Consider the following 57005-nt stretch of genomic DNA (forward strand, 5'->3'; position numbering starts at 1 on the left):
ATGTATGAAGAAATTTAATCTCAGGAAAGCCCTCCCGGTGGGGGCGGCAGCGGCCTTGTTGCTTAGCATCGGTGCGGCTCAGGCATCCGTGAATACCAGCAACGATGCGGCAATGATCCAGGGGAACACCTCCTCGGCCCCGGTTCCTATGGCGCCAACGGCGGTGAATCCCTTCGCTGCCGACACGCAAGCCCCAGGCACGGCAGCCAGCCGTTCCGTTCCGTCACTGGTCATTCATGAAAATGAACTACTCAGCCAGGGCATTAAAATGTGGGTGGCGGGCAACGGCTATAAGCTCTTCTGGAACAGTAAAAAAGATTACCTTATTTACAACACCATTACGCTTTCAGGGAAAACGGATGATGAGGTTTTGCAGTCATTAGGTGACCTCTTTTTCTCTGAGAATTATGGGTTAGTGGTTAAAAAATACGAAAAGAACCGTGTCATCGTAATTGATGAAATGTAATTGGATGAAATGAATGAAACTCAAGACAGGTATGTTATTGCTGGCGTTTTTAGTGCAGGGATGCGTGAGTAATTTCGAAAAGAAATATGATATTGATAAAGCGGTGCAGGCGCATACCAACGATGCCACCTCCGTGGATTCATCCAAAACACAACCCTATATAAAATATAACACCGCGTTCCTGGGCCAAAAGGTTCAGTACAGCGTTGAACAACAAATGCTGATGGGTAAGCGCGTTAAAATTTCGTCGTATGAGCCTGCGTCGCTCTCCACTATTCTGGATGCCGTCTCCACGCAAACGGGAATTAGCTTCCGTATCAATTCATCGGCTATGGGCGGTAAAGGCGGCAATACGGATGATGCATCCTGGGACACGCCGCGCTCCGTACAGTTTGATGGAACGTTCGAAGAGTTTATGAGCTATATCAACTCTCTGTATGATGTGAATACCAGCCTGGATGAACACAATATTCTCAAAGTGAACGTCTTTGAGACCTACGCGATCCGTCTGGATTTCTATGGTGAAAATAATACCACTGAAACCACGCTGGACCTGTCGGGTAACCAGGCAACCTCAAGCGGTGGCCTGAAAGGCAAATCAGAAACCAAATTCGAATCCTCCTTCTGGGATGACGTGGAGGACATGGCGAAAAACTATGTCGCCTCGGGTAACTATAATTTGTTTAAAGACTCGTCCATTTTGATGGTCAATTCACGCCCATCTGAATACGAAGCCCTAAGTAAAGCGCTGGACAAATATAAAGCAGATAACAGTCGTCAGTTTATTATTACCTACCGTATCTATATCGTTGATAAAGCGAAAGAGAAAAGTTTGGGCGGTGGTTTAGATTTCAAATATGGCGATGCGCATAACACTATTAACATTACTAGCAGCCTGTTCGACAATCTGGCGGGTGGCATCTCTGCGGGCTGGAAAAATAGCCACGTTGACATTAGCGCTGGTCTGGATGCGTTATACAAATTAACGGGCAGTGAATCGCTGCAAAGCGGATCCTTCATCACCCGCAACAATATGCCTGTGCCGGTGAACATGACCCAGTCACAGTACTATGTGTCCAGCAGAACACGCACCACGGATGATAATGGTGAGGTAAACGTAGACGTTGAAACATCGGAAATCGTCACCGGGACCAGTTTTATCATCACGCCTCGCGTGCTGTCCGATGGACGCATCGAAGTGGTCAGCGGCTTTACTAAGCGCTTCCTCAATTCGATCAACGAATACGATGATGTCCAGCTGCCAAACGTAAGCACCACCGAATCCTTTAACTCCTCCATTATCAAACCCGGGGATTTACTGGTCGTCGGTAAATATGAAGTTAAAAGTACCAAAGACGGTCTGCAGTATCAGGTCCTGGGCGCAGAGGATCAGAGCAACGATGGTGTTGCAACGGTGCTGATGGTGGTCGGGGTTGACTATTATCGTCAGCCCATCACCTCTCGTGATGACTGAGTGACTTCAAAATGAATAACATTCTTCTAAAGAATAATATTTTGACCGGGCTCTACTGGGAGCCCGCCAGCCTGGAAAATTTACAGCCCGCGGAGCAGGCGTCATTCAGAGGAATGATGAAAGCGTATCGACGGCTGATTTATAAAGATAGCGCTGGCGAGCTCGCGATAGGGTACAGCACGAAAGTGTCCACCCTCTATGAGCCCTTTGCCCTGTATGTGAAAGAACTTTACGGCGATGGGATCTATTTTTCGCATGAAAACGATGCGACAACCTATTTTCTGATCATCGATGAGGGTCGTATTGTCAGCGGCACCGACTGCTTTATCAGCAAAGAACTCTTTGATGAGTTAATGAAGCATCCGGACAGTTACAGCCATCTGGAAGTAACGCCACTGGAAGAGATCCAGATCAATGCCGTTGTGGAGCGATGCTGTGCCAGACAGGCGCGACTAAAGCGCCGGCGTCAAATCATTATCGGTTCTATTTTTACTGGCGGGCTAGCCCTGTTATTGGTTTTAGCATTGTCGCTTCATTTTTTTGTGACAGGATAACCCTATGCTTGAAGGAATGTATTTCTGGAAAGATAAGAACGGTGCGGTTTCAAAATTAAAACTGTTGCTGGTCCTTATTTTAACTTTAGTGCTCATCGGTGGAGGTGGTGCAGGCGGATGGTACTATTTCGTCACCTTGCCTGCCCAAAAAGCCCAGGAAGAAGCGATAGCCCGTCAACAGCAGGCTGCTAAAAAATTAAAAGACGATATTGACTCGGTGAATAAGTTTTATTCCAGTTCACTGGAAGGAGCGGATATTGACCAGGCAGTCATCGTGCTGAACGAACTCAAGAAAAGCGATGACCGTATTAGCATTGCGCCTCTGGACAGCAGAATGTTCAACTGCGATACAAAAAATTGTCGCTTTGAATACAAAATGTCACCGGGTGCGATCTGGGTATTACCTCATAAAGTTTTTTGGGGAAAAGACTATCAACCTACGATGCTGGTTAAAAAGAAAAAAGGTGGCGATAAGAAAAAAGGAGATTTTAGTTTCGATAAGATCGAGTCGAGGCTGAATAAAAACTCGCTTATCGAGGCCTATAAACATAAAAACCCGCTCCCGCTTTCCTCATGCAGCGACGTGGTGTCATATTTCGTCACGTATAACTCAATGGTGAAAGGGGTGGGTAAAGAAAGCAAAGCGAAAAAAGCCGGTGAGATTGTTATTAAAACAATGCCGAAAACGACGGTGGGTGAGCTTGAGTCACAGCTTTCAGGGAAAGTGAAGGCGTATGGCTTGATGGCCGGTAAGTGGGAGTTAGAACTTAAAAGTGATTCCTCCGCATTAGGCATAGACGATTTAACGAACCTACAGATCCTGCTTTATAAGCAGGCCTATCGTGATGCTTTCTTAGTGAAAAAAATTGAGTCGCAAGACAAGGGAATGAAAATTTCAGGAGATCTGGTATGCAAAAAAGGCTGAAATCAATCGTTGTGACAAGCGCATTGTCACTGGTGGTCAGTACCGCAACGGCAGCACCGACGACGGAATTGCCGCAAGCTCCGGAAAAGCGTGCGCAGTCAACAGCGAAAAGTCTCGTAAAGGCTAATAAAAAAGTCTCTGAAAAAGAGAACGTTGCTTCTGCTTCGGCAGAAACGGCTCCGCAAACACGTGCGGCTGCGCCGTCTGCCGCCAGCGAGCCCGCCCAAAACAGCGCGGAAATGAAGCCTAAGGCGGCAGTGGATGCTGCGGGCGAAACCGGCTCGCAAAACGTCGACGCAAAGCAGACCGCTGTCAGTAACACGGAACAGGTACAGAATCACCTCGCCCAAATGGCCGAAGATGATTTCGTCTACGAGCAGGAGCGCCGCAAACTCTCCCAGCAGGTTGAGCTTGAAAAACTGCAGAGCCAGATCCGCAAGCTGCGTGGCGAAGACAAAATGAAACCGGCACCGGTCGTATCCGCGCCGGTAGAAAAACCCGCAGACACCCCAAAAGACGCGCCACAAAGTGCGCCTCCGGTTGATATGCCACGCGTGGTGCTGGAAGCCAACATAGGCGGCGCGAACCGTGTCGCGGTCGCCAGCGGGGGGACATTACGCTATGTCCGTCCTGGTGAAACGTTCGCTATCGATGGCAACACCTATCAGCTTGCGAAGGATCGTAAGTCGGTAGTGATGTCTGAAGAAAAGGTACAGTAATGTTAGATTTTGTGCGAATTTCAGCCGACGACTTACTCGCTGGAAAATGGACTTACCTGGAATTCGACGGTATCGGCTTTACGGCAACCACCGAAGAGCGCGATTACCTGGTCGTGACATCGTTAAGCATCGACACTCTGTTTGAATTCCAGATTCAGGTGTCCAGACTGGTGTCTCAGCACAAGCGTCAGGTCGTTGGCCTGGCGCTTGTCGCCGAGGAGGATTACTACCGTATCGTTGAACATGTTTCACTGAAGCTTCTCAACGATGCCAATAAAAATATTGATATCACGGATACGCAGAAACGCCTGGCAGCCATCCTGCAGCGCGTGGTGAGTATGGGGGCCAGTGACTTACACATTACGCGTAATGACGTTTTAGCCCTGTTTGAGGCTCGTGTGAACGGCGTACTTATGCCGTTTATGCAGATCAAATCCCAGCAGTGCGACGAGCTGGTTTTCGTGCTCTATAACGTAGAGGCGACAACCCGTGATACCACCTGGAACCGTGCCATTCCGCAGAATGCGAACATCCTTTATAACCTGTCGGGCAAACCGTATCGCTTTCGCTATGCGCATTTCCCGATCTTTGGCGAAACGGCGGACTGCTACCATGCGGTGCTCCGTATCATTCCTTCAGGTCTGCAAAAGGGGAATATCGGTTCGCTGGAAAAAATAGGCGTATCACCAGAGGAAATTGTGGATCTGAAAAAAATCCTCAGTAATCCGTATGGCGCTTATGTGATCGCGGGAACCACAGGTTCGGGTAAATCCACCACGCTGAAAAACCTGATGGAATGGTTGCAAATCAACCGCTACGAGGATCGAGGCTGCTTCCTGACGGTTGAGGATCCTGTCGAATATCAAATCTATGGTGCCAAACAAAGTTCGGTAGTCGATGTTTCCGGCGGGGGATTCCACGCGGCGATCAAATCGGCTTTGCGACGCGACCCTGACGTCCTGATGGTGGGGGAGATACGAGACAATGTTTCCGCAAACGCGCTGGCGGGGGCGGTAGAGAGTGGTCACTACTGCTTTACCACGGTGCACGCAGGCAACATTGTGTCGCTCCTGCAACGTATGTCAGCCCTGGGTATCGGCAGTGATAAGCTCTCTACCCCTGGATTTGTGGCGGGTTTGCAGTGCCAAAAACTGGTCCCGGTACTGTGTGAAAACTGTAAAACCGAGATGGGTAAAAAGACCATTCTGGGCAAGGAGTTCACCCTTTATACGGCAGGTGAAGGTGGATGCGAGCAGTGTCGTCAAAGCGGTATCAAGGGACGTCAGCTGGCCATGGAGTATTTCCTGCCGACGTATGAAGAACTGGCGGCCATCTCACGTCAGGAGTGGCTCAACGTCTATACGTTGTGGCGTAAGAAACGTCATACCGCAAACGGATTGACCGAAGGTTTTGAAATTCGTGAAAAAGTGATGTCTCACGTGCTGAAAGGACGCATCGATGCTGCATGGTTCTCCATGGAATTTGGTGACATGGCTGAAGAAGATCTGGAGATGATCGTTGAAAAAATTCGGTAAAAAGCAGCGCCTGTATCTCTACCAGTTTTGTGCAGATATGATCGGCGCAGGGTTGCCGCTATTTGACTCCCTGCAAAAACTGCAGACGGAAGGGCGTGAGTTACTCGGCAGAGGCTTCAGTAACAAATTAGGCGAAGTGATCCTGCAGATGAAGCAGGAGGTATCGGTATCCGCCGTTTTCGCTGATGTGGTACCTAACTCCGAGCTGAGCGTGATAACCGCGGCGGAAAAAAGCGGTAGCCTGGCAGAAGGGTTTTTGACGCTGGTGGCGGTCATCAATTACAACGATGAGCTGCGCAAGAAAATCGTTGGTGCATTGGTTTTCCCGTTAATCATGATCACCCTGTCGCTGGTTGTGATTGCGGGTTATTCGCAAAAGGTGTTTCCGGCGTTTGCTTCCGTCGTGCCTGTCGAAAAGTGGCCCGGGGTAACGCAAAATCTTTATAACTTTGGGACCGCCCTCTACCAGGGGCTGTGGATAAAGATTCTGGTCGGTTTTGTGGCCTTTGTCTTTATTTCTAAATTTGCCATGGCCAACCTGAGCGGCAACTTGCGTGGTAAAGTTCTGGACAGAGTCCTGCCTTTCTCAACCTATAAGCAGCTGACCTCGTCGGTATTTCTGAATAACCTCGCCTTGATGCTGAGTAACGGAATACCCTTGACCGACTCCTTACACATTGTACGCCTGAATGCGAACCGCTGGCTCCGTTGGCATATTGATGTCATGAATGACAAAATGGCTCAGGGGATCCATTACAGTAAAGCATTATCAACAGGCTTACTTGGTAAAGAAGAACTACTGAATATTAGCTTGTATGCAGAATTACCTTCATTTAACGAGGTATTACGTTCGGTATCGGATCGTTCTCGGGACCATATTCAGGAATATATCAAGAAGCTGGCTGGATTATTAAAAAACCTGGCAACGGTTATCCTTGGGGGCTGCGTGGTGTGGGTCTTTATCGCGCTCTTTGCGTTGATGGATACATTATCCAAAACAGCGGGTGGCTAATATCACTCAAATGAATGTCAAGGAATTCTGCCGATAATATCATTGCGCAGAGATTATTGCTGCGCAGGGTAATAATCGGCAAAAATAGGCCATGTTCGGTACAACCCCGGTTATATCGATAAAGAGTCTTCTGATACTGTGCAAATTTATTTATAAGGAAATCAACAATGCGCCTGGAAGCGTTATTTGCGCCGTATTACCCGTGGCTGGCGTTAGGTTTGGGGCTTCTGATTGGTAGCTTCCTGAACGTCGTGATATATCGTTTACCCGTCATGCTGTTCCGCGAATCCGCGGATGACGAAACGTTAAAGACGTTGCCGGACGTCAATCTGTGGTGGCCGCCATCGCATTGCCCCATCTGCCAGACGAATATTAAGCCCTGGGACAACATCCCCGTGCTGAGCTGGCTTTTGCTGCGCGGGAAGTGCCGGTGCTGCAAATGCGCTATTCCCTTTCAATACCCCTTAAGCGAAGCGCTGATTGGGGTAGGGTATTTCCTGCTGGTTTTTTGCTATTACCCGCAATACAGCGTGCTGCAGATCGCTTTTTTCGCGCTCTTTTTTAGCGTGCTCTATACGCTGGCAATGATCGATTTAAAAACGTTTATTCTGCCGGATAGCCTGGTCTACCTGCTGCTGTGGGCGGGGTTGATTGCCTCGGTCAGAAACCTCATTCCGGTTTCACCCCGGGATTGTGTTATCGGAGCGGCGTTTATCTGGGCCTTTAGCTGGGTGATGGCAAGAGGATTTGCATGGATTACCCACAAGGAAGGTTTCGGCAACGGGGACGTCAAGCTCTTTGCAGCCTGTGCAGCCTGGGTGGGGAGTGAGAACATCGCCCACCTGATGCTGGGGTCTGCGGCGCTGGGGGCAGTGTTCTTTTTATTGCGCTGGCTGATGGCCCGACGCAGTAAAAGTCAGGAAACCGATGGCGGTTATATTCCCTTTGGCCCGGCCATCGCGATCGCTGCCGTCATTATTATGCACACGGAGGTGCTAAATTAATGTCTTTTTTGCTTTTGTCAGGCGTGCTGCTGACGCTGCATCCGACCTCGTCGGTGGGGGCAGAGTGCCTCTACCCCACGTTTCACCATTTTACTCAGGTGCTCCACGACCGGGAGACCTATCCTGATAATCTGGCGTTGCGCCCGTCCGCGAAAGCACAGTGCAGCGACGCGTTGCAGGGCATCGCGTATGCCGCCGCAAACGATTATGAGGCGTGGTTAGGACGCTACTTGCCGAAACCGTCTCATTTACGCCCTCTGGCGGTCTACATTCCGGGGCCGGACTACTGTTTTTCGCAGTATCTGATGCGTCGTATGTTGGCAAACTGGAATCATGCGACTGAACTGAACTATTCCGGTTCTATCTCCTGCGAGCATGCAATTACGGTGATCAGGCCACAAGCCGATCCGGTGACTGAAGAGGAAACAGAAGAGGTAGCATTCGATCCCGCACAGCTGAAGGTGGAAGCATCTTCTTTAAGTCATCCGGAAACGGACGACGCAACAACGGATACGGCAGCAGACGATGAAACCGTGCAAATGGACGGCGGGACGGCGGCGAGCAACGTCTTCTCGGTGATGAATGCCACTATCCCTACGAGTAGCGCACCGGCCCCTACCTGGAAACCGCTCTTAACGCAACAGGCGCAGGGACAGCATTTTATCTTCCCTCTGAAGGGCGAACCTTATGTGACATCGCCCTATGGCATGCGCTATCACCCCATCATTCACTCGTTTATGCGCCATGAAGGGGTTGATTTACGTGCCGCAACCAATAGCGACGTGTTGGCGATTGCGGATGGGATGGTGGTTGAGACAGGTTATGGCCCCGTGACCGGCATCTATATGACGCTGCGTCATGCGGATGGCTGGAGCAGCCGGTATCTCCATCTGAATAAAATGCTGTATGTAAAAAATCAGTTTGTGAAGAAGGGCGATATCATCGCGCTGTCCGGCAGTACGGGCCGTACCGATGGACCGCATCTCCATCTGGAAATCAGCCATGAACATCAGTTGCTGGACCCCATGACCTTACTTTTTGATCGTCTGGACCCTGAAGCGGGGCGGCGCGAGACCCACGCTGACAGCGTGGCGGCACCCGCTGTTGCACCTGAACCTGTTGATATGACCCCCACGATTGCGGTTGTCGCCGGTGAAGGGGAAACGCTGCAGTTTGGTGTTCGTATTGGGCGTAAAATGGCGATGTATTCGCCCCAGGAGATCGTTGAAACGGATGATGGCAACTGGCAGATCGTGAAAAAGTTCGGCAAATATAAACTTCAAAAAGTGCAAAGCAGTGATGTAAGCGCGAAAAAGTAACCATTATCGGCATCAGCGCATTGTTTTAAGGTGGGTTTTCATTTCATTTTGCTGATTTTTTCCGCAGTTGATACAATGCACTGAAAATGCCCTTGCGAAGGTGATTCGCTTTGGTTAGTATTCACACCCGCTTCAGTGGGAAACACAATTTCCTGCTAATTGGTCGAAGCATTGGTATGCGGCAAATCCGCAAGGAACAGGTTGATTATGTACGAAGCTCTTTTAGTTGTTTTCCTTATTGTAGCCATCGCTCTGGTAGCGCTGATCATGCTGCAGCAAGGTAAAGGCGCTGATATGGGAGCCTCCTTCGGAGCAGGCGCTTCCGGTACGCTGTTTGGTTCAAGTGGTTCTTCGAACTTCATGACCCGCTCAACGGCGATTCTGGCGACCTTGTTCTTCATCATCAGTCTGGCGCTGGGCAATATCAACAGCAACAAGACCAGCAAAGGAAGCGAGTGGGAAAATCTGAGTGCTCCGGCTAAAACTGAGCAGACTCAGCCAGCTGAACCGGCTAAGCCGACCAGCGATATCCCACACTAAGAGAAGTATCTGTACCGAGGTGGTGGAATTGGTAGACACGCTACCTTGAGGTGGTAGTGCCCTAACGGGCTTGTGGGTTCGAGTCCCATCCTCGGTACCAATATTCCAGAAAAAAGACGTCGCAAGACGTCTTTTTTTTCGTCTGTACTTTTTGTGATGTACAGGCCGGGAGGCACCGTGCTTTATGCCCGACAAAAGCGCATAAAAAAGGCGTCCATCGGACGCCTTATGCATTTCATCTCAGCGATTACTTCTTGTCGCTGTGCTCCAGGTTTTCAACCTGTGGCAGACCGTTACCGGTGCTTGCCGACAGTAAGCCATTCTCAACGTAGTTGAACAGCTTCTCGCGGGTATCGGTGATGTCCAGGTTACGCATGGTCAGCTGACCAATACGATCGTCCGGGGAGAACACCGACTCGCCTTTCTCCATGGTCAGACGCTCTGCTTTATAGGTCAGATTGTCAGACACGGTATTCAGAATGGAGTAGTCGTTACCACGACGCAGCTCCAGCGTCACTTCGCCGGTGATGGCGCTTGCCACCCAGCGCTGCAGCGCGTCACGCAGCATCAGTGCCTGCGGATCGAACCAGCGGCCCTGATACAGCAGTTTACCCAGCTGACGACCGTGAGAGTGATACTGCTCAATGGTGTCTTCATTATGAATACCGGTCAGCAGACGCTCGTAAGCGATATGCAGCAGCGCCATTCCCGGGGCTTCATAGATGCCACGGCTTTTCGCTTCGATGATACGGTTTTCAATCTGATCGCTCATTCCCAGGCCGTGACGTCCACCGATACGGTTTGCTTCCAGCATCAGTTCAACATCATCCGGGAAGGTTTGGCCGTTCAGCGCAACCGGGTGACCACGCTCGAAACGAACGGTGACTTCTTCTGCCGGAATGTTGACGCTTTCATCCCAGAACTTCACGCCCATGATTGGGTTAACGATCTTCACGCTGGAGTTCAGGAATTCCAGATCTTTTGCTTCGTGCGTCGCGCCCAGCATGTTGGAGTCGGTGGAGTACGCTTTTTCTACCGACATCTTGTAGTCAAAACCGCAGGCGATCATAAACTCGGACATTTCATGACGGCCGCCCAGCTCATCGATAAAATCGGTATCCAGCCACGGTTTGTAAATCTGCAATTCAGCATTGGTCAGCAGGCCATAACGATAGAAACGCTCGATATCGTTGCCTTTATAGGTGCTGCCGTCGCCCCAGATGTTCACGTTATCTTCTTTCATGGCGGCAACCAGCATGGTGCCGGTTACCGCACGGCCCAGCGGGGTCGTATTGAAATAGGTCAGGCCACCGGTCGTATTGTGGAAAGCGCCGCACTGAATGGCAGCGATGCCTTCAGCAACCAGCTGCTTACGGCAATCAATCAGACGTGCGTTCTCTGCACCATATTCCATGGCGCGACGAGGAATGGCATCGTAGTCTTCCTCATCTGGCTGACCGAGGTTCGCAGTATATGCATAAGGAACCGCTCCCTTTTGGCGCATCCACAGCAGTGCAGCGCTGGTATCGAGGCCGCCTGAAAAAGCGATGCCTATACGTTGTCCTACCGGAAGATGCTTGAGAATCGTCGTCATAAAATAAAACCCTGCTTGATGGACGGATGAGAGGCTGCTCTCGCTCTCTTTGCATGTTTATGCAAAATAAGTGAGTTTTCATTTAATCATCTTTTGTCGGTGACCGGAAGAGATTCGTGTCTTTTTTGTAAAAAATTCCTCTGGTTTGCCCTGGAGGATGCAGGGTTGACAGGCGGGGTTAACTATCAATATACTGAACGCCGATTTAACGTCCCGTCCTCGGTACCAAATCCCAGCATTATTTGCATTTTTTACCCAAAACGAGTAAAATTTGCCACGTTTCAGGCGCGGGGTGGAGCAGCCTGGTAGCTCGTCGGGCTCATAACCCGAAGGTCGTCGGTTCAAATCCGGCCCCCGCAACCACTTTCCCGTAAAGTTTTTTTTCAAATATACTGTGAAGACATAGAGGCTTCGTAGCTGGATTTGAAAAAATTCTTTCAGAAAGTGCTCCAGGCCGCAGTTGCGGCTATAGGGTTCAGTTATCTAAAGCCCCGATTTATCGGGGTTTTTTGTTATCTGACTACAGAATAACTGGGCTTTATGCCCTTTTTTTACGTCTTGGGGGTGGGCTTGTCCACATTAGACCAAAAATTAACAGAGATGATTAAAGCACCAGTCGAAGCACTGGGCTACGAACTGGTCGGCATCGAATTTATTCGCAGCCGCACATCCACGCTGCGCATCTACATTGATAGTGAAGATGGCATCAATGTTGATGATTGTGCTGATGTCAGCCACCAGGTAAGTGCGGTCCTTGATGTTGAAGACCCGATTACGGTTGCCTATAACCTGGAAGTTTCCTCGCCTGGTCTCGAACGACCTATGTTCACGGCAGAACACTACACGCGCTATACCGGTGAGGAAGTGGCTCTCGTTCTGCGCATGGCTGTGCAGAACCGCCGTAAATGGCAGGGTATTATCAAAGCCGTTGATGGTGAAATGATCACGGTGACAGTCGAAGGCAAAGATGAAGTGTTCGCGCTGAGTAATATCCAGAAGGCGAACCTGGTTCCCCACTTTTAACAGTCTGGATTGAGGTGAAAAGCCCGCGATGAACAAAGAAATTTTGGCTGTTGTTGAAGCCGTCTCCAATGAGAAATCACTGCCGCGCGAGAAGATTTTCGAAGCGCTGGAAAGTGCCCTGGCTACAGCAACCAAGAAAAAATACGAACAAGAAATTGACGTCCGCGTAGAAATCGATCGTAAGAGCGGTGATTTCGATACCTTCCGCCGTTGGGTCATCGTTGAAGAAGTGACTCAGCCAACGAAAGAGATCACTCTGGAAGCGGCGCGTTTCGAAGATGAAAGCTTTAATGTCGGCGAATACGTTGAAGACCAGATTGAATCTGTGACCTTCGACCGTATCACCACCCAAACGGCTAAGCAGGTTATCGTACAGAAAGTACGTGAAGCTGAGCGCGCTATGGTGGTTGATCAGTTCCGTTCGCACGAAGGTGAAATCATCACGGGTGTGGTGAAGAAAGTGAACCGCGACAACATTGCGCTTGATTTGGGTAACAATGCTGAAGCCGTTATCCTGCGCGAAGATATGTTGCCGCGTGAGAACTTCCGCCCGGGTGACCGTATCCGCGGTGTTCTCTACGCCGTGCGCCCAGAAGCGCGTGGTGCACAGCTGTTTGTGACCCGTTCTAAACCTGAAATGCTGATCGAACTGTTCCGCATTGAAGTGCCAGAAATTGGTGAAGAAGTTCTCGAGATTAAAGCTGCGGCCCGCGATCCGGGTTCTCGTGCGAAAATCGCGGTGAAAACCAATGACAAGCGTATCGATCCAGTAGGTGCTTGCGTCGGTATGCGCGGCGCGCGCGTTCAGGCGGTATCGACTGAACTCGGCGGCGAGCGTATTGATATCGTGCTTTGGGACGATAACCCAGCGCAGTTCGTGATCAATGCCATGGCGCCAGCGGATGTTGCGTCTATCGTTGTTGACGAAGACAAGCACACCATGGATATCGCCGTGGAAGCCGGTAACCTGGCGCAGGCGATTGGCCGTAACGGTCAGAACGTTCGCCTGGCCTCACAGCTGAGCGGCTGGGACCTCAACGTGATGACCGTTGACGACCTGCAGGCGAAGCACCAGGCTGAAGCCCATGCAGCGATCGATACCTTTACGAAATACCTGGATATTGACGAAGATTTCGCCACTGTTCTGGTAGAAGAAGGTTTCTCTACGCTGGAAGAACTGGCCTACGTGCCAATGAAAGAACTGCTGGAAATCGACGGCCTGGATGAAGCAACCGTTGAAGCCCTGCGTGAACGCGCTAAAAACGCACTGACCACCCTGGCACTGGCTCAGGAAGAAAGCCTTGGTGATAACAAGCCAGCTGACGACCTGCTAAATCTGGAAGGTCTTGATCGTGCGATTGCGTTCAAGCTGGCTGCCCGTGGTGTTTGTACGCTGGAAGATCTCGCTGAACAAGGCGTTGATGACCTGGCTGATATCGAAGGTTTAACCGACGAGAAAGCCGGCGAACTCATCATGGCCGCACGTAATATTTGCTGGTTCGGCGACGAAGCGTAATAAACTGTAGCAGGAAGGAACAGCATGACTGATGTAACTGTAAAATCACTGGCTGCTGAAATTCAGACCCCTGTGGACCGCCTGGTACAGCAATTTGCTGATGCAGGGATCCCGAAGTCTGCTGATGACTCAGTGACCGCGCAAGAAAAACAAACCTTGTTAGCGCACCTGAACCGTGAACACGGTTCTACGCCTGACAAGTTGACGCTGCAGCGCAAAACGCGTAGCACGTTAAACATTCCCGGTACCGGTGGAAAAAGTAAATCGGTACAAATCGAAGTCCGCAAGACACGCACCTTTGTAAAACGTGATCCGCAAGAGGCTGAACGCCTGGCCGCGGAAGAGCAGGCACAGCGTGAAGCGGAAGAACAAGCTCAGCGTGAGGCGGAAGCAACCGCTAAACGTGAGGCAGAATTAAAAGCTGAACGTGAGGCCGCAGAAAAAGCGAAACGCGACGCAAGTGAAAAAGCGAAGCGCGACGCCGCGGAAAAAGACAAAGTGAGCAATCAACAGACAGACGAAATGACCAAAACTGCCCAGACAGAAAAAGCCCGACGCGAAAATGAAGCTGCCGAGCTGAAGCGTAAAGCGGAAGAAGAAGCACGTCGTAAGCTTGAAGAAGATGCACGTCGTGTAGCGGAAGAAGCCCGTCGTATGGCTGAAGAAAATGCAGGCGTGTGGGCAGAACAAGAGAAAGCGAAGGGTGACGAAGATAAGAGCGATTATCACGTTACCACTTCTCAGCATGCTCGCCAGGCTGAAGACGAAAACGATCGCGAAGTAGAAGCGGGTCGTAGCCGTACGCGCACTGCAGCTAAAGCAGCGCGTCCTCAGAAGAAAGGCAACAAGCACGCTGAATCTAAAGCTGACCGTGAAGAAGCACGTGCAGCAGGTCGTGGTGGTAAAGGCGGCAAGCGTAAAGGTTCAACCCTGCAGCAGGGCTTCCAGAAGCCAGCGCAGGCCGTTAACCGTGACGTTGTGATCGGCGAAACCATCACCGTTGGCGAACTGGCTAACAAAATGGCTGTTAAAGGCTCTCAGGTCATCAAAGCGATGATGAAGCTGGGTGCGATGGCAACCATTAACCAGGTTATCGATCAGGAAACCGCGCAGCTGGTTGCTGAAGAGATGGGCCACAAAGTTATCCTGCGTCGTGAAAACGAGCTGGAAGAAGCGGTAATGAGCGACCGTGATACTGGCGCTGCGGCAGAAGCACGCGCACCGGTTGTGACCATCATGGGTCACGTTGACCACGGTAAAACCTCACTCCTCGACTACATTCGTTCTACGAAAGTGGCCTCCGGCGAAGCGGGTGGTATTACCCAGCATATCGGTGCTTACCACGTAGAAACCGAAAACGGCATGATCACCTTCCTGGATACCCCGGGCCACGCCGCGTTTACCTCTATGCGTGCTCGTGGTGCGCAGGCAACGGATATCGTTGTTCTGGTTGTCGCGGCGGACGATGGCGTGATGCCGCAGACGATTGAAGCAATCCAGCACGCGAAAGCGGCGCAGGTGCCAGTCGTTGTTGCGGTGAACAAAATCGATAAGCCTGAAGCGGACATGGATCGCGTTAAAAACGAACTGTCCCAGTACGGTGTGATGCCAGAAGAGTGGGGCGGTGAGTCTCAGTTCATCCCTGTGTCTGCGAAAGCGGGTACCGGTATTGATGACCTGCTGAACGCTATCCTGCTGCAGGCTGAAGTTCTGGAACTGAAAGCGGTTCGCAACGGTATGGCAAGCGGCGCAGTGATCGAATCCTTCCTGGATAAAGGTCGTGGCCCGGTTGCTACGGTGCTGGTCCGTGAAGGTACGCTGAACAAAGGCGACATCGTTCTGTGTGGCTTTGAATATGGCCGTGTTCGTGCGATGCGTAACGAACTGGGTCAGGAAGTTCTGGAAGCCGGTCCATCCATTCCAGTGGAAATCCTCGGTCTGTCAGGTGTGCCTGCTGCCGGTGATGAAGTGACCGTTGTGCGTGACGAGAAGAAAGCGCGTGAAGTTGCACTGTACCGTCAGGGCAAATTCCGTGAAGTTAAACTGGCTCGTCAGCAGAAATCCAAACTTGAAAACATGTTCGCGAACATGACCGACGGCGAAGTTCACGAAGTGAACGTCGTACTGAAAGCGGACGTTCAGGGTTCTGTTGAAGCGATTTCCGATTCCTTACTGAAACTGTCTACCGACGAAGTGAAAGTGAAGATCATCGGTTCTGGCGTAGGTGGTATCACCGAAACCGACGCAACCCTGGCTGCGGCTTCCAACGCCATTCTGGTTGGCTTTAACGTTCGTGCGGATGCCTCTGCACGTAAAGTTATTGATGCAGAAAGCCTGGATCTGCGTTACTACTCCGTCATCTACCATCTGATCGACGAAGTGAAAGCAGCGATGAGCGGCATGCTGTCTCCAGAACTGAAACAGCAGATCATTGGTCTGGCTGAAGTGCGTGACGTGTTCAAATCACCGAAATTCGGTGCGATCGCGGGCTGTATGGTCACTGAAGGCACGATTAAGCGTCATAACCCAATCCGCGTACTGCGTGACAACGTGGTTATCTATGAAGGCGAGCTGGAATCCCTGCGCCGCTTCAAAGATGACGTTAACGAAGTCCGTAACGGCATGGAATGTGGTATCGGTGTTAAGAACTACAACGACGTTCGCGTTGGCGATATGATCGAAGTATTCGAGATCATCGAAATCCAGCGTTCAATCGCTTAATCTTCGATGTAGGCCGGGTTAGCAAAGCGCCACCCGGCAATTATTCTTAAAGGGGCTTATTGCCCCTTTTTTGTCTGGAGAATTTATTATGGCGAAAGAATTTGGTCGCCCACAGCGCGTAGGGCAGGAGATGCAGAAAGAAATCGCTCTCATTCTGCAGCGCGAAATCAAAGACCCGCGTTTGGGTATGATGACGACCGTATCGGGCGTTGAAATGTCGCGTGACCTGGCGTATGCCAAAGTGTTCGTGACGTTCCTGAACGACCAGGACGAAGCGGCGGTTAAAAACGGTATCAAAGCGTTGCAGGAAGCGTCTGGTTTCATCCGCTCTCTGCTCGGTAAAGCGATGCGTCTGCGTATCGTGCCAGAGCTGACCTTCTTCTACGATAACTCGCTGGTTGAAGGGATGCGCATGTCCAATCTGGTGACCAGCGTGGTGAAACATGACGATGAACGTCGTGTGAACCCGGCGGATGACAGCAAGGAGGACTGATGAGTCGTCCTCGTCGTCGCGGTCGCGACGTGCACGGTGTGCTGTTGCTGGACAAACCTCAGGGGGCCTCCAGCAACGACGTGCTGCAAAAGGTAAAGCGTCTCTACAACGCTAACCGCGCCGGGCACACGGGCGCGCTGGATCCGCTGGCAACCGGCATGCTGCCTGTTTGCCTCGGTGAAGCCACCAAGTTTTCGCAGTACTTGCTCGACTCTGATAAACGCTATCGCGTGATCGCAAAACTGGGCCAACGCACGGACACCTCCGATGCGGATGGTCAGATTGTCGAAGAACGCCCGGTGAATTTCAGCAGCGAACAGCTGGATGCCGCCCTGGAAAGCTTCCGGGGCGATATCGAACAAATTCCTTCGATGTACTCCGCGCTGAAGTATCAGGGGAAAAAGCTTTACGAATATGCGCGCCAGGGCATTGACGTCCCGCGTGAAGCTCGCCCGATTACCGTGTATGAATTGCTGTTTATTCGTCACGAAGGGGATGAGCTTGAGCTGGAAGTGCACTGCTCGAAAGGCACCTATATTCGGACCATCATCGACGATCTGGGTGAAAAACTCGGCTGCGGTGCGCATGTGATTTACCTGCGTCGCCTGGCCGTGAGTAAGTATCCCGTTGAGCGTATGGTCACGCTTGACCATCTCCGTGGGCTGGTTGAGCAGGCAGAAGAGCAGGGCGTTGATCCGGCTGACCTGTTAGACCCGCTCCTGATGCCGATGGACAGCCCGGCCTCGGATTTCCCGGTGGTCAACTTACCGCTGACCTCCTCCGTTTACTTTAAAAACGGCAACCCCGTGCGCACGAATAATGCGCCGCATACGGGGCTGGTGCGCGTGACGGAAGGCGAAGAAAACAAATTCATCGGTATGGGTGAAATGGACGATGAAGGCCGCGTTGCCCCACGTCGTCTGGTGGTAGAATATCCGTTATAAGAATTTTACGTGCCTTGCGATAAGCAGGGGAGACGGGTAGAATATCGCCGCTTAACGCCAGGTAAATTGTTTAACAACTTGCCGGGCGTACACTGGGATTGCTGAATTAGAGATCGGCATCCTTACATTCTTTATTTTTTGGAGTTCATCATGTCTCTAAGCGTTGAAGCTAAAGCTAAAATCGTTTCCGAGTTCGGTCGTGGTACTAACGACAGCGGTTCTACCGAAGTTCAGGTTGCACTGCTGACTGCACAGATTAACCACCTGCAGGGTCACTTTGCAGAGCACAAAAAAGATCACCACAGCCGTCGTGGTCTGCTGCGTATGGTTTCTCAGCGTCGTAAACTGCTCGACTACCTGAAACGTAAAGATGTTGCACGCTACACCGCGCTGATCGAGCGTCTGGGTCTGCGTCGCTAAGTCTTGCGAGTTTCAGAAAAAGGGGCCTGATGGCCCCTTTTTTCAACCAGACGGCAGCAATTCACTGGAAACTATTGTATTGTTGCTATAAATGATCTTCATTGCAGAGGTTCGCGCGGCTAATGAGAGGCTTCACCCATGGGGGTGTCGGTTGTCATTAGTCGCGAGGATGCGAAGAAGGTCCGGTTAAATCGACAGCACACCGTGGGTGTGCTGTCATTCATTTAAGAAAGGACAGAATTTTGCTGAATCCGATCGTTCGTAAATTCCAGTATGGTCAGCATACCGTCACCCTGGAAACCGGCATGATGGCGCGTCAGGCGACCGCTGCCGTAATGGTAAGCATGGATGACACCGCCGTATTCGTGACCGTTGTTGGCCAGAAGAAAGCTAAACCAGGTCAGGACTTCTTCCCGCTGACCGTCAACTACCAGGAGCGTACTTACGCTGCCGGTAAAATCCCGGGTGGCTTCTTCCGTCGTGAAGGCCGTCCAAGCGAAGGCGAAACCCTGATTGCGCGTCTGATTGACCGCCCGGTTCGTCCGCTGTTCCCGGAAGGCTTCGTCAACGAAGTTCAGGTTATCGCGACCGTTGTTTCCGTTAACCCACAGGTTAACCCGGACATCGTGGCAATGATCGGCGCATCTGCTGCGCTGTCTCTGTCTGGTATTCCGTTCAACGGTCCTATCGGTTCTGCTCGTGTTGGCTACATTAACGACCAGTACGTTCTGAACCCAACGCAGGATGAGCTCAAAGAGAGCAAGCTGGACCTGGTTGTTGCCGGTACCGAAGCCGCCGTTCTGATGGTTGAATCCGAAGCAGAACTGCTGAGCGAAGACCAGATGCTGGGCGCTGTGGTCTTTGGCCATGAGCAGCAGCAGGTTGTTATCCAGAACATCAAAGATCTGGTTAACGAAGCGGGTAAACCACGCTGGGACTGGCAGCCTGAAGCCGTAAACGAAGCGCTGAACGCGCGCGTTGCTGCCCTGGCTGAAGCACGTCTGAGCGATGCTTACCGCATCACCGACAAGCAAGAACGTTACGCACAGATTGACGCAATCAAATCTGAAACCATCGCAACGCTGGTAGCAGAAGACGAGTCTCTGGACGCGAACGAACTGAGCGAAATCCTGCACGCTATCGAGAAAAATGCTGTTCGTAGCCGCGTTCTGGCAGGCGAGCCGCGTATCGATGGCCGTGAAAAAGACATGATCCGTGGTCTGGATGTGCGTACTGGCGTTCTGCCACGTACTCACGGCTCTGCACTGTTCACCCGTGGCGAAACGCAGGCGCTGGTTACCGCGACCCTGGGTACCGCACGTGATGCGCAGAACATTGACGAACTGATGGGCGATCGCACCGACAGCTTCCTGTTCCACTATAACTTCCCTCCGTACTCCGTAGGTGAAACCGGTATGGTTGGCTCGCCTAAGCGTCGTGAAATTGGTCACGGTCGTCTGGCGAAGCGTGGCGTACTGGCAGTGATGCCGGAAGCAGACAAATTCCCGTACACCGTTCGTGTGGTGTCTGAAATCACCGAATCCAACGGTTCTTCTTCAATGGCTTCCGTGTGTGGCGCATCTCTGGCGCTGATGGATGCAGGCGTGCCGATCAAAGCCGCCGTTGCGGGTATCGCAATGGGTCTGGTGAAAGAAGGCGACAACTATGTTGTACTGTCTGACATTCTGGGCGACGAAGATCACCTGGGCGATATGGACTTCAAAGTAGCGGGTTCCCGCGAAGGTATCTCTGCGCTGCAGATGGATATCAAAATTGAAGGTATCACCAAAGAGATCATGCAGGTTGCGCTGAACCAGGCTAAAGGTGCACGTCTGCACATCCTGGGCGTGATGGAACAGGCGATTAACGCGCCACGTGGCGACATTTCTCAGTTCGCTCCACGTATCCACACCATTAAGATCAGCCCGGACAAAATCAAAGACGTTATCGGTAAAGGCGGTTCTGTTATCCGTGCTCTGACCGAAGAAACCGGCACAACCATCGAAATCGAAGATGACGGTACTGTGAAGATCGCAGCGACCGACGGCGAAAAAGCGAAATTCGCGATTCGTCGTATCGAAGAGATCACCGCAGAAATCGAAGTAGGCCGTATCTACAGCGGTAAAGTGACCCGTATCGTTGACTTTGGCGCATTCGTTGCCATCGGTGGCGGTAAAGAAGGTCTGGTTCACATCTCTCAGATCGCTGACAAGCGCGTTGAGAAAGTGACCGATTACCTGCAGATGGGTCAGGAAGTTCCGGTTAAAGTTCTGGAAGTTGACCGCCAGGGCCGCATCCGTCTGAGCATTAAAGAAGCCACCGAGCAGTCTCCTGCCGCAGCGCCAGAAGCGCCAGCTGCAGAACAAGGCGAGTAAGGTAGCGATTTGCCCTCCGCGTTAGCGGGGGGCTTATTATCAGGCAGGACGCCTTGTTAAGCCGCCGGGGGACAGGACGTCATCCAACAGTTGTCTTCGGGAGTAGGAAATGAAGCCTTTTTTGCGCTGGTGTTTCGTTGCGACAGCTTTAACGCTGGCAGGATGCAGCAACTCTGCCTGGCGTAAGAGCGAAGTCCTCGCAGTGCCATTGCAACCGACTTTGCAACAGGAAGTGATCCTGGCACGCATGGAACAAATACTTGCCAGTCGGGCTTTAACCGATGATGAACGCGCACAGCTTTTATATGAGCGCGGAGTGTTGTATGATAGTCTCGGTCTGAGGGCATTAGCGCGAAATGATTTTTCACAAGCGCTGGCAATTCGACCTGATATGCCTGAAGTATTCAATTACTTAGGCATATACTTAACGCAGGCAGGCAATTTTGATGCTGCCTATGAAGCGTTTGATTCTGTACTTGAGCTTGATCCAACTTACAACTACGCGCACTTGAATCGCGGTATCGCATTGTATTACGGCGGTCGTGACAAGTTAGCGCAAGATGATCTGCTGGCGTTTTATCAAGACGATCCTAATGATCCTTTCCGTGTCCTGTGGCTTTACATCGTTGAGCAGAAGCTCAATGAGAAGCAGGCAAAAGAAGCGCTGAAGCAGCGTTTCGAAAAATCGGACAAGGAGCAGTGGGGATGGAACATTGTCGAGTTCTACCTGGGGAACATTAGCGAAGCTACGCTGATGGAACGCCTCAAGGCGAACGCAACGGATAACACCTCGCTCGCTGAGCATCTCAGTGAAACCAACTTCTATTTAGGTAAGTACTACCTAAGTCTGGGGGATATGGACAGCGCTACGGCACTGTTCAAATTAGCGGTTGCTAACAACGTACACAACTTCGTTGAGCACCGTTATGCATTGTTGGAATTATCGCTCTTGGGCCAGGAGCAAGATGACCTGGCAGAATCGGACCAGCAATAGCTGACGACATACACATCAGCCCGTAATCTTTTGATTGCCATCACCTTAACTGGTGAGGGCGTTGTTGTTCGTCAATACACCTACTTTGAGCCGGTTCACACTTTTCAATGAAAATTGCTAATTATTTTCACGACGAGTTATGTAGACTGGCCGCCATTAATATCGAGGCACTTGTACTACATGGCTGAATTCGAAACCACTTTTGCAGATCTGGGCCTGAAGGCTCCCATCCTTGAAGCCCTTACCGATCTGGGTTACGAAAAACCATCTCCGATCCAGGCAGAATGTATCCCACATCTGTTGTCTGGTCGTGACGTGCTGGGCATGGCCCAGACTGGTAGCGGCAAAACCGCAGCGTTCTCGCTGCCGCTGCTGCACAACATCGATCCGGAACTGCGTGCACCGCAGATCCTCGTATTGGCTCCGACCCGTGAACTCGCTGTTCAGGTGGCGGAAGCAATGACTGAATTCTCTAAACACATGCGCGGCGTGAACGTGGTAGCCCTTTACGGCGGCCAGCGTTATGACGTGCAGTTACGTGCCCTGCGTCAGGGTCCACAGATTGTTGTCGGTACGCCGGGCCGTCTGTTGGATCACCTGAAGCGCGGTACCCTGGACCTCTCTAAACTGAGCGGTCTGGTGCTGGATGAAGCTGACGAAATGCTCCGCATGGGCTTCATCGAAGACGTAGAAACAATTATGGCGCAGATCCCGGAAGGTCATCAGACCGCTCTGTTCTCTGCAACAATGCCAGAAGCGATCCGTCGTATTACCCGTCGTTTCATGAAGGATCCGCAGGAAGTGCGTATCCAGTCCAGCGTAACCACTCGCCCGGACATCAGCCAGAGCTACTGGTCTGTGTACGGTATGCGTAAAAACGAAGCGCTGGTTCGTTTCCTGGAATCAGAAGATTTTGATGCGGCGATTATCTTCGTTCGTACCAAAAACGCGACCCTGGAAGTGGCTGAAGCCCTGGAACGTAGCGGCTATAACAGTGCTGCGCTGAACGGTGACATGAACCAGTCCCTGCGTGAGCAGACTCTGGAGCGTCTGAAAGACGGTCGTCTGGATATCCTGATTGCAACAGACGTTGCGGCACGTGGTCTGGACGTTGAGCGTATTAGCCTGGTGGTTAACTACGACATCCCGATGGACTCTGAATCTTACGTTCACCGTATCGGCCGTACCGGTCGTGCAGGTCGTGCGGGCCGTGCGCTGCTGTTCGTTGAGAACCGCGAGCGTCGTCTGCTGCGTAACATTGAACGCACCATGAAGCTGACCATTCCAGAAGTAGAACTGCCTAACGCAGAACTGCTGGGCAAACGCCGCCTGGAGAAATTCGCCGCTAAAGTTCAGCAGCAGCTGGAAAGCAGCGATCTGGATCAGTACCGTGCGCTGCTGGCAAAAATTCAGCCATCTTCTGAAGATGAGCTGGATATCGAAACGCTGGCTGCGGCTCTGCTGAAGATGGCACAGGGCGAACGTGCTCTGATCGTGCCACCTGATGCACCGATGCGTCCTAAACGTGAATTCCGCGATCGTGACGATCGTGGTGACCGTCGCGGTGACCGTCCTGAGCGTGGCCCACGTGGCGACCGTCCAGAGCGCGGTGGTGAAGACCGTCCACGTCGTGAGCGTCGTGACGCAGGCGATATGGAACTGTACCGTATTGAAGTGGGCCGTGATGATGGCGTTGAAGTTCGTCATATCGTGGGTGCCATTGCGAACGAAGGTGATATCAGCAGCCGTTACATCGGTAACATCAAGCTGTTCGGTACTCACTCCACCATCGAATTGCCAAAAGGCATGCCGGGTGAAGTTCTGCAGCACTTTACGCGTACCCGCATCCTGAACAAGCCGATGAACATGCAGCTGATGGGTGATGCACAGCCACGTCCAGAACGTCGTGGTGGCGATCGTCCAGCGGGTGAGCGTCGTAGCTTCGGTGGCGGTGAACGTCGTGAAGGCGGTCGTGGTCCTCGTCGTGATGGCGCAGCGCCAGCAGGCGGTGCAGGTCGCTTCAGCGGTGAACGCCGTGAAAACCGCGGTCCACGTCGTGAAGAAGGTCCTGTTCGTCGTCGTGACGCATAAGCCTTACGCTAACGCCGTAAAGTAATAATTACAGCCCCGATATCACTATCGGGGCTTTTTTTATTCCCTTTGTACTCTTGTACTGGTACAGTGCGACAGCATAAAATCTGCTTGCACTATTATTCACTGGAGAAAAGGCTGTATGGCGACACTTACCACCACCCAAACATCACCCTCGCTGCTCGGCGGCGTGGTGATCATCGGCGGCACAATAATTGGCGCAGGCATGTTTTCGCTGCCCGTTGTGATGTCCGGTGCGTGGTTCTTCTGGTCGCTGGCGGCACTGGTGTTTACCTGGTTCTGTATGCTGCATTCGGGATTAATGATCCTGGAAGCTAACCTTAACTACCGCATCGGGTCGAGCTTCGACACCATCACTAAAGATTTGCTCGGCAAGGGCTGGAATCTGGTCAACGGACTCTCAATTGCCTTTGTGCTCTACATTCTCACCTACGCCTATATCTCTGCCAGCGGGTCGATTTTGCACCATACCTTTGCCGGGATGTCGCTAAACGTGCCGGCCCGTCTGGCTGGATTATGCTTTGCGCTGGGGGTGGCCTTCATCGTCTGGATGAGCACCAAAGCCGTCAGCCGGATGACTGCGATTGTACTGGGTGCAAAGGTCATCACCTTCTTCCTGACCTTTGGCAGCCTGCTGGGGCACGTAACGCCTGCCACCTTGTTTAACGTGGCCGAAAGCAACGCGTCCTATTCACCGTATCTGCTCATGACCCTGCCGTTCTGTCTGGCCTCGTTTGGCTATCACGGTAACGTGCCGAGCCTGATGAAGTATTACGGTAAGGACCCTCGCACCATTATCCGCTGCCTGGTATATGGCACGCTGCTGGCGCTGGCGCTGTATGTGATTTGGTTGCTGGGGACCATGGGTAACATTCCGCGTCCGGAATTTATAGGTATTGCCCAGAAGGGCGGCAACATTGACGTGCTGGTACAGACGCTTAGCGGCGTGCTGAACAGCCGCAGTCTGGATTTACTGCTGGTCGTCTTCTCTAACTTCGCGGTGGCCAGTTCATTCCTGGGCGTAACGCTGGGCCTGTTTGACTATCTGGCCGATCTGTTTGGGTTTGATGACTCAGCGATGGGGCGCTTCAAAACGGCGCTGCTGACCTTCCTGCCGCCGGTTATCGGTGGCCTGCTGTGGCCGAACGGTTTCCTCTACGCCATTGGCTATGCCGGGCTTGCCGCAACCATCTGGGCGGCGATTGTTCCGGCGCTGCTGGCACGCAAATCACGTAAACGCTTTGGTAGCCCGAAATTCCGCGTCTGGGGCGGTAAGCCGATGATTGCGCTGATTCTGGTGTTCGGTGTGGGTAACGCGCTGGTCCACGTCCTGTCGAGCTTTAATCTGTTACCTGTCTATCAGTAACCTGTCTCGACCCCCTCTCCCTGCGGGAGAGGGGGGACTTATCGCATTACCCTAACAGCTCTTCTTTCACCTGCATCGCCAAATCAAACGAATGCAAACGCGCCTGATGATCGAAAATCTGGCCGTTAACCATGATCTCATCGGCTTGCGTTTCGCGCAGAACCGCTTCCAGGCCGTGGCGCACCTTGGCTTTATCGCCCACCAGCGACATACGTAACGCCTGCTGGACGCCGTACTGCTCTGATGCAGACCATAGCTGATGCATATTCTCAACCGGCGGCGGTAACTGCCCGGTTTCACCCCGGCGCAGCTTCATAAAGGCCTGTTGCATGGAGGTGAATAAAAATTCTGCGTCGCGAACGCTGTCGGCGGCGACGATGTTGATACACACCATGGCATAAGGTTTTTCCAGGCGCTCGGAAGGCTGGAAGTGAGTGCGATACAGATGGAGCGCCTGATGCAACATGTCCGGCGCAAAGTGCGAAGCAAAGGCAAACGGCAACCCAAGCTGTGCCGCGAGTTGCGCGCCGTACAGGCTTGAACCCAGCAGCCAGACCGGGATTTTTTCGCCGTAGCCCGGCACCGGGCGCACCTGCGGATTCGGATCGCGCGCATCAAACCAGTCGACCAGCTCCGCCACATCGCGTGGGAAATTATCCACGTCACCGCTCATGTGGCGACGCAGCGCGCGCATGGTCGGTTGATCGCTTCCGGGGGCACGGCCAAGACCTAAATCAATGCGTCCCGGGTAGAGCGTATTCAGCGTGCCAAACTGCTCGGCAATCACCAGTGGGGAGTGGTTAGGCAGCATCACGCCGCCGGAGCCGAGGTGCAGCGTCGTGGTATTTGCCGCAAGGTAACCCAGCAGCACAGAGGTGGCTGCGCTGGCGATGCCGACCATGTTGTGGTGTTCAGCCAGCCAGTAGCGCTGATAGCCCCGTTTTTCAGCGAGGCGGGCGAGATCCAGAGAGTGCGAGAACGCTTCTCTGGCGGACGATCCTTCGGGGATCGGTGCCAGGTCCAGCACCGAAAACGGAATGGTTTTCTCAGTCATAACAGCTCACTTTGTCGACGGCTAATCATTTAATAGTGTATTAAAAATGAGTAACCGTTGTTAACAAAGTGAGCTTTATACTGCCCATCCTTCAGGCCGTCTCCTTAAAACCGCCTGAAAGCGTGAAAGGCAACTTACGCCTGCAACGTCAGACCCGCTACGCGTTTCCAGTAACCATTGCAGTCGCTGTGGGGCAATAGCGGTAAAGGGGCGTCTCCCTTTTCGTTGGCGCGGAAGGCGTCCAGCATGCCGAATACCCCGGTATCCAGCGGTGACAGGCGCACCATGTCCACCAGACCTTCCATTGAGGTTAACTCGTTGCCCAGGTTGTAGACATAGCCGCTCATGGTCTGAATGCCGTTCAGCACAAAGACTTGCTGATTTTCCTGTGACAGCATGTTGCGCCCATTGGGATACTTTATGCAGCACGTCTCACATTCGTCTTTCGGGCGATCTTCCGAACGTGCGGTAAAGCAGCGAGCGGAGTAGGCCAGCGGCAGGTGCCCATAGCTCAACACTTCCACCTCAAACCGATCGCGGATACCCAGTTCGTCACACTGGGTCAGCAGGTTCGCCAGCCAGTCACGTGAGAGCTCGACGGGCATACACCAGCGCGTCATTCCCTGTTTTAGCAGCAGGCGCAGCGTCACCGCGTTATAGCAGTTCAGCGCATGGCCCGCGACAAACGGCAGCTTGCGTTCGGCACACATGTTCACCACGCCCAGATCGCTGGCTTCGATAAGAAACTCGCCGTTCTCAACGTAACGCTTCAGTTCGCCCAGCTCAGAAGATGCCTGCACCAGCGCCAGCGTGGACAGGACCACCTGCTTCCCGCTGCCGGCCAGGCTTTTAGCCATCTCCAGCCAGTCGCCCACTTTCGTGGCGCGGCGTTTACTGCACACGGTTTCGCCAAGATAAATGACGTCGGCACTGCTCGTGGCAGCCTGCTGGTAAAAATCTTCCAGCGTCTCTTTTGGCCAATAGTAGAGCACTGGCCCTAAGGAATATTTCATCGATTTTCTCACTGCCATTTACGGTGGTAGGCGCCAAGCGTGGTTTGTGTCCCTTCGGACATCGCGCCCAAAGTCTCCATCCACGCTGCCTGAGGGGCGTAATGTTGTGGATCGGCCATACAGCGGTCGATGGCCTGACGCCAGACTTTTGCCACCTGACTGACGTAGGCCGGGCTACGCTGGCGTCCTTCGATTTTTACCGAAGCGATGTTGGCCGCCAGCAGTTCAGGCAGGAGCTCCAGCGTATTAAGGCTGGTGGGCTCCTCCAGCGCATGGTAACGCTCGCCGTCCACCAGATAACGCCCTTTGCACAGCGTCGGGTACCCGGCGTTTTCATTGTCCTGATAACGGTCGATCAGCACGTCGTTCAGGCGAGACTCCAGCCCCTGCGGGGTTTGTTGCCAGCGCACGAAACGGGCAGGGGAGCACGCCCCAACCGTATTAGGGGATTCACCGGTTAAATAGGAAGAGAGGTAGCACCGCCCTTCGGCCATGATGCACAAACTGCCAAAGGCAAACACTTCCAGAGGCACAGGCGAGACGCGTGCCAGTTGCTTCACCTGATGAATGGAGAGCACGCGGGGCAAAACTACGCGGGCCACGTCAAAATGCTGATGATAAAACCGTACGGCCTCCTCATTGGTCGCGGAAGCCTGAACAGAGACATGGCGCTCAATATGCGGATAACGTTCTGCGGCATACTCAAGCATCGCGAGGTCGGCAAGGATTAAGGCATCCGCGCCTAACTGAGCCGCCATATCCACGGCGCGTTGCCAGCGGGCATAGCCATCAGGATGTGCAAAGGTATTGATGGCAATATGCAGCTTGCGGCGGTGCTGGTGAACAAAATTGACGGCTTCCTGGAGTTTTTTCTCCGTGAAGTTAAGACCAGCAAAGTGGCGGGCATTCGTGTCATCTTTCAGTCCGATATAAACCGCATCGGCGCCGTTTTCGATGGCCGCCTTAAGTGCCGGAAGATTTCCGGCCGGGCAGAGCAGCTCCATAATTTATCCTGACGTTTGCCGCCCCTGAGGGCGCAAAATTGTTAACGAACGGGGATTTTAATTAACCTCCATGCGACAATTTTTGATTTAAGGCAGCTAATGGCGTATTGATGTCACCAATAATGGAATTAACGCGATGCCAGTTTGTTGATTTACGCCGCTATCGTGGCGGCTGGATGTGGCAAAATAACTGGACTATCGAAATCAGGGAGTAAGCTCGTGCTGGATAAACTGCGTTCACGTCTCGTACACTTTGGTCCGTCACTGCTGAGCGTGCCGGTAAAACTGGCGCCGTTCGCGCTTAAGCGCCAGGTGCTTGAGCAAATGCTAAGCTGGCAGTTTCGTCAGGCGCTTGAAGAGGGCGAACTGGCATTTCTGGAAGGGCGCTGGTTGAGCATTGAAGTACGCGACATCGGTTTGCGCTGGTTCACCTCCGTTGAAGACGGCCGTTTGATCGTCAGTCCTTGTGCGGACGCCGACGTGAGTTTTAGCGCGGATGCCAGCGATTTGCTGATGATTGCCGCCCGTAAACAGGATCCGGATACGCTCTTCTTCCAGCGTCGGCTGGTCATCGAAGGGGATACTGAACTGGGTCTGTACGTCAAAAATTTGATGGATGCCATTGAGCTGGATCAGATGCCAAAGCCGCTCAGGCTGGTGCTGATGCAGATGGCCGATTTTGTTGAGGCTGGGCTGAAAACCCCGCCAGAGAGTAAACACACTTCAGTAGGTGAGCCATGCTGATTCGAGTTGAAATTGGCATTGATGCCCCGGGCATTGATGCACTTTTACGCCGATCGTTTCCGGATGATAGCGAAGCGCGGCTGGTCCAGGATCTGCGTGAAGATGGACTGATCACGCTGGGCCTGGTGGCCACTGACGACGAAGGCCACGTGGTCGGCTATGTCGCTTTTAGCCCCGTTTCTGTCGAGGGTGAAGAGCTGCAATGGGTCGGTATGGCACCGCTGGCGGTCGATGAAAATTATCGCGGTCAGGGGCTGGCGCGTCAGCTGGTCTATGAAGGGCTGGATTCGCTGAACGAATTTGGCTATGCCGCCGTCGTCACGCTGGGCGATCCGGAATTTTACCGGCGTTTAGGCTTTAAGCAGGCCGCGCATCACGATCTGCGCTGTCGCTGGCCGGGCACCGAAGCGGCTTTCCAGCTTCATCCTCTGGCAGATGACGCGCTTAATGGCGTCAGCGGGCTGGTTGAGTATCACGATCACTTTAATCGGTTTTAAGCAGGCTTTCGCGTAGCGCCTCAAAAGAACCGTCTCCGGCGACGAGGCGCTCTTTCTGGCGCTTCGTGAGCTGCTTAATGCGATATTCCATTCGTAACGCCAGCGAGCGTTCCCCCACGGGCGCTGAAAACGCCAGCGTGAGTTCACCCTTGCCCCGCAACGCTTTAGCCCCTTTTCCACATTGATGCTCGAGGAAGCGGCGGCCAACATCGGTCGTTATGCCCGTGTAGAGCGCATTATTGGCCGTTCGGACAAGATAGAGAAACCAGCACACGATACAAAAATTCAGTATGTTAAGGTGAACGCACGATAGCATGGGAGAGAGCAAAAATGGAAACTCTGGCCACCATTAATCGCTGGCTGGCAAAGCAGCACGTTGTCACCTGGTGTGTGCAGGAGAAAGGGGAGATGTGGTGCGCTAATGCGTTCTATGTGTACGACCCTGAACGCGTCGCTTTTTATGTCCTGAGCGAGGATAAAACCCGCCACGCGCAGATGACCGGTCTGCAGACAAAAGTCGCCGGCACGGTTAACGGACAACCTAAAACGGTAGCGTTGATCCGCGGCGTGCAGTTTGCAGGGGAAATCCGTCGGCTGGACGGTGAAGAAAGCGACGCGCAGCGAAAACGCTACCTGCGCCGCTTTCCGGTGGCCCGCGCGATGTCAGCCCCGGTCTGGGAGATACGCCTTGATGAACTCAAGTTCACCGACAACACGCTGGGGTTTGGTAAAAAGTTTTACTGGTTACGCGCCGAGCAAGCGTAGCGCTTCACGGTTAAACGCAGGAAGATCGTCCGGCGTCCGGCTGGTGACCAGCTGATCGTTATCAACCACCACTTCCTGATCGTAGAAATCAGCACCGGCATTTTTCAGATCGATAACGATCGGTTTCACCGCGGTTAGCTTACGTCCACGTACCACTTCGGCACTGATCAGCAGCTGCGGCCCGTGACAAATGGCGAAGACGGGTTTGCCGCTGGCGACAAAATCACGGGTGAAGTTGACAAAGCGTTCGTCACCGCGCAGGGAGTCCGGTGAGTGACCGCCTGGCAGCAGCAGGGCGTCAAAGTCCGCCGGGCGCACGTCATCAATGGCTTTATCGATGGTCACGCTGGCTTCGCCTTTATGGCCCTTAACCGTTTTCCCGGCTTCTTTCTCAATGGTAATCACGTCATGTCCGGCCTTGCGGAACGCTTCCGCAGGCGACGTAAATTCTGAATCTTCAAACTCGTCGGTAATCAAGACCGCAATTTTCTTGCTCATGTTTCCTCCGTTGTTTTGGCTTCAGACAGATTTTTCTCCGTTTGTGGTAAATACTTACCAGGAGCAGACTGATAAGTGTGGTTCAGCCTGCTGAGATCGCCAACGGACAAATCTGGAAAGGGGAAGAAAATGAGTCAGGTATTGATTACGGGGGGAACGGGGCTGGTGGGCGATCATCTGTTGCGTATGCTGATTCAGGAAAAAAGGGTGAGTGGCATTGCCGCCCCAACGCGTCGGCCGCTGGCCGATATTCCGGACGTTTTCAATCCGCACGATCCCCAGCTCACCGATGCGCTGGCGCAGGTATCCACTCCAGTTGATATCGCCTTTTGCTGTCTGGGCACCACCCGCCGTGAAGCCGGCAGCAAAGAGGCCTTTGTGCATGCGGATTACACGCTGGTCATCGACACCGCATTAACCGCCAAAAAATTGGGTGCCAGCCATTTTCTGGTTGTCAGCGCCTTAGGGGCCAGTGCGCACTCGCCGTTTTTCTACAACAAAGTGAAAGGTGAAATGGAAGAGGCGCTTATCGCACAGCAGTGGCCACGGCTGACCATCGTGCGTCCTTCTATGCTTCTTGGCGATCGCCAGAAGCGCCGGTTCAATGAGTCGCTGATGGCTCCGTTGTTCCAGCTTTTACCGGGAAACTGGAAATCCATTGATGCCCGGGACGTGGCGCGCGCCATGCTCAAAGAGGCATTATCGCCCTCTCAGGAAGGGGTGAATATCATTCCCTCAGGAAAACTGCGTGAAATTGCACAAGGTGAGGCGTAATATCCCCCGGCTTAATTAATTATCCTTCCCGGGGAATGCTATGACTGGTCAGTCTTCATCTCAGGCGGCAACACCGTTTCAATGGTGGAAGCCCGCGCTTTTCTTTCTCGTTGTCATTATGGGTCTTTGGTATGTGAAGTGGCAGCCGTATTACGGTAAGGCCTTCACCGCGGCTGAAACCCATAGCATCGGCAAATCTATTCTTGCACAAGCGGATACCAGCCCGATAAAAGCGGCCTGGGATTATGCGCTGGTTTACTTTCTGGCGGTCTGGAAAGCGGCGGTCCTGGGGGTCCTTCTCGGTTCCCTGATTCAGGTCTTGATCCCTCGTCACTGGCTTCTGCGTACGTTAGGGCAACCCCGTTTTCAGGGAACGCTACTGGGCACGCTTTTTGCCCTGCCGGGAATGATGTGTACCTGTTGCGCCGCGCCGGTGGTGGCTGGGATGCGGCGTCAGCGTGTCTCGATGGGCGGGGCGCTGGCGTTCTGGATGGGCAACCCTTTGCTCAACCCGGCGACGCTAGTGTTCATGGGATTTGTTCTCGGCTGGTATTTTGCCTTTATTCGTCTGGTTGCCGGACTGATTACCGTGCTGGTGGTCGCGTCGCTGGTGCAAAAAATGGTGAAAGAGTCTGCGCAACCCGCAGCGCCGGTCGATATTGACATTCCTGAGCCGCAGGGCAGTTTCCTGACGCGCTGGGGAAAGGCGCTCTGGCAGCTTTTCTGGAGCACTATCCCGGTCTATATTCTGGCGGTGCTGATTCTGGGCGCGGCGCGGGTCTGGCTTTTCCCGCATGCTGATGGCGCCATTGATAATACGATCCTGTGGGTCATTGCCATGGCGGTCGTCGGGTGCCTGTTCGTGATTCCAACGGCGGCTGAAATTCCAATTGTGCAAACCCTGATGATGGCGGGGATGGGGATGGCGCCAGCGTTAGCGCTGTTAATTACGCTGCCTGCCGTGAGCCTGCCGTCGCTTGTCATGCTGCGTCAAACCTTCCCGGCAAAAGCCCTTTGGCTGACCGGTGCGCTGGTGGCGGTGAGTGGTATGATTACAGGCAGCCTTGCACTGCTCTAAGACCAAAAAAAAGCCCGGCAAACGCCGGGCTATTTTTTTATTTGATATAGGTAAAGGCGGTGGTGACGCGTTTTACCCCGCTGACGCGGCTGGCAATATCCGCGGCGGCTTTGCCTTCACGATCCGTGACCAGACCCAGCAGGAACACCTCGCCGTTTTCAGTGGTCACTTTCACATTAGACGATTTCACCTGATCGCTACCCAACAGCTGTGAACGCACTTTGGTGGTGATCCAGGTATCGGATGAGGCATCTCCCAGGCCGATAGGCTGGCCCTGACGCACTTCGTTATACACTTCGGTCGCGCCGTCTACACCCATTGCGATCTGTTTAGCGCGCGCCGCCAGGTCGGGGTTCGGTGCCTGACCCGCCAGCAACACTTTGCCCTGGTACGCGGTAACGTTAATGCGTGCTTCTTTCTTAATTTGTTCATCTTTAGAAAGGGCGCTATTCACGCGTAGCTCCAGCGTGCCGTCATCCACCTGTGTTCCCACGGAGCGCGGATCGGTCGCTGCTTTAGTGCCCACAGCCGCGGTACCGACAACGGCGGCGGCAATACATCCCTGAAGTAGCAGTGCAGAAACGAGGACTGCGAGGGTCGATAATGCCTTCATTATTACTCCTTAATCATCCTGGTGAGGGAAAAGCGTGTTATCGATCAGATCGCATAAACAGTTCACCGTCAGCATGTGCATCTCCTGAATACGTGCACTGCGATGGGACGGGATGCGAATTTCCACATCCTGCGGCCCTAACAGCCCGGCCAGTTCGCCGCCATCGTAGCCTGTCAACGCCACGATGGTCATATCGCGGGTGACGGCAGCTTCAACGGCTTTGACGATGTCGCGGCTATTCCCACGGGTAGAAATCGCTAATAAAACATCCCCCGCATGGCCCAGCGCACGCACCTGTTTTGCGTAAATTTCATCATGCAGACGATCGTTTGCAATCGCCGTTAAGACCACATTATCGGTATTAAGTGCAATGGCAGGTAAACTAGGACGCTCTGTTTCAAAACGATTAATCATGCTGGCAGCAAAATGCTGTGCGTTGGCGGCGGAGGTGCCGTTGCCACAACAGAGGATTTTGTTGCCATTAAGCAGGGATTGCACCAGCGTCATCGCTGCACGGGAAATAGCATCCGGAAGGGCTTCTGCCGCGGCAATCTGAGTCTGAATGCTTTCTGTGAAGCACACCTTAATTCTTTCGAGCACGTTATCCCTTTAAATTCTTAATTAGGCGTCTTCGCCAAACGCGTTTTTAAGCCATTCAATGTCGTTTCCGGTGAAGGCTACCACATCGAACCGGCAATCCACAGTATCAAAACTCCCATTATGGCGGGCAAGCCACAAGTGGGCAGTCTGTAATAATTTATGTTGTTTGGCGAGCGTCACGCTGGCAGCAGCGCCACCAAAGTGAGACGACTGTCGGAAACGCACTTCAACAAACACGATGATCTCATGCTCTTTCATGATGAGATCAATCTCGCCGCCACGACCGCGGACGTTGGCGGCGACAAAACGCAGTCCTTTGCCTTCAAGCCAGCGACGCGCTTTTAACTCCCACGCGTCGCCGGTCTGCTTGCGGCTTAACTGGCCGGGACGATTTGCCCCTGCTGGTATTTGAGCCATGATAACTTCCTGTTAATCACACAATCCTGATTCGCCGTCAGATCGCCGGTATTTCCGCTGATCTCATAGCCCGGTACCTGACGCATCTGGGTAAAGTTATTCGCCAGCGCCCAGGCATCGACGCCCATCGCATAGAGGCGCGCCAGAGAGTAGTCGTTACGTACGCTGCTCAGCGCCTGCTGCATCAGCGCCGGGTTGCTGCCTGCCAGCATCGGGATTTCGCTGTACTGCAAGCCATCCATCTCCAGACGGAAGTCCGGCCCGGCGGTGCCCTGCGCGCTGCGCGAACTGGCGTACAGGGTGACGCCGCTCTGGCTGCCGTTACGCATCGCAATCATCGGTTTGATAAAGGCGATCTCTTCCGGGGTGGCGACAATGTACGCTGCATCGACCTTCCCGCCGCCGCTAATCTGCGCATCCGTTGGCGGGGCTGGAATAGTCAGACCGCCGATCGTCACGCTTTGTTGCTGAGGCAGGCTGGCAGTGACCGGGCTACCGGTGAGCGCAATGCCCGCACCGCCGTTTACACCCGCACGTAGTTCCGCGCTGGAGCCGAATTTTTGTTGCAGAACCACACCGCCGCCCAGCTGTTGCCACTCCTGTGCAAACGCGTTCGCCACGCGATCGCCCAGCGTGCTACGCGGCGTAAGGAGTAATGGGGCCTGTTTACCCTGTTCATGAATATGACGCGCCGCATCGCGGGCTTCATCTTCAGGCGACAGAGCGAAGTAACAAATATTTGCGCGATTCTGCACCTGCTCTGGCTGATTCAGGGCCAGAACATTGAGCGTCGTGGTGCTTTTCATCAGCTCTTCGACATTGTTTTTCAGCAGCGGGCCAACCACGATGCTGGCGCCGTCCTGTTGAACCTGCGCCAGAACCTGGTCGAGCGGCTGAGAGCTGGTGTCGTAGATTTTCAGCTCAGCGCCCGGGTTTGCGCTGGTGGTGGCCATCATCGGCGGCTGCGCTGCGGGTTGCTGTTCAGGTGTCGTGCTTTGCGTCTGTTCAACGGGAGCGGCGTCCGTCGTCGGGGCTGCCTGGGTTTCAACAGGTGCCTGAGCAGCCTGTGCAGGTGCCGCGGCAGGAGGCGTCGTTGGTGCCGTCACCGGATTTTGCAGGGTGCCCTGGGCAGGCGTTTGCGCCGTGGTCAGATCGTTGGTCTCAGCGGCGGAAGGGCTCACAACGTCGTTCACGTTTGCAGCCTGCGCACCCTGAACCGGAACCGCGCTGCCCGACACCGCCGTGGTGCCGTTCTTCGCGGCTTCAAAGCCTTGCTGAATAGTGCGGCCAAACACCGCGGCCTGGCCATTCAACGGCAGCAGCAGCGCGATTTTGCTGGTGGAGGCAGGCTTAAAGTTCTGCACGTTCACCAGCTGCGTTGGCAGCATTTTAGCGCCAGGGTTCTGCGGATAGCGGGTCTGCCAGTCGGTAATACCGGCTTTCAGCATTTTTGGATCGCTGCGATTGTTAAACCACATCTGCTGTAAATCGAGCCAGCCCTGCAGCACATTCTCGTCGGCATTAATGACCAGGGTTTGCGCCTGTTCAGGCGTCATCGACGAGAGGGCCTGCCAGGTCGCGTCAATGTTTTTCTGCTTATCGGCTCCGCTTAACAGCGGCTCCTGGGCAATCAGGGCGCGTAACAGCGTCAGCGACGGACGACCCTGTTCAGCCGTAATCCCCGCCTGCCAGAAACGCGCCTGCTGGTTTTTATCCAGCGCGCTGATATCTATCCCGCCGAGGATCTTTTTCGCAGCCGGGAAATCTTTCGCGGCAACTTTCATCTCGGCAGACAGCAAGGTTTGCTCGCGGCGCTGCGTATCGTTCAGCTCCTGCGGCAGTTGATTATACAAATCGAGGGCTTGCTGCGTTTTGCCTTCGTTCAGGAGTGCACGAATGGCAAGTAATTGCCAGTTGGTCTTGGTATCATTTGAACTCTGCGACATTTGTTGCAGGTAAAAGCCGGAATCAGCTTGTGCCGAGCCTTGCATATGGGCTTGACTCTGATCGGGTGCCTGGGTGCCACAGCCTGCAAAGAGCAGGGCTGCCAGCACAACAGGAAGGCTGCGCGAAGCTTTTGTTCGAAGAAACGTTAACGGTACCATACTGTATCCAGTGATATTTTTTTAGGCAATGCTCAATATTAAATCGGCAATACGGACTAAACAATGAAACAACACGAAACGGCAGATAATTCTCAAGGCCAGCTTTATATTGTACCTACTCCTATCGGGAATTTGTCTGATATTACCCAACGTGCGCTTACCGTCTTGCAAGCTGTTGATTTAATTGCCGCTGAAGATACCCGTCATACCGGTTTATTGCTCCAGCACTTCGCCATTAGCGCCCGTTTGTTCGCCTTACACGATCATAATGAGCAACAAAAAGCTGAAACGCTGGTCGCCAAACTGAAAGAAGGGCAGAACATCGCATTGGTTTCCGATGCGGGTACCCCGTTGATTAACGATCCTGGCTATCACCTGGTGCGCACCTGTCGTGAAGCCGGCATCAGAGTCGTGCCGTTGCCTGGTCCTTGTGCCGCCATTGCCGCACTCAGCGCGGCGGGCCTGCCGTCCGATCGCTTCTGCTACGAAGGTTTCCTGCCCGCCAAATCCAAAGGCCGTCGCGACACGCTAAAAGAACTGGAAGCAGAGCCGCGCACCCTGATTTTCTATGAATCGACTCACCGTCTTCTGGAAAGCTTAGAAGATATGGTGACCGTCTGGGGCGAATCCCGCTATGTGGTTCTGGCACGCGAGCTGACCAAAACCTGGGAAACCATCCACGGCGCCCCGGTGGGCGAGCTGCTCGCCTGGGTTAAAGAGGATGAAAATCGTCGTAAAGGCGAAATGGTGTTGATCGTTGAAGGTCATAAAGCCCAGGAGGACGCACTGCCTGCCGACGCATTGCGTACCCTTGCGCTGCTGCAAGCCGAGCTGCCGCTGAAAAAAGCCGCCGCGCTGGCCGCAGAGATTCACGGCGTGAAGAAGAACGCGCTCTATAAGTATGCGCTTGAGCAGCAGGGAGAGTAACAGGAGATAGCTTGTTCTGGCCGGGTGGCGCGACGCTTGCCCGGCTCAGATTTTCAAAATGTCGGAAGAAATGTCGGAAGAAATGTCGGAAGAAATGTCGGAAGAAATGTCGGAAGAAACGCTGCCTTCACCAACAGCTACACCGTAATGATCTCCGTTCCTGTTTTGAGCAGAAGATCTCTTTCATGTTTGCTGATTCCATCATCCGTAATCACACAGTCAATTTGCGCCATAGGAAGCACCTGGTTAAACCCCCGACGGTTGAACTTACTGGCATCCAGAACCGCAATGACTTTATGCGCAGCGGCTGCCATGACGCTACTTATTGAGTAACCCTCATTGAATGTCGTTATACCATTGGTAGCATCGATACCATCAGCACCAACAAACATCAGGTCCGCGCTAATTCCGGCAAGAGAACGTTCGGCAATAGTACCGTGCATTGAATGGGTTTTATGACGTACCGTACCGCCGCAAACAACCAGTGTAATATCTTTATTTTCGGAAAGAGCAAACGCGGCGGGAAGACTGTTCGTAATAACCGTAATGTTACCTTTTTTAGTCAGCGCTTCTGCGATCAACATGGTCGTACTTCCGCTATCCAGAATAACGGTCATCCCTTCCTGTATCATCGCCGTTGCGGCCTGTGCGATACGCTTTTTAGGATCGCTTGCAAGCTGGTATCGCTCTTCGAGCACCACTTCCTGGTTATCATTTTCCGCAAGATTACTTCCGGGTCTGGCGGCGCCGCCGTGAAAACGTGTCACTAACCCTTTCTCTTCCAGAAGTCGCAGGTCTGTACGTATGGTGACTTCCGAGATACCGAACATATTCGAAAGGTCGAGCACCATTACGCTGCCCTGAGCGTTGACGAGGTCAACTATTTTGTTCCTTCGTTCAAATGAGTTCATATTGAAGTGCCTGATAATTAACTCTCCCTATTCTAATCGAAGGTATGCGAAAGGTGTACGGTAATATTACGAAAGTAAATGTGAGCCAGCTCTGGTTGCTGGCTCGAGAGATTATGCGAAGCGCAACATAATTTTGCCTTGCATCGGAGCACCATTCAGCGCCTGCACGGCTTGAGCAAAACTCTCGCTATCTCCACTATGTGCAATCAGGGGCGCAAGCTGTAGTTTTTTCGCCGAAAGCAGACGGGTAGCTGTTTCCCACTCTTCTCCTGGCCACGGGGCTGAATAGTTCATCCAGCTTCCCAAAAGCTTTAGCTCCTTACGCAGAATTTTGCCAAATGTTGCGGCGGGTAAGTTCAGGTCATTGTGCAGCGTTCCTACCAGGGCAACCTGCGCGCGTGGACCGGCAATATCAATGGCAAGTGAAACGGTTTGTGGCGTTCCAGCTGTCTCCAGCACCAACTGATCAAATCTGCGGTCAGTCATCGCGGTAAGGATCTCGTCAGCGCTTTGATAGAGACTGTTAAATACCTCAGTAGCCCCCAGTCGTTTCGCCAGAGCGAGCTTATCGTCATTGATATCAATGGCGCTCACGCTATTTGCGCCAAGCGCCAGTGCACACTGCATTGCCAGAAGACCGATAGTACCCGCCCCAACGATAATGACATTTTTTCCTTCGCAGCCCGCGGCAAGATGAAACGCGTGCAGCCCTACGGTAATTGGCTCAATAAAGGCGCCATCTTCAATCGCCATCGCTTCAGGAAGGCGGAATACATTCGCGCGTTTCACGACGATATACTCCGCGTTGCCGCCTTCACTACGCGAGCCGACGAACTGATAATTTTTACATAACGAGTAATAACCCTTCTCACATTCCGGACAGGAAAAACAGGGCAGTAATGGGACGCAGGCCACCGCATCGCCTGGTTTAAGATCCTTTACGGAATCGCCGCAAGCCGCGACATATCCGCTAAATTCATGGCCCAGTGTTATGGGGTAGTAATGTGCCCCTTTGGCGAAAATACGCGGGATGTCCGAGCCACATAAACCTGAGCACACAATGCGTACCAATACATCATCTGTGCCCTGTATTTGAGGTAGGGGGCGTTCTTCAACGCGCACGCTGCCCTCAGCGTGAATAACCACTGATTTCATGATCTACTCCAGAAAAAGAAGGGGAGCGCCGCCCCCCGAATATTAAGATGCCGTCTGGTCTTCCAGGCTGGCAGCACTCTTCTCGGCTGTTGTAAACGCGCGGGCGCGACGCCAGGTGAGTAGTACACCTGTGAAGTAAAGTGCGCCAATAACGATGAAACCAACGACGTTTTGCCAGGTAAAGAGTTGGATTAACAACCAGGTGACAGGGGAACCCCCCTGGTCCATTGAGGCCACCATGCCGCCCGTTTTCAGGGCACCAGCATTCTGTGCAAGTTGCGTATGCAGGCCAATTGTCTGCGTCGCAATCCACAGCGTAATAGCCATAATAAGGGTCCCGGAGATTAACGTGCGGAACAAGTTACCCTGATGAACCGCCACGGCCATAGCAACAAAGAAGCCGATAGTCGCCAGATCACCGAACGGCAGCACCTGGTTGCCGGGTACCAGTACCGCAATAAGAATGGTTAATGGAATAAAAATCAGACTGGCAGAAACCACGGACGTGTGGCCGAGCAGCAGCGCCGGATCGAGACCAATCAGAAACTCTTGCCCGCCAAATTTTGCCTGCAGGCGTTTACGTGCATGCTTAGCAATTGGCGTTAAACCATCCATGATAGGCTTGATAACGCGGGGCATCAGGAGCATGACGGCGGCTGTTTTCACGGCGAGTTGCAATACCGATTTTGCGTCATAACCAGCCAGGAGTCCGATTACCAGCCCCATGACGAAACCGACCGTCACCGGTTCACCAAAAGGTCCAAACCGTCTTTGCACGTCATCCGCGCTAAAATGAATGCGTTTCAGACCGGGAACTTTATCGATGAGCGTATCGACCAGTACCGCGATTGGGCCAAGATACGCTGAAGAGCCGTGAGGAATAGCGATGCCTTCCAGGCCGAAGAATTCCTTCGTATCTCTGGCAAACCAGTCACCTAGTTTGTAGACAAACGCCGCGTGAACAACAACACCCAGGATCCCCAGCCAGTACGAGCCGGTTGCCAGATGCAGCATTGCGCCGGTAAACGTCATATGCCAGATATTCCAGATATCCACATTAACCACGCGCGTCATGCGCGTCACTAACATCAACACGTTCACACCGATTGCCACGGGGATCGCAACCAGTGCGATTTGCGAGGCCCAGGTCATGGGGGATGAACCCGGCCAGCCGACGTCAACAACGTGCAGGTTGATCTGGAAATGCTCTGCCATCGCTTTCGCGGCCGGGCCAATCGAATCAAGCATCAAGCCGATAACCAGTCCAATCCCGACAAAGCCAATGCCAATATGAAGACCTGATTTAAAACAATCACCCAGCTTCATTCCCAGCATCTTTGAGAAGATGATAATCACAATGGGCAACATTACGGTTGGACCCAGATCGAGGATATACCGCATGATTTCGGTAAACATGATCTCACCCCTTGAGGATTGTCAGAATTTTTTGCTGCAATGGTTCGATGCCAACACCTGAGATAAACGGCATACCATGTACGACAGGGATATCACCAAAGGTTCTGTCGACTTTCGCCGTAGTACAGATCAGGTTTGCGCCATCCATATAGGTTTCGATTTTGGTGACACGGCATTGAACAAGGTCCAGTTCAATATGGTGGGCCTCACACAGCTCTTTAATTTCTTCTGCTGCCATGGTTGAAGTGGCGACAGCTCCGCCACAGGCAACGATAACTTTACGTTTCATAGGGCATTCCTTTTATTATCAGTGTGTTATGAAGCCTGCATACAAGAGGTAGGCTCAAGGATCGTCTCCCGAAAACGTTGGGCGAGAAGCTCTGCTGGTACGCTCAACAGCATGTCCAACGTCTCTGGGTTTTGCAGCTCACTAAACAGACGACGCAACAATTTCATTTGCGCCGCAGGATTCTCAACAATCAGTGCAATAATGAGTGAAACCGCCACCCTTTCATCATCATCGGCCTGCTGAAAATTCACAGGCTTGTCCGGACGAATGAGGTAAATGGCTGGTTTTTTCGCATGTATTGCTTCGCAATGGGGGATGGCGACAGCATGACGTTCAAGCGCAATGCCGGTTGGATAGCTCATCTCTCTTTCAAGAAGAGCGGCAGGATAGGTCATGTGCACGACGTCTTTTGCCAGCATCTCTTCACCAATATGGGCCAGCGCCATTTGGCAGTTTTCAAACTCTATTCCGGTACGGACATAAACGTGACTCATAGCTTCTCCTGGCATTAGACGTGTTCGGGGTTACAGCCAAATCGGTAGGCTCTTAATACGTCCTGTATTTTGTCTATGACGAGATTTTGTGGTGTTGCCGCGATCTCATTCATCGACAAACGTTCAAACTGGACAGGCATAAACTGGCTAATAAGCCCCAGTGGCAGAGATGTGGCGCTCAGATTTGCGAGTAATTTTTCCACGCTTGTACGAATTCGTGGGTGCGGCCAGTAGTAACGAATTCTGTCAGACAAACTGAAATGAATATCCACCATCGCCTGGCTCCAGACTGGACGGTAATATCTTTTCCAGTAATCAGGCTCGTTCAGCATGACTTCGTCGATCACCTCCAGTACCTGACTGCGTTGCTCTGGGGCAATAAGCGCTTTTTCCATTTGAGCGAGGGCAAATATTGCCTCGCGCAGCGCGAAGGTGAGGGCTGGACCGACTTTGAGAATAGCGAAGTGGTCGCGAACAAGTCCGCGGTAAGCCTCGCGCGTTTGATAATCGGTCGAATGCGCCTCGTAAACCATTGGCGTCTGGCGAATCCAGCCAGAAAGCGCCTCTGCGGCATGCGGCTGATAATGGATAATTTGCGTATGGTCGAACTCTACGCCGGGCTGCACGACAATTGCAATGACGCGCTTCATTGCCTCGTCCAGACCCAGTGCGCCGAACGCTTTTCGATGAGTTTCTAGCGTCTGCGAAGCATCTTCCACACGGGTCACATGGACGCTATTAATACTGCTGGCTTCACCGCCTGGAACAGGGACTTCCGTTCCAATGACGTAGGTTAGTGTGGCTTTCTGCGCTTCAGTAGCCGTTATTTCTGCCGCCTGACAGAGCCTTGCTGCGCGCTGGGCCACCACCATTGGATCAAGTGGAACAGGATCGTCGGCGCAGGACATCGAGGCATCAAGGTGAATTTTGGTAAAACCTGCGGCGACGTAGGCTTTAATCAATTCGACGGATTTATCCATTGCGGCTTCTGCCGGTTCGTTCTGCCAGCAATTAGGCCCAAGATGGTCGCCTCCCAGTATCAAACGTTCTGCCGGGAATCCGAGATCTTTCGCGATAGTTAAAACAAAGTTTTTGAAGTCAGCGGGTTTCATACCGGTATAACCACCAAACTGATTAACCTGATTGGATGTGGCTTCAATAAGTACTTTGTTATCTGAATTGAGATCGAACCTAAGTGCGGCTTCGATCACCAGGGGGTGTGCTGAACAAACTGAACAAATACCAATATGTTCCCCCACTTTGTGTCGGGCAATAATATCTTTCACGTTTCCTCCGGGTCAGGTCTAAAGGCATTGAGATCTAAAGCTTTCCTTCACAACCGCAATCGTTAATGACCTTACGCACCACCTCTTTCATGGCTGTTTTCGCAGGCACCATGTAGTGCCGCGGGTCGCTGGTTTCCGGATGTGAGATAAAGTAGGTTTTCAGAGCGTTTGAGAAGGCAATTTTGAGCTCGGTAGCGACGTTAACTTTGCAAATACCGAGACGTATAGCGTTGCGAATATCCGCCGTAGACAGCCCGGATGCGCCGTGCAGAACCAGCGGGATATCTACCTGATGGCGGATTTCAGCCAGTCGATCAAAATCGAGTTTTGGCGTGGCGGTATACAGGCCATGAGCGGTGCCTATGGCAACGGCCAGAGAGTCGATGCCCGTCAGTGCGACAAATTCACGAGCCTGCTGCGGGTTGGTATAAAGGGCGTCTTTACTGTTGACGATCAAATCATCTTCCTGGCCTCCTAGCCGTCCCAACTCGGCCTCCACGCTGACATCATATCGGTGGCAATAATCAGACATCTTCTTGACCAGGGAGACATTTTCAGCGAACGACAAATGCGAACCGTCAATCATCGCAGAACGGATGCCTGCCTGTACTTTCTGCGCAATATCATCAAACACTTCATGATGATCGAGATGGATCGCCAGCGGATGGTTGTAACTTTTTGCCAGATCGCTGGCAATGGCCACAACGTTCCCCGTCCCGGCATAACTAAATGTACCTGGCGTGCCTGCAACAATAAGGGGGGAACGCATTTCTGAGGCGGTTTCAACAACCACTTGCAGCGTTTCGAGGTTATGAATATTGAACGCAGGCACCGCATAACCTTCACGTTGCGCTTTCAATAACATCGCTTTCGTTGAGATGATGAACATTCTTCCTCCGAATTCTTTCGTTTTGTCTATGCGAAAGAAGATATAGGGTTTCGGAATGTTTTTTTGTGATTTGCATCGTAAAAACGAAAGATTCGAAAGTTAGGGAAATAAACCGAAAGTAGAAGGGCAAAAAAAAGCATGGCCTGAGCCATGCTTCGCGAGAATTATGATGAAATCACGTCACCGGTGCCGGGTTAAACACCGCCAGCTGATTATGCAGCCCCCATTGGTCGGAGAACGTCTTCTTACGACCGCTCGCCACATCCAGAATGAAGTGGAATAACTTCCAGCCAACGTCCTCGATGCTCTCTTCGCCTGTCGCAATGGTCCCTGCGTTGATGTCCATTAAGTCATACCAGCGGTTTGCCAGCTCGGTACGGGTCGCCATTTTGATAACAGGAACCGCCATCAGGCCGTACGGCGTACCCCTGCCGGTGGTGAACACCTGAACGGTAATCCCGGATGCGACCTGTTGCGTGCCGCAGACAAAATCACTGGCCGGGGTAGCGGCGTAGATAAGGCCACGTTTGGTCGGGCGCTGACCGGGAGAGAGCACCTCAACAATCGCGCTCTGTCCGGACTTCGCAATGGAGCCCAGCGCTTTTTCAACCACGTTTGCCAGCCCGCCTTTTTTATTACCCGGAGAAGGGTTCGCGCTGCGGTCAGTCTGCCCCAGATCGAGATAATTATCGTACCAGGCCATCTCTTCCAGCAGGCGCTTGCCTACCTCTTCGTTAATTGCGCGCGGGGTGAGAAGGTGGATCGCATCGCGCACTTCGGTCACTTCCGAGAACATGACGGTGGCACCGCAGCGCACAAAAAGATCCGAAGCATATCCCACCGCCGGGTTAGCGGTGACGCCAGAAAACGCATCGCTCCCGCCACACTGCGTTCCGACGACTAACTCAGAGGCCGGGCAGGTTTCGCGTCTGCGCTGGTTAAGTTTCTCAAGATGACGCGTCGCCACCTGCAAAATGTCGTCAACCATCGATCTAAACCCGACGTGATGCTCGTCCTGCAAACGTACAATGCTGGCGTCATCAACGTTGATAGCCTGCACATCCTCCGTGCCCTGCAACAGACGCTCGGGCTGGAGTTTTTCACAGCCCAGCCCGATGACCATCACTTCACCGCCGAAATTCGGGTTCAACGCGATATTATGAATAGTACGGATTGGCACGACGGCCGCCGGCGCATTGATCGCCACGCCGCAGCCATAGAGATGGTTCAGGCCGACCACGCCATCCACGTTAGGGTAGCGTGGTAACAGATCGCGTTCGATTATCTTCACGACATAATCCACCACGCCCGCCACGCAGTGCACGCTGGTGGTAATGCCCAGCAGGTTTTTGGTTCCCACGCTGCCATCTGCATTGCGATAGCCTTCGAAGGTATAGCCTTCAAGCGCGGGAAGCGGTTCTGGCACCCGTGTAGCCAGGGGCAACGTATTTAACGGCGGGGCTTCAGGCAGTTCCACCAGCGACTCTTCAATCCAGCTTCCCTGAGGAATAGCCCGGACGGCATAGCCGATGATTTCGCCATAACGGACAATCTCGCCGTGCGCGGGAATATCCACCAGCGCAACTTTATGTCCCTGCGGGATATGTTCGATAAGCGTCAAGCCATCCGGGAAACGTGTTCCTGCTTTCAGACCATTGTCATTGACAATGATCGCCACGTTATCGGTCTCATGCACTTTTATATAGAACGCCGTCGGGGGGGCTTGTCGAATTTCGATGTCGGCCATTGCTCAGTATTCTCCAGCGAATTGGTAGATATTCAATACAGTTGAGAGTGTGCTTATTTTCTTATTATCAGAAATAAAGACGCTGCCTTGTTTAATAAAGAATGTCAGGAGTCCGGAGATAAAGATGTGATCCGGATCACTCCTCAATGCTTGAGCGCGCGCGCGGCGGGACGGAATGCCTAAATCTGTGCATTAGCGCCCAGGGGCTTGTGCATATGCTCAACAGAGCGTTTATATTTGCGCTGATAATTGAGCAATATGACAATGTGCAGCCAGAGGTTGGTGTTTATACTTAATCCCGATTTGATTGCATCTGGTTAATTAACCGATATTGCCTGCTATCTAAAATAATCAGTTAAAAATTCTCAAAAATAATAAAAATACCTGGACCGATGTACCTGAGGAAATAAACATGTCACTGGAAACCGCTGTACAAACGAAAAAGAGTATTCATACCCGACATTTAATATTGCTGATTATTTTCATTGTTACCGCGGTTAACTATGCTGACCGTGCGACGCTCTCTATTGCCGGGACAGAAGTGGCGAAAGAGCTGCAATTAAGTGCGGTCTCGATGGGTTACATCTTCTCTGCTTTTGGCTGGGCCTATCTGCTGATGCAGATCCCCGGCGGCTGGCTGCTGGACAAATTTGGCTCGAAGAAAGTGTATACCTATAGCCTGTTCTTCTGGTCGCTGTTTACCTTTATGCAAGGGTTTGTCGATATCTTCCCACTGGCATGGGCGGGTATCTCAATGTTTATTATGCGCTTTATGCTGGGTTTTTCCGAAGCGCCTTCCTTCCCGGCGAATGCCCGTATTGTGGCGGCCTGGTTCCCGACCAAAGAGCGTGGTACCGCCTCGGCGATTTTTAACTCCGCGCAATATTTCTCTCTGGCGCTGTTCTCGCCGCTGCTGGGCTGGTTAACCTTTGCGTGGGGCTGGGAGCACGTCTTTACCGTGATGGGTGTGATCGGTTTTGTGCTGACCGGTATGTGGGTCAAGTTTATCCATAACCCGACCGATCATCCCCGGATGTCTGCCGAAGAGCTGAAGTTTATTTCGGAGGGCGGCGCGGTGGTCGACATGGATCACAAGAAGCCGGGCGATAAAGCGGCAAGCGGCCCTAAGCTTCACTATATCAAACAGTTATTGACCAATCGCATGATGCTGGGCGTCTTTTTTGGACAATACTTTATCAACACCATTACCTGGTTCTTTCTCACCTGGTTCCCGATTTATCTGGTGCAGGAGAAGGGCATGTCCATTCTGAAAGTCGGTCTGGTGGCCTCTATCCCGGCGCTCTGCGGCTTTGCCGGCGGCGTACTGGGCGGCGTATTCTCTGACCATCTGATCAAGAGCGGTAAGTCGCTGACCCTGGCACGTAAATTACCGATTGTGCTCGGCATGTTACTGGCGTCCACCATCATCCTGTGTAATTACACCGATAACACGACCCTGGTGGTAATGCTCATGGCGCTGGCGTTCTTCGGTAAAGGTTTTGGCGCGCTGGGCTGGCCGGTGATTTCCGATACGGCTCCGAAAGAGATTGTCGGCCTGTGCGGTGGCGTATTTAACGTCTTTGGCAACGTGGCGTCGATTGTTACCCCACTGGTCATTGGTTACCTGGTCAGCGAGCTGCATTCATTTAACGCCGCGCTGGTCTTCGTTGGCTGTTCCGCGTTGGGAGCGATGTTCTGCTACCTGTTCGTCGTAGGCGACATCAAACGCATGGAATTGCAGAAATAAGCAAAGGTAAAAACGATGAGTAACGATATTTTCCCGAACAAGTTTAAAGCTGCCCTGGCGGCGAAAGAGATTCAGATTGGCTGCTGGTCTGCGCTTGCCAGCCCCATCAGTACCGAAGTGCTCGGTCTGGCCGGGTTCGACTGGCTGGTCCTGGATGGCGAACATGCGCCGAATGATATCACGACCTTTATACCGCAGCTGATGGCGCTGAAGGGCAGCCAAAGTGCGCCAGTGGTGCGTGTGCCAACGAACGAGCCGGTCATTATCAAACGCCTGCTGGATATTGGCTTTTACAACTTCCTCATTCCGTTTGTGGAAAATGAAGAAGAGGCCGTGCTGGCCGTGGCCTCAACCCGGTATCCGCCTGAAGGCATTCGCGGCGTTTCGGTGTCCCATCGCGCCAACATGTTTGGCACCGTGCCGGACTACTTTGCGCAGTCGAACAAGAACATCACCATCCTGGTGCAAATCGAAAGCCAGCAGGGTGTGGACAATGTAGATGCCATTGCCGCTACCGAGGGCGTAGACGGTATTTTCGTGGGGCCAAGCGATTTAGCTGCGGCCTTCGGCCATCTTGGCAACGCGAACCATCCCGACGTGCAGCGCGCCATCCAGCATATTTTTGCCCGTGCCAACGCGCACGGAAAACCGTGCGGCATTCTGGCGCCGGTAGAAGCCGATGCCCGCCGTTACCTGGAGTGGGGGGCCACCTTTGTTGCCGTAGGCAGCGACCTCGGTGTTTTCCGCTCTGCCACGCAGAAGTTAGCCGATTCCTTTAAGAAATAATCACGACTGGACGAGAGAGACATTATGACAATGAAAGTGGGTTTTATCGGCCTGGGTATCATGGGTAAACCAATGAGCAAAAACCTGATTAAAGCAGGTTACTCGCTGGTGGTGTCTGACCGTAATCCAGACGTGATTGCAGAACTGCTTGCCGCAGGAGCTGAAACGGCCACGACGGCCAAAGCGATTGCTGAGCAGTGTGACGTGATCATCACCATGCTGCCGAACTCGCCGCACGTCAAAGAGGTGGCGCTGGGCGAAAATGGCATTATCGAAGGCGCGAAACCGGGTCTGGTGGTGATTGATATGAGTTCAATCGCGCCACTGGCAAGCCGCGAAATCAGCGAAGCACTGAAAGTGAAAGGCGTTGAGATGCTGGATGCGCCGGTCAGTGGCGGGGAGCCGAAAGCAATCGACGGTACGCTGTCGGTCATGGTTGGGGGCGATAAAGCCACGTTCGATCGCTATTACGATCTGATGAAAGCGATGGCCGGTTCCGTGGTCCATACCGGAGAGATTGGCGCAGGCAACGTGACCAAGCTGGCCAACCAGGTGATCGTGGCCCTGAATATTGCGGCGATGTCAGAGGCGCTCACGTTAGCCACCAAAGCGGGGGTGAATCCGGACCTGGTGTATCAGGCCATTCGCGGCGGTCTGGCGGGCAGCACCGTGCTGGATGCCAAAGCGCCTATGGTGATGGATCGCAACTTTAAGCCCGGTTTCCGAATCGACCTGCATATCAAAGACCTGGCCAATGCGCTGGACACGTCGCACGGCGTGGGTGCGCAGCTGCCCTTAACGGCAGCGGTGATGGAGATGATGCAGGCGCTGCGTGCTGACGGGATGGGCACGGCCGATCACAGTGCGATTGCATGCTATTACGAAAAACTGGCGAAAGTGGAAATCACACGCTGATGACGTCCTGCCCGGTGGCGCTGCGCTGGCCGGGCTGACAGTAAAGGCCGGATCGGTGAAATGCCTCCGGCGTTGTGCAGTAACAGGCTATAACTATGAAAATCGTAATCGCCCCTGACTCTTATAAAGAAAGCCTTTCTGCCTCTGAGGTGGCTCAGGCGATAGAAAGAGGTTTTCGGGAAGTTTTCCCCGATGCCGAGTATGTATCAGTGCCGGTTGCCGACGGCGGGGAAGGTACTGTCGAAGCGATGATCGCCGCCACGCAGGGGACGGAGCAGCATGTGGAAGTGACCGGGCCGCTGGGCGAAAAGGTCAACGCATGCTGGGGGATTTCCGGGGATGGAACCACCGCGATTATTGAAATGGCGGCGGCAAGCGGCCTGGCGCTGGTGCCGCCGGCAAAGCGTAACCCGCTGGTCACTACCTCACGCGGAACGGGGGAGTTGATTCTCGACGCCCTGGACAAAGGGGCTCGCCATATTATTATTGGCATCGGCGGCAGCGCGACGAACGACGGTGGCGCGGGCATGATTCAGGCGCTGGGTGCCAGGCTGTGCGATGCCAACGGTAAGGAGATCGGCAACGGCGGCGGCGGCCTGATGGCGCTCAACGCGATCGATATTTCCGGCTTAGACCCGCGACTCAAAGCGTGCACCATCCGCGTGGCCTGTGATGTAACCAATCCGCTGGTAGGGGAAAGCGGCGCCTCGCGCGTCTTTGGCCCTCAAAAAGGGGCCGATGAAGCGACCATTGTGGAGCTTGATAAAAACCTCAGCCACTTCGCGGATATCATCAAAAAATCACTCCATATCGACGTGAAAAATGTGCCGGGCGCGGGTGCCGCGGGCGGCATGGGCGCGGCGCTGATGGCCTTTCTGGGCGCAGAGTTGCGCAGTGGCATTGAAATTGTCACCCAGGCATTGCAGCTTGAAGAACATATTCATGATTGCACCTGGGTATTGACCGGCGAAGGACGTATCGACAGTCAAAGCATCCACGGCAAGGTCCCGGTTGGCGTGGCAAGCGTCGCCAAAAAATATCACAAGCCGGTGATTGGCATTGCAGGCTGCCTGACGCGAGATGTGGGCGTGGTGCATCAATACGGCATCGATGCGGTATTCAGCGTGCTGAATAGCGTCTGCTCGCTGGAAGAGGCATTTTGTGGCGCATCAGAGAACATTTATCACGCGTCGCGCAATATCGCCGCCACTTTGCAGGTGGGGATGCGCACCCAAGGGTGACAGCGGCCGTTAAACCCTCTATACTGCGCGCCGAAGCTGACCAGACAGTCGCCGCTTCGTCGTCGTCCCCTTTCGGGGGGAGACGGGCGGAGGGGAGGAAAGTCCGGGCTCCATAGGGCAGGGTGCCAGGTAACGCCTGGGGGGGAAACCCACGACCAGTGCAACAGAGAGCAAACCGCCGATGGCCTGCGCAAGCAGGATCAGGTAAGGGTGAAAGGGTGCGGTAAGAGCGCACCGCGCGGCTGGTAACAGTCCGTGGCACGGTAAACTCCACCCGGAGCAAGGCCAAATAGGGGTTCACAAGGTACGGCCCGTACTGAACCCGGGTAGGCTGCTTGAGCCAGTGAGCGATTGCTGGCCTAGATGAATGACTGTCCACGACAGAACCCGGCTTATCGGTCAGCTTCACCATCTTACAAAACCCCGCTTCGGCGGGGTTTTTGCTGTCTGCGCTAAATAAGATGAATGACTGTCCACTCCGCTTTCTATGAAAGAACGCGGCTTATCGGTCAGCTTCACCTTCTTACAAAACCCCGCTTCGGCGGGGTTTTTACTTTTCAGAACTAAACGCGCATGCAGGTCGATCAGAATATGACCGAAACCCCTTGCTGCGTGAGCGCTTCCTGCAGGCGGGTATCCAGTTCACGGTCGACGATTAACGTGCTGGCGAGGCTTAAATCACCAATCGCAAACGCGGAGGCGGCATTCAGTTTTTCCTCTGACGCCATTACGATGGTCTCTGACGCTCGTTGCGACAGCAACCTTTTCACACCCGCTTCCTCAAAATTACCTGTCGTAAACCCCGCCGCGGGATGCACACCGGTGACCCCCATGAAAAAAAGGTCTGCATTGATTTTGCTGGCGGCGTCGGTCATGGCGGAACCGGTGGTAACAACAGAGTGCTTGTACAGCACGCCCCCCAGCAAAATCACCTCTACCTGCGGATAATCAATCAGCCCGACGGCAATACCCGGACTGTGGGTAACCAGCGTGAACGGCAGATCCCGGGGCAGTTGCGCGATCATCCCTGTGGTGGTCGTGCTGCCGTCAACGATCACCACCTGACCTGGCTGAATGAGTTTAATCGCTTTTTGCGCGATCGATTTTTTTGCCTGCGATTGCACGTTTTTGCGTGTTTCATACGGGGCGATCGCAGCAGAAACAGGCAGTGCGCCACCGTGCACACGCTGCAGAAGTCCGGCGGCGGCAAGTTCGCGGAGATCCCGGCGGATAGAGTCCTCCGACACGTTGAACTGGGCGCTTAACGCAGCGGAGTGGACCATTTTATCCTGCGCCAGTTGCGCCAGGATCTGCTGTTTACGTTGGCTTGCTAACATACTTTATGCATTCCTGAATTTTCTTGATATTGCACGATTTTGCATGATATTTTGCTGGCTGTCATCTGCAGGAGTAAAAAACATGCACAACTTAGTCTCCCCCGTGAGAAATCTACAACAACAGCTGCTCTCCGACGACTGGTATACCCTCAACAAATATACCTTTGAACTGCGCCGCAGAGACGGCAGCTGGCAGCAGCAAAGCCGCGAAGCCTATGATCGAGGAAACGGAGCCGTGGTGTTGCTCTTCAACCGTGAGAAGAAAACCGTGGTATTGACCCGGCAGTTCCGCTTGCCGGCTTATATCAGCGGTCACGACGGCTTCTTGATAGAAGCGGCAGCGGGATTACTCGATAACACCTCACCCGAGAAGCGTATTATCGCAGAAGCGGAAGAAGAGACCGGGTTTCGCATTTCACAGATTGAAAAAGTCTTTACCGCTTTTATGAGCCCAGGCTCCGTAACGGAAAAGCTGTGGTTTTTCATTGCGGAATATACCGAGGCGGACCGCCTGAGTGACGGCGGCGGCCTGGAAGAAGAGGGCGAAGACATTGAGGTGCTGGAGTGGCCGCTGAACCGGGCACTGGAGGCCATCTCGACGGGTGAAATCATGGATGCGAAAACCATTATGCTTCTGCAACATGTTGCGCTCACCCGGATGGTGCGTTAACTCATTGCTAATGTCTTGCACGTCACCCCGCCAGGAAGGTGGGGTGAGTAATTTGTCTGTTTGCGACATAAAGCACATTTCACTCTTTTTTGACGTCAATGCCGATAATGCGCGCATTGACGATCTTAATCACAAAATTACGCACTGAGAAATGCCATTTTTACAGTGTTTGTTTTTTGTTAAAAATGTTTCTTCGGTGTATTTTATTTCTAATTATTCATTAACTAAATTTTGATATTGAATGTATTTGCAGTGTGAATATGTGATGACCGCAACGCTTTTTCAGGAAGAAATAAATAGGTTATTGGCATATTTGATAAATTACAAAAATGTTTAAAGGAAATATTGCTTATTTAAGCAGCGCTAATTGGCTGAATTATCGTCGTTATTACTCTTCGCAGGGAATGATAAATACACAGCGGTTATCGCCATAAAATATTTTCATCCCGCTATTATTTATTGATCGATATCAGTGAATGAGCGAGTTATTTTTATATAACTAAATGATTTTATTGAGTTATTTTGCTGTAATTTTAAAGCGTAAGCATGAGTAAAAGTAATTTGTGAGTAACAGCACATACCCCCATTGGACATAATGGTTAGAATTCTGCATCGGGATAAGGAAATAAGCGCAGAATAAAATGAACACAATTATTCTACCGAAAACACAACACCTCGTTGTATTTCAGGAAGTCATAAAAAGTGGCTCCATTGGCGCTGCTGCCAGGCAACTGGGTCTGACACAACCGGCCGTTAGCAAAATCATCAACGACATCGAATCCTATTTTGGCGTAGAGCTGATTGTGCGTAAAAACACCGGGGTGAAGCTGACCAGTGCAGGGCAAACGTTGCTCGCGTACTCCGAATCCATCACCCGCGAAATGAAAAACATGGTGAGCGAGATGAGTACGCTGAGCTTCAGCACCGTTATCGATGTGTCGTTTGGTTATCCATCGCTGATTGGTTTCACGTTTCTCTCCAGTATGATCAAAAAGTTCAAGGAAGTGTTTCCTAAGGCCCGCGTCTCGATGTTCGAAGCGCAGCTCTCCTCGTTCCTGCCCGCCATCCGCGATGGGCGTCTGGATTTCGCCATCGGAACATTGAGTGATGAAATGCTGTTGCAGGATCTGCACGTTGAGCCGCTGTTTGAGTCCGAGTTTGTGCTCGTCGCCAGCAAATCACGAACGTGCATCGGTTCGACAACCCTGGCATCGCTCACGCATGAACAGTGGGTGATGCCGCAAACCGATATGGGCTACTACAAAGAACTCTTAACCACCCTTCAGAATAACCACATCAGCATTGAAAACATTGTCCAGACCGATTCCGTCGTCACTATCTATAACCTGGTGTTAAACGCCGATTACCTCACGGTCATTCCGCGTGACATGGTGACGCCCTTCGGTTCCGATCAATTTGTGGTTTTACCGGTGGAAGATGAATTACCCGTTGCACGCTATGCGGCGGTGTGGTCGAAAAATTATCGTATTAAAAAATCCGCTTCGGTATTAGTGGAGTTAGCGAAGCAATATTCCGCACAAAATAGTGAAAGGCGAAAACAACTGTCCAGAGCTGAATAATATACCGAACGCATCAGTTTTAAGACACCCGGCGAAAACGAGTATTTCGTCGATACCCAGACTTTGCTTAAAGAAATTAATTATTATAAAGAGGATTCTATGCACATTACTTACGATCTTCCGGTTACGATTCAAGAAATACAGGCTGCCCGCAAACGGCTCGAAGGAAAGATTTATAAAACAGGCATGCCCCGGTCGAATTATTTAAGCGAGCGTTGCAAAGGCGAGATATACCTCAAGTTTGAAAATATGCAGCGTACGGGGTCGTTTAAAATTCGCGGTGCGTTCAATAAATTAAGTTCATTAACGGAAGCGGAAAGACGCAAAGGCGTGGTCGCCTGTTCAGCCGGTAACCACGCGCAGGGCGTTTCACTCTCCTGTGCCATGCTGGGCATCGACGGCAAGGTGGTCATGCCGCTGGGGGCGCCGAAATCCAAAGTCGCCGCAACGCGAGATTATTCCGCAGAAGTGTTCCTTCACGGGGAAAATTTTAACGATACCATCGCCAAAGTCAGTGAAATTGTGGAGATGGAAGGCCGTATCTTCATCCCGCCCTACGATGATGCATTAGTCATCGCCGGGCAGGGGACGATTGGCCTCGAAATTCTTGAAGATCTGTATGACGTCGACAACGTCATCGTCCCTATTGGCGGCGGTGGCCTGATTGCCGGTATCGCGACGGCCATTAAATCCGTCAATCCTACAATTAATATTATCGGCGTGCAGGCTGAAAACGTGCACGGCATGGCCGCATCCTATTATGCCGGTGAAATAATGAATCATCGTACCACCAGTACGTTAGCGGATGGTTGCGATGTTTCCCGCCCGGGGAAATTAACCTTCGAAATTGTTCGTGAATTAGTCGATGACATTGTGCTGGTCAGTGAAGACGATATTCGTAACAGCATGATTGCGCTAATTCAGCGAAATAAAGTGGTTACCGAAGGCGCAGGCGCGCTGGCAACCGCTGCCCTGTTAAGTGGAAAACTGGATCACTATATTCAGGGCCGGAAAACCGTGAGCATTATTTCCGGCGGCAATATTGATCTCTCTCGCGTATCACAAATTACCGGCTTCGCTGACGCCTGAAAGGATAATTTATGAGCAACACTGAAAGCATTATTGTCGGTCAGTCAAAAACGACATCCTGGCGAAAATCTGACACCACCTGGACGCTTGGGCTGTTTGGTACGGCCATCGGCGCAGGGGTGTTATTCTTCCCTATTCGCGCGGGTTTTGGCGGCCTGATTCCCATTTTATTGATGCTGGTTCTGGCCTTCCCGATCGCCTTTTACTGCCACCGCGCGTTGGCGCGCCTGTGTCTGTCGGGCAGTAATCCTTCGGGCAATATCACCGAAACGGTGGAAGAGCATTTTGGCAAAACGGGTGGGGTCGTCATTACCTTCCTCTACTTTTTTGCTATCTGTCCGCTGCTGTGGATTTACGGGGTGACGATTACAAACACCTTTATGACCTTCTGGGAAAACCAGCTGCAGCTGCCTGCATTAAACCGGGGGTTTGTCGCCCTGTTCCTGCTGCTGCTGATGGCCTTTGTCATCTGGTTCGGTAAAGACCTGATGGTGAAGGTCATGAGCTTCCTGGTGTTTCCGTTTATCGCCAGTCTGGTGCTGATTTCACTCTCCCTGATCCCTTACTGGAACTCGGCGGTTATCGATCAGGTTAACCTGAGCGACATCGCCTTTACCGGGCATGACGGCATACTGGTGACCGTCTGGCTGGGTATCTCTATCATGGTCTTCTCGTTCAACTTCTCACCTATTGTCTCCTCGTTTGTGGTATCGAAACGCGAAGAGTACGAAGGCGAGTTTGGCAAAGAGTACACCGAGCAGAAATGTTCCAAAATTATTGGTCGCGCCAGCCTGCTGATGGTTGCGGTGGTGATGTTCTTTGCCTTTAGCTGCCTGTTTACCCTCTCCCCGCAGAACATGGCCGAAGCCAAAGCGCAAAATATTCCGGTGCTCTCCTACCTGGCAAACCACTTTGCCTCCATGTCCGGGACCAAATCGACATTTGCCACCGTGCTTGAATATGGCGCCTCAATCATCGCGCTGGTCGCTATTTTCAAATCCTTCTTCGGCCACTATCTCGGCACGCTGGAAGGGCTGAACGGCCTGGTGCTGAAATTTGGCTACAAAGGCGATAAGAAAAAGGTCTCTGTTGGCAAACTCAATACCATCAGCATGGTGTTCATCATGGGGTCAACCTGGGTCGTGGCGTACGCCAACCCGAACATTCTTGACCTTATTGAAGCCATGGGCGCGCCAATCATCGCGTCGCTGCTGTGCCTGCTGCCGATGTATGCCATCCGTAAGGTTCCCGCGCTGGCTAAATTCAAAGGCAGAACGGAAAACCTCTTCGTCACGGCCATTGGTCTGCTGACCATTCTGAATATCGTTTACAAATTGTTCTGATTTTTTAGCTCAGGAAGAGCGGAGTAATGAGATGAATGAATTTCCGGTTGTATTGGTGATTAACTGTGGATCGTCCTCTGTGAAGTTTTCCGTACTGGATGCGGCAAGCGGCGACGCACTGGTCACGGGATTGGTCGACGGCGTGAATACAGAGAACGCCTTTATTTCCGTGAATGGGGGCGAGCCAGCACCGCTGGCTCGCAAGGACTACGAAGGGGCGCTGGCAGCCATCGCCCTGGAGCTGGAAAAGCGCGATTTAGTGGACAGCGTGGCGTTGATTGGTCATCGCATCGCCCACGGCGGCAGCCTTTTTAGCGAGTCCACCCTCATCACTGACGACGTTATTGAGCAGATCCGCACGGTGTCGTCGCTGGCACCGTTACATAACTACGCCAACCTCAGCGGTGTGGAAGCCGCACAGCAGCTTTTCCCTGGCATCCAGCAGGTGGCGGTGTTCGACACCAGTTTCCACCAGACGCTTTCGCCACCCGCCTATTTGTACGGCCTGCCGTATCGCTATTTTGAAGAGCTGGGCGTGCGTCGCTACGGTTTTCACGGTACCTCGCACCGCTATGTTTCCCTGCAGGCCCTGACGCTGTTGGATGTGCCTCAGGAAGACAGCGGGCTGGTGATTGCCCATCTGGGGAACGGGGCATCGATCTGTGCGGTAAAAAACGGAAAAAGCGTGGATACCTCCATGGGCATGACCCCGCTGGAAGGGCTCATGATGGGGACCCGCTGCGGCGACGTCGATTTCGGGGCCATGGCGTGGATTGCCCAGCAAACGGGACAATCTTTTGAGGATCTCGAACGCGTGGCCAATAAAGAGTCTGGATTGCTTGGTCTTTCCGGTCTCTCTTCTGACCTGCGTACTCTGGAAAAAGCGTGGCAGGAAGGACACGAGCGCGCGCGACT

The 57005-nt window shown here is 52.8% G+C and carries 55 protein-coding genes, 2 tRNA genes and 1 other RNA gene (1 of these 58 only partly in view); 39 read left to right on the forward strand and 19 right to left on the reverse strand.

Annotated elements, in window-relative coordinates:
- Positions 1-4 precede the first annotated feature (4 nt).
- The 11 genes from LZP96_RS12290 (at position 5) to LZP96_RS12340 (ending at position 9648) form a co-directional block, all read left to right on the forward strand.
- The gene (locus tag LZP96_RS12290) at positions 5-466 is read left to right on the forward strand and encodes a TcpQ domain-containing protein (RefSeq protein ID WP_064327567.1); all 462 of its coding nucleotides are present in this window, start codon (positions 5-7) and stop codon (positions 464-466) included.
- A gap of 13 nt (positions 467-479) precedes the next feature.
- Positions 480-1940, forward strand: a complete 1461-nt coding sequence (locus LZP96_RS12295) for a hypothetical protein (protein ID WP_064327566.1) — start codon at positions 480-482, stop codon at positions 1938-1940.
- A gap of 11 nt (positions 1941-1951) precedes the next feature.
- The gene (locus LZP96_RS12300; protein ID WP_064327565.1) at positions 1952-2494 is read left to right on the forward strand and encodes a hypothetical protein; all 543 of its coding nucleotides are present in this window, start codon (positions 1952-1954) and stop codon (positions 2492-2494) included.
- A gap of 4 nt (positions 2495-2498) precedes the next feature.
- Positions 2499-3419: a hypothetical protein gene (locus LZP96_RS12305; RefSeq protein WP_258926036.1), complete on the forward strand. Its 921-nt coding sequence runs from the start codon at positions 2499-2501 to the stop codon at positions 3417-3419.
- Positions 3404-4138: a hypothetical protein gene (locus LZP96_RS12310; RefSeq protein ID WP_258926037.1), complete on the forward strand. Its 735-nt coding sequence runs from the start codon at positions 3404-3406 to the stop codon at positions 4136-4138. The genes LZP96_RS12305 and LZP96_RS12310 overlap by 16 nt, the downstream gene beginning before the upstream one ends.
- The gene (locus LZP96_RS12315; protein ID WP_258926038.1) at positions 4138-5673 is read left to right on the forward strand and encodes an ATPase, T2SS/T4P/T4SS family; all 1536 of its coding nucleotides are present in this window, start codon (positions 4138-4140) and stop codon (positions 5671-5673) included. The genes LZP96_RS12310 and LZP96_RS12315 overlap by 1 nt, the downstream gene beginning before the upstream one ends.
- Positions 5657-6685 carry a type II secretion system F family protein gene (locus LZP96_RS12320; RefSeq protein WP_064327561.1) on the forward strand — a complete coding sequence of 343 codons (1029 nt, stop codon included), beginning with the start codon at positions 5657-5659 and terminating at the stop codon, positions 6683-6685. The genes LZP96_RS12315 and LZP96_RS12320 overlap by 17 nt, the downstream gene beginning before the upstream one ends.
- Positions 6686-6852: 167 nt before the next feature.
- Positions 6853-7689: a prepilin peptidase gene (locus LZP96_RS12325; protein WP_064327560.1), complete on the forward strand. Its 837-nt coding sequence runs from the start codon at positions 6853-6855 to the stop codon at positions 7687-7689.
- Positions 7689-9008 (forward strand): M23 family metallopeptidase, encoded by a 1320-nt coding sequence (locus LZP96_RS12330; RefSeq protein WP_064327559.1) that lies wholly within the window; start codon positions 7689-7691, stop codon positions 9006-9008. Before LZP96_RS12325 ends, LZP96_RS12330 begins: the two co-directional genes overlap by 1 nt.
- A 207-nt stretch (positions 9009-9215) precedes the next feature.
- Positions 9216-9548: a preprotein translocase subunit SecG gene (gene secG, locus LZP96_RS12335; RefSeq protein WP_064327558.1), complete on the forward strand. Its 333-nt coding sequence runs from the start codon at positions 9216-9218 to the stop codon at positions 9546-9548.
- A gap of 13 nt (positions 9549-9561) precedes the next feature.
- Positions 9562-9648 (forward strand) — tRNA-Leu (locus LZP96_RS12340).
- 147 nt (positions 9649-9795) lie between these two features.
- On the opposite strand, the gene argG is transcribed toward LZP96_RS12340, so the two are convergent.
- Entirely contained in the window at positions 9796-11142 is a 1347-nt protein-coding gene (argG, locus tag LZP96_RS12345) for an argininosuccinate synthase (protein ID WP_064327557.1), read from the reverse strand.
- A 286-nt stretch (positions 11143-11428) separates the two neighbouring features.
- Between argG and LZP96_RS12350 the strand changes: the two genes are divergently transcribed.
- The 12 genes from LZP96_RS12350 (at position 11429) to mtr (ending at position 25106) form a co-directional block, all read left to right on the forward strand.
- Positions 11429-11505 (forward strand) — tRNA-Met (locus LZP96_RS12350).
- Between the two features lie 207 nt (positions 11506-11712).
- Complete coding sequence (gene rimP / locus LZP96_RS12355; RefSeq protein WP_064328193.1) at positions 11713-12165, forward strand: ribosome maturation factor RimP; 453 nt, start codon at positions 11713-11715, stop codon at positions 12163-12165.
- Between the two features lie 28 nt (positions 12166-12193).
- Positions 12194-13681, forward strand: coding sequence for a transcription termination factor NusA (gene nusA, locus LZP96_RS12360; protein ID WP_064327556.1), 1488 nt, complete (start codon positions 12194-12196; stop codon positions 13679-13681).
- Between the two features lie 24 nt (positions 13682-13705).
- Positions 13706-16402 carry a translation initiation factor IF-2 gene (infB, locus tag LZP96_RS12365; protein WP_064327555.1) on the forward strand — a complete coding sequence of 899 codons (2697 nt, stop codon included), beginning with the start codon at positions 13706-13708 and terminating at the stop codon, positions 16400-16402.
- 88 nt (positions 16403-16490) lie between these two features.
- Positions 16491-16895: a 30S ribosome-binding factor RbfA gene (gene rbfA / locus LZP96_RS12370; protein WP_064327554.1), complete on the forward strand. Its 405-nt coding sequence runs from the start codon at positions 16491-16493 to the stop codon at positions 16893-16895.
- Positions 16895-17839: a tRNA pseudouridine(55) synthase TruB gene (gene truB, locus LZP96_RS12375; protein WP_064327553.1), complete on the forward strand. Its 945-nt coding sequence runs from the start codon at positions 16895-16897 to the stop codon at positions 17837-17839. The genes rbfA and truB overlap by 1 nt, the downstream gene beginning before the upstream one ends.
- A 150-nt stretch (positions 17840-17989) precedes the next feature.
- Positions 17990-18259, forward strand: a complete 270-nt coding sequence (rpsO, locus tag LZP96_RS12380) for a 30S ribosomal protein S15 (protein ID WP_003861789.1) — start codon at positions 17990-17992, stop codon at positions 18257-18259.
- A gap of 242 nt (positions 18260-18501) precedes the next feature.
- The gene (pnp, locus tag LZP96_RS12385) at positions 18502-20634 is read left to right on the forward strand and encodes a polyribonucleotide nucleotidyltransferase (protein ID WP_064327552.1); all 2133 of its coding nucleotides are present in this window, start codon (positions 18502-18504) and stop codon (positions 20632-20634) included.
- Positions 20635-20743: 109 nt separating this feature from the next.
- Entirely contained in the window at positions 20744-21628 is an 885-nt protein-coding gene (nlpI, locus tag LZP96_RS12390) for a lipoprotein NlpI (RefSeq protein WP_064327551.1), read from the forward strand.
- A gap of 107 nt (positions 21629-21735) precedes the next feature.
- A complete protein-coding gene (gene yrbN / locus LZP96_RS12395) occupies positions 21736-21816 on the forward strand; it encodes a protein YrbN (protein ID WP_157685377.1) in 81 nt (26 codons plus the stop codon).
- Positions 21809-23719: a DEAD/DEAH family ATP-dependent RNA helicase gene (locus LZP96_RS12400; protein ID WP_064327550.1), complete on the forward strand. Its 1911-nt coding sequence runs from the start codon at positions 21809-21811 to the stop codon at positions 23717-23719. The genes yrbN and LZP96_RS12400 overlap by 8 nt, the downstream gene beginning before the upstream one ends.
- A gap of 142 nt (positions 23720-23861) precedes the next feature.
- Positions 23862-25106: a tryptophan permease gene (gene mtr / locus LZP96_RS12405; protein ID WP_064327549.1), complete on the forward strand. Its 1245-nt coding sequence runs from the start codon at positions 23862-23864 to the stop codon at positions 25104-25106.
- Positions 25107-25152: 46 nt separating this feature from the next.
- Here mtr and LZP96_RS12410 read toward each other — a convergent pair whose 3' ends face one another.
- The 3 genes from LZP96_RS12410 to ubiU form a co-directional block, all read right to left on the reverse strand.
- Positions 25153-26160: a luciferase-like monooxygenase gene (locus tag LZP96_RS12410; RefSeq protein WP_064327548.1), complete on the reverse strand. Its 1008-nt coding sequence runs from the start codon at positions 26158-26160 to the stop codon at positions 25153-25155.
- Between the two features lie 134 nt (positions 26161-26294).
- Positions 26295-27173 (reverse strand): U32 family peptidase, encoded by an 879-nt coding sequence (locus tag LZP96_RS12415; protein ID WP_064327547.1) that lies wholly within the window; start codon positions 27171-27173, stop codon positions 26295-26297.
- Between the two features lie 8 nt (positions 27174-27181).
- Entirely contained in the window at positions 27182-28177 is a 996-nt protein-coding gene (gene ubiU, locus LZP96_RS12420) for a ubiquinone anaerobic biosynthesis protein UbiU (protein ID WP_064327546.1), read from the reverse strand.
- Positions 28178-28396: 219 nt separating this feature from the next.
- On the opposite strand from ubiU, the gene ubiT reads away from it, so the two are divergent.
- Together ubiT and LZP96_RS12430 are read left to right on the forward strand one after the other, a co-directional pair.
- Entirely contained in the window at positions 28397-28921 is a 525-nt protein-coding gene (gene ubiT, locus LZP96_RS12425; protein ID WP_064327545.1) for a ubiquinone anaerobic biosynthesis accessory factor UbiT, read from the forward strand.
- Positions 28915-29418: a GNAT family N-acetyltransferase gene (locus LZP96_RS12430; protein ID WP_064327544.1), complete on the forward strand. Its 504-nt coding sequence runs from the start codon at positions 28915-28917 to the stop codon at positions 29416-29418. Before ubiT ends, LZP96_RS12430 begins: the two co-directional genes overlap by 7 nt.
- Here the strand turns inward: LZP96_RS12430 and LZP96_RS12435 are convergent.
- On the reverse strand, positions 29405-29734 hold the full coding sequence (locus tag LZP96_RS12435) for a GIY-YIG nuclease family protein (RefSeq protein WP_269466927.1): 330 nt from the start codon (positions 29732-29734) through the stop codon (positions 29405-29407). The genes LZP96_RS12430 and LZP96_RS12435 overlap by 14 nt on opposite strands.
- A gap of 14 nt (positions 29735-29748) precedes the next feature.
- On the opposite strand from LZP96_RS12435, the gene LZP96_RS12440 reads away from it, so the two are divergent.
- Positions 29749-30183, forward strand: coding sequence for a YhbP family protein (locus tag LZP96_RS12440; RefSeq protein ID WP_064327542.1), 435 nt, complete (start codon positions 29749-29751; stop codon positions 30181-30183).
- Here LZP96_RS12440 and LZP96_RS12445 read toward each other — a convergent pair.
- On the reverse strand, positions 30163-30681 hold the full coding sequence (locus LZP96_RS12445; protein ID WP_064327541.1) for a type 1 glutamine amidotransferase domain-containing protein: 519 nt from the start codon (positions 30679-30681) through the stop codon (positions 30163-30165). The two genes, LZP96_RS12440 and LZP96_RS12445, sit on opposite strands and share 21 nt — an antisense overlap.
- A 129-nt stretch (positions 30682-30810) precedes the next feature.
- Here LZP96_RS12445 and LZP96_RS12450 point away from each other — a divergent pair, with 129 nt between their 5' ends.
- On the forward strand, positions 30811-31455 hold the full coding sequence (locus LZP96_RS12450) for an NAD(P)H-binding protein (protein WP_064327540.1): 645 nt from the start codon (positions 30811-30813) through the stop codon (positions 31453-31455).
- 40 nt (positions 31456-31495) lie between these two features.
- A complete protein-coding gene (locus LZP96_RS12455; protein WP_064327539.1) occupies positions 31496-32533 on the forward strand; it encodes a permease in 1038 nt (345 codons plus the stop codon).
- 37 nt (positions 32534-32570) lie between these two features.
- Here LZP96_RS12455 and dolP read toward each other — a convergent pair whose 3' ends face one another.
- From dolP to LZP96_RS12475, 4 genes are read right to left on the reverse strand one after another with little or no spacing between them, the layout of a single operon-like run.
- Positions 32571-33146, reverse strand: a complete 576-nt coding sequence (dolP, locus tag LZP96_RS12460; protein ID WP_064327538.1) for a division/outer membrane stress-associated lipid-binding lipoprotein — start codon at positions 33144-33146, stop codon at positions 32571-32573.
- Positions 33147-33155: 9 nt separating this feature from the next.
- Entirely contained in the window at positions 33156-33746 is a 591-nt protein-coding gene (gene diaA, locus LZP96_RS12465; protein WP_003861754.1) for a DnaA initiator-associating protein DiaA, read from the reverse strand.
- Positions 33747-33767: 21 nt separating this feature from the next.
- Positions 33768-34163: a YraN family protein gene (locus tag LZP96_RS12470; protein ID WP_064327537.1), complete on the reverse strand. Its 396-nt coding sequence runs from the start codon at positions 34161-34163 to the stop codon at positions 33768-33770.
- Positions 34121-36268: a penicillin-binding protein activator gene (locus LZP96_RS12475; protein WP_064327536.1), complete on the reverse strand. Its 2148-nt coding sequence runs from the start codon at positions 36266-36268 to the stop codon at positions 34121-34123. Before LZP96_RS12475 ends, LZP96_RS12470 begins: the two co-directional genes overlap by 43 nt.
- A 63-nt stretch (positions 36269-36331) precedes the next feature.
- Between LZP96_RS12475 and rsmI the strand changes: the two genes are divergently transcribed.
- Entirely contained in the window at positions 36332-37195 is an 864-nt protein-coding gene (gene rsmI / locus LZP96_RS12480) for a 16S rRNA (cytidine(1402)-2'-O)-methyltransferase (RefSeq protein WP_064327535.1), read from the forward strand.
- Between the two features lie 137 nt (positions 37196-37332).
- Here the strand turns inward: rsmI and LZP96_RS12485 are convergent, their stop codons facing one another.
- The 8 genes from LZP96_RS12485 to garD all read right to left on the reverse strand — a co-directional run bounded on the left by LZP96_RS12485 (position 37333) and on the right by garD (position 45382).
- On the reverse strand, positions 37333-38106 hold the full coding sequence (locus LZP96_RS12485) for a DeoR/GlpR family DNA-binding transcription regulator (protein WP_064327534.1): 774 nt from the start codon (positions 38104-38106) through the stop codon (positions 37333-37335).
- 111 nt (positions 38107-38217) lie between these two features.
- Positions 38218-39261: a galactitol-1-phosphate 5-dehydrogenase gene (gene gatD / locus LZP96_RS12490; protein WP_064327533.1), complete on the reverse strand. Its 1044-nt coding sequence runs from the start codon at positions 39259-39261 to the stop codon at positions 38218-38220.
- Positions 39262-39303: 42 nt separating this feature from the next.
- A complete protein-coding gene (locus tag LZP96_RS12495) occupies positions 39304-40677 on the reverse strand; it encodes a galactitol-specific PTS transporter subunit IIC (protein ID WP_064327532.1) in 1374 nt (457 codons plus the stop codon).
- Between the two features lie 4 nt (positions 40678-40681).
- Positions 40682-40966: a PTS galactitol transporter subunit IIB gene (gene gatB / locus LZP96_RS12500; protein ID WP_258926039.1), complete on the reverse strand. Its 285-nt coding sequence runs from the start codon at positions 40964-40966 to the stop codon at positions 40682-40684.
- Between the two features lie 26 nt (positions 40967-40992).
- Positions 40993-41460, reverse strand: coding sequence for a PTS galactitol transporter subunit IIA (gatA, locus tag LZP96_RS12505; protein ID WP_064327530.1), 468 nt, complete (start codon positions 41458-41460; stop codon positions 40993-40995).
- 14 nt (positions 41461-41474) lie between these two features.
- Positions 41475-42746, reverse strand: coding sequence for a tagatose-bisphosphate aldolase subunit GatZ (gene gatZ / locus LZP96_RS12510; RefSeq protein ID WP_064327529.1), 1272 nt, complete (start codon positions 42744-42746; stop codon positions 41475-41477).
- A 34-nt stretch (positions 42747-42780) separates the two neighbouring features.
- Positions 42781-43635: a tagatose bisphosphate family class II aldolase gene (locus LZP96_RS12515; RefSeq protein ID WP_064327528.1), complete on the reverse strand. Its 855-nt coding sequence runs from the start codon at positions 43633-43635 to the stop codon at positions 42781-42783.
- A 175-nt stretch (positions 43636-43810) separates the two neighbouring features.
- Positions 43811-45382, reverse strand: a complete 1572-nt coding sequence (garD, locus tag LZP96_RS12520; protein WP_064327527.1) for a galactarate dehydratase — start codon at positions 45380-45382, stop codon at positions 43811-43813.
- Positions 45383-45794: 412 nt separating this feature from the next.
- On the opposite strand from garD, the gene garP reads away from it, so the two are divergent.
- From garP to rnpB, 5 genes are all read left to right on the forward strand, one after another.
- Positions 45795-47129 carry a galactarate/glucarate/glycerate transporter GarP gene (garP, locus tag LZP96_RS12525; protein WP_064327526.1) on the forward strand — a complete coding sequence of 445 codons (1335 nt, stop codon included), beginning with the start codon at positions 45795-45797 and terminating at the stop codon, positions 47127-47129.
- Positions 47130-47144: 15 nt separating this feature from the next.
- Positions 47145-47915 (forward strand): 2-dehydro-3-deoxyglucarate aldolase, encoded by a 771-nt coding sequence (garL, locus tag LZP96_RS12530; protein ID WP_064327525.1) that lies wholly within the window; start codon positions 47145-47147, stop codon positions 47913-47915.
- Positions 47916-47936: 21 nt separating this feature from the next.
- Positions 47937-48830, forward strand: a complete 894-nt coding sequence (gene garR / locus LZP96_RS12535; protein WP_309597852.1) for a 2-hydroxy-3-oxopropionate reductase — start codon at positions 47937-47939, stop codon at positions 48828-48830.
- A gap of 95 nt (positions 48831-48925) precedes the next feature.
- Positions 48926-50071 (forward strand): glycerate 2-kinase, encoded by a 1146-nt coding sequence (gene garK / locus LZP96_RS12540; protein ID WP_064327523.1) that lies wholly within the window; start codon positions 48926-48928, stop codon positions 50069-50071.
- Positions 50072-50103: 32 nt separating this feature from the next.
- An RNA gene (rnpB, locus tag LZP96_RS12545) (RNase P RNA component class A) lies at positions 50104-50482 on the forward strand.
- A gap of 173 nt (positions 50483-50655) precedes the next feature.
- Here the strand turns inward: rnpB and LZP96_RS12550 are convergent.
- On the reverse strand, positions 50656-51408 hold the full coding sequence (locus LZP96_RS12550) for a DeoR/GlpR family DNA-binding transcription regulator (RefSeq protein ID WP_258926040.1): 753 nt from the start codon (positions 51406-51408) through the stop codon (positions 50656-50658).
- An 82-nt stretch (positions 51409-51490) separates the two neighbouring features.
- Here LZP96_RS12550 and LZP96_RS12555 point away from each other — a divergent pair, with 82 nt between their 5' ends.
- From LZP96_RS12555 to tdcD, 5 genes are all read left to right on the forward strand, one after another.
- The gene (locus LZP96_RS12555; RefSeq protein WP_064327521.1) at positions 51491-52078 is read left to right on the forward strand and encodes an NUDIX hydrolase; all 588 of its coding nucleotides are present in this window, start codon (positions 51491-51493) and stop codon (positions 52076-52078) included.
- 641 nt (positions 52079-52719) lie between these two features.
- Entirely contained in the window at positions 52720-53658 is a 939-nt protein-coding gene (gene tdcA / locus LZP96_RS12560) for a transcriptional regulator TdcA (protein ID WP_064327520.1), read from the forward strand.
- 99 nt (positions 53659-53757) lie between these two features.
- Positions 53758-54747, forward strand: a complete 990-nt coding sequence (gene tdcB / locus LZP96_RS12565) for a bifunctional threonine ammonia-lyase/L-serine ammonia-lyase TdcB (protein ID WP_064327519.1) — start codon at positions 53758-53760, stop codon at positions 54745-54747.
- Between the two features lie 11 nt (positions 54748-54758).
- Complete coding sequence (gene tdcC / locus LZP96_RS12570) at positions 54759-56090, forward strand: threonine/serine transporter TdcC (RefSeq protein ID WP_064327518.1); 1332 nt, start codon at positions 54759-54761, stop codon at positions 56088-56090.
- Between the two features lie 31 nt (positions 56091-56121).
- Positions 56122-57005 carry the 5' portion of a propionate kinase gene (tdcD, locus tag LZP96_RS12575; protein WP_064327517.1) on the forward strand. It continues 325 nt past the right edge of the window, so the window shows 884 of its 1209 coding nt (coding positions 1-884); the start codon lies at positions 56122-56124; its stop codon lies off the right edge, out of view.

It is taken from the genome of Huaxiibacter chinensis (genome assembly GCF_022171985.1).
Lineage (GTDB): Bacteria > Pseudomonadota > Gammaproteobacteria > Enterobacterales > Enterobacteriaceae > Enterobacter > Enterobacter chinensis_A.

What these genes read in the sequence shown, in the direction of transcription:
- rbfA (WP_064327554.1), top strand. Translation starts at nt 16,491, where the DNA reads ATGGCGAAAGAATTTGGTCGCCCACAGCGCGTAGGGCAGGAGATGCAG.
- ubiU (WP_064327546.1), bottom strand. Translation starts at nt 28,177, where the DNA reads ATGGAGCTGCTCTGCCCGGCCGGAAATCTTCCGGCACTTAAGGCGGCC.
- argG (WP_064327557.1), bottom strand. Translation starts at nt 11,142, where the DNA reads ATGACGACGATTCTCAAGCATCTTCCGGTAGGACAACGTATAGGCATC.
- LZP96_RS12515 (WP_064327528.1), bottom strand. Translation starts at nt 43,635, where the DNA reads ATGTTCATCATCTCAACGAAAGCGATGTTATTGAAAGCGCAACGTGAA.
- LZP96_RS12330 (WP_064327559.1), top strand. Translation starts at nt 7,689, where the DNA reads ATGTCTTTTTTGCTTTTGTCAGGCGTGCTGCTGACGCTGCATCCGACC.
- dolP (WP_064327538.1), bottom strand. Translation starts at nt 33,146, where the DNA reads ATGAAGGCATTATCGACCCTCGCAGTCCTCGTTTCTGCACTGCTACTT.
- LZP96_RS12475 (WP_064327536.1), bottom strand. Translation starts at nt 36,268, where the DNA reads ATGGTACCGTTAACGTTTCTTCGAACAAAAGCTTCGCGCAGCCTTCCT.
- LZP96_RS12445 (WP_064327541.1), bottom strand. Translation starts at nt 30,681, where the DNA reads ATGAGCAAGAAAATTGCGGTCTTGATTACCGACGAGTTTGAAGATTCA.
- infB (WP_064327555.1), top strand. Translation starts at nt 13,706, where the DNA reads ATGACTGATGTAACTGTAAAATCACTGGCTGCTGAAATTCAGACCCCT.
- gatB (WP_258926039.1), bottom strand. Translation starts at nt 40,966, where the DNA reads ATGAAACGTAAAGTTATCGTTGCCTGTGGCGGAGCTGTCGCCACTTCA.
- garK (WP_064327523.1), top strand. Translation starts at nt 48,926, where the DNA reads ATGAAAATCGTAATCGCCCCTGACTCTTATAAAGAAAGCCTTTCTGCC.
- rpsO (WP_003861789.1), top strand. Translation starts at nt 17,990, where the DNA reads ATGTCTCTAAGCGTTGAAGCTAAAGCTAAAATCGTTTCCGAGTTCGGT.
- LZP96_RS12415 (WP_064327547.1), bottom strand. Translation starts at nt 27,173, where the DNA reads ATGAAATATTCCTTAGGGCCAGTGCTCTACTATTGGCCAAAAGAGACG.
- LZP96_RS12435 (WP_269466927.1), bottom strand. Translation starts at nt 29,734, where the DNA reads ATGCTATCGTGCGTTCACCTTAACATACTGAATTTTTGTATCGTGTGC.
- LZP96_RS12550 (WP_258926040.1), bottom strand. Translation starts at nt 51,408, where the DNA reads ATGTTAGCAAGCCAACGTAAACAGCAGATCCTGGCGCAACTGGCGCAG.
- LZP96_RS12555 (WP_064327521.1), top strand. Translation starts at nt 51,491, where the DNA reads ATGCACAACTTAGTCTCCCCCGTGAGAAATCTACAACAACAGCTGCTC.
- LZP96_RS12325 (WP_064327560.1), top strand. Translation starts at nt 6,853, where the DNA reads ATGCGCCTGGAAGCGTTATTTGCGCCGTATTACCCGTGGCTGGCGTTA.
- LZP96_RS12470 (WP_064327537.1), bottom strand. Translation starts at nt 34,163, where the DNA reads ATGGCTCAAATACCAGCAGGGGCAAATCGTCCCGGCCAGTTAAGCCGC.
- secG (WP_064327558.1), top strand. Translation starts at nt 9,216, where the DNA reads ATGTACGAAGCTCTTTTAGTTGTTTTCCTTATTGTAGCCATCGCTCTG.
- gatD (WP_064327533.1), bottom strand. Translation starts at nt 39,261, where the DNA reads ATGAAATCAGTGGTTATTCACGCTGAGGGCAGCGTGCGCGTTGAAGAA.
- LZP96_RS12290 (WP_064327567.1), top strand. Translation starts at nt 5, where the DNA reads ATGAAGAAATTTAATCTCAGGAAAGCCCTCCCGGTGGGGGCGGCAGCG.
- LZP96_RS12410 (WP_064327548.1), bottom strand. Translation starts at nt 26,160, where the DNA reads ATGACTGAGAAAACCATTCCGTTTTCGGTGCTGGACCTGGCACCGATC.
- LZP96_RS12440 (WP_064327542.1), top strand. Translation starts at nt 29,749, where the DNA reads ATGGAAACTCTGGCCACCATTAATCGCTGGCTGGCAAAGCAGCACGTT.
- mtr (WP_064327549.1), top strand. Translation starts at nt 23,862, where the DNA reads ATGGCGACACTTACCACCACCCAAACATCACCCTCGCTGCTCGGCGGC.
- LZP96_RS12485 (WP_064327534.1), bottom strand. Translation starts at nt 38,106, where the DNA reads ATGAACTCATTTGAACGAAGGAACAAAATAGTTGACCTCGTCAACGCT.
- gatA (WP_064327530.1), bottom strand. Translation starts at nt 41,460, where the DNA reads ATGAGTCACGTTTATGTCCGTACCGGAATAGAGTTTGAAAACTGCCAA.
- LZP96_RS12400 (WP_064327550.1), top strand. Translation starts at nt 21,809, where the DNA reads ATGGCTGAATTCGAAACCACTTTTGCAGATCTGGGCCTGAAGGCTCCC.
- LZP96_RS12455 (WP_064327539.1), top strand. Translation starts at nt 31,496, where the DNA reads ATGACTGGTCAGTCTTCATCTCAGGCGGCAACACCGTTTCAATGGTGG.
- LZP96_RS12300 (WP_064327565.1), top strand. Translation starts at nt 1,952, where the DNA reads ATGAATAACATTCTTCTAAAGAATAATATTTTGACCGGGCTCTACTGG.
- rsmI (WP_064327535.1), top strand. Translation starts at nt 36,332, where the DNA reads ATGAAACAACACGAAACGGCAGATAATTCTCAAGGCCAGCTTTATATT.
- LZP96_RS12310 (WP_258926037.1), top strand. Translation starts at nt 3,404, where the DNA reads ATGCAAAAAAGGCTGAAATCAATCGTTGTGACAAGCGCATTGTCACTG.
- LZP96_RS12495 (WP_064327532.1), bottom strand. Translation starts at nt 40,677, where the DNA reads ATGTTTACCGAAATCATGCGGTATATCCTCGATCTGGGTCCAACCGTA.
- truB (WP_064327553.1), top strand. Translation starts at nt 16,895, where the DNA reads ATGAGTCGTCCTCGTCGTCGCGGTCGCGACGTGCACGGTGTGCTGTTG.
- yrbN (WP_157685377.1), top strand. Translation starts at nt 21,736, where the DNA reads ATGAAAATTGCTAATTATTTTCACGACGAGTTATGTAGACTGGCCGCC.
- LZP96_RS12450 (WP_064327540.1), top strand. Translation starts at nt 30,811, where the DNA reads ATGAGTCAGGTATTGATTACGGGGGGAACGGGGCTGGTGGGCGATCAT.
- garP (WP_064327526.1), top strand. Translation starts at nt 45,795, where the DNA reads ATGTCACTGGAAACCGCTGTACAAACGAAAAAGAGTATTCATACCCGA.
- garD (WP_064327527.1), bottom strand. Translation starts at nt 45,382, where the DNA reads ATGGCCGACATCGAAATTCGACAAGCCCCCCCGACGGCGTTCTATATA.
- LZP96_RS12305 (WP_258926036.1), top strand. Translation starts at nt 2,499, where the DNA reads ATGCTTGAAGGAATGTATTTCTGGAAAGATAAGAACGGTGCGGTTTCA.
- LZP96_RS12430 (WP_064327544.1), top strand. Translation starts at nt 28,915, where the DNA reads ATGCTGATTCGAGTTGAAATTGGCATTGATGCCCCGGGCATTGATGCA.
- LZP96_RS12295 (WP_064327566.1), top strand. Translation starts at nt 480, where the DNA reads ATGAAACTCAAGACAGGTATGTTATTGCTGGCGTTTTTAGTGCAGGGA.
- LZP96_RS12315 (WP_258926038.1), top strand. Translation starts at nt 4,138, where the DNA reads ATGTTAGATTTTGTGCGAATTTCAGCCGACGACTTACTCGCTGGAAAA.
- nlpI (WP_064327551.1), top strand. Translation starts at nt 20,744, where the DNA reads ATGAAGCCTTTTTTGCGCTGGTGTTTCGTTGCGACAGCTTTAACGCTG.
- tdcB (WP_064327519.1), top strand. Translation starts at nt 53,758, where the DNA reads ATGCACATTACTTACGATCTTCCGGTTACGATTCAAGAAATACAGGCT.
- garL (WP_064327525.1), top strand. Translation starts at nt 47,145, where the DNA reads ATGAGTAACGATATTTTCCCGAACAAGTTTAAAGCTGCCCTGGCGGCG.
- tdcA (WP_064327520.1), top strand. Translation starts at nt 52,720, where the DNA reads ATGAACACAATTATTCTACCGAAAACACAACACCTCGTTGTATTTCAG.
- tdcC (WP_064327518.1), top strand. Translation starts at nt 54,759, where the DNA reads ATGAGCAACACTGAAAGCATTATTGTCGGTCAGTCAAAAACGACATCC.
- nusA (WP_064327556.1), top strand. Translation starts at nt 12,194, where the DNA reads ATGAACAAAGAAATTTTGGCTGTTGTTGAAGCCGTCTCCAATGAGAAA.